At 30.7% G+C, this 57671-nt stretch carries 47 protein-coding genes (2 of these 47 only partly in view); 36 read left to right on the forward strand and 11 right to left on the reverse strand.

The genetic code is table 11. The annotated features are described in order from the left end of the window. Both ACQ629_RS02245 and ACQ629_RS02250 read right to left on the reverse strand, forming a co-directional pair. Positions 1–1173, reverse strand: partial view of a short-chain dehydrogenase gene (locus tag ACQ629_RS02245; RefSeq protein WP_483706336.1) — the 5' portion only. Its footprint begins 138 nt before the window's first position; the window shows 1173 of its 1311 coding nt (coding positions 1–1173); the start codon lies at positions 1171–1173; its stop codon lies off the left edge, out of view. 29 nt (positions 1174–1202) lie between these two features. Continuing rightward, positions 1203–2516 carry a DEAD/DEAH box helicase gene (locus ACQ629_RS02250; protein WP_483706337.1) on the reverse strand — a complete coding sequence of 438 codons (1314 nt, stop codon included), beginning with the start codon at positions 2514–2516 and terminating at the stop codon, positions 1203–1205. 200 nt (positions 2517–2716) lie between these two features. Here ACQ629_RS02250 and ACQ629_RS02255 point away from each other — a divergent pair, with 200 nt between their 5' ends. Next, positions 2717–3499: an alpha/beta fold hydrolase gene (locus tag ACQ629_RS02255; RefSeq protein ID WP_483706338.1), complete on the forward strand. Its 783-nt coding sequence runs from the start codon at positions 2717–2719 to the stop codon at positions 3497–3499. A 176-nt stretch (positions 3500–3675) separates the two neighbouring features. Here ACQ629_RS02255 and ACQ629_RS02260 read toward each other — a convergent pair whose 3' ends face one another. From ACQ629_RS02260 to ACQ629_RS02275, 4 genes are all read right to left on the reverse strand, one after another. Next, complete coding sequence (locus tag ACQ629_RS02260) at positions 3676–3900, reverse strand: hypothetical protein (RefSeq protein ID WP_483706339.1); 225 nt, start codon at positions 3898–3900, stop codon at positions 3676–3678. 125 nt (positions 3901–4025) lie between these two features. Further along, positions 4026–5477, reverse strand: coding sequence for an FAD-dependent monooxygenase (locus ACQ629_RS02265; RefSeq protein ID WP_483706340.1), 1452 nt, complete (start codon positions 5475–5477; stop codon positions 4026–4028). Positions 5478–5484: 7 nt separating this feature from the next. Next, positions 5485–6138, reverse strand: a complete 654-nt coding sequence (locus ACQ629_RS02270) for a hypothetical protein (protein WP_483706341.1) — start codon at positions 6136–6138, stop codon at positions 5485–5487. 133 nt (positions 6139–6271) lie between these two features. Next, positions 6272–11767, reverse strand: coding sequence for an alpha-2-macroglobulin family protein (locus tag ACQ629_RS02275; protein ID WP_483706342.1), 5496 nt, complete (start codon positions 11765–11767; stop codon positions 6272–6274). A gap of 185 nt (positions 11768–11952) precedes the next feature. On the opposite strand from ACQ629_RS02275, the gene ACQ629_RS02280 reads away from it, so the two are divergent. From ACQ629_RS02280 to ACQ629_RS02380, 21 genes are all read left to right on the forward strand, one after another. Continuing rightward, a complete protein-coding gene (locus ACQ629_RS02280) occupies positions 11953–12534 on the forward strand; it encodes a MiaE family protein (protein ID WP_483706343.1) in 582 nt (193 codons plus the stop codon). Continuing rightward, a complete protein-coding gene (locus tag ACQ629_RS02285; RefSeq protein ID WP_483706344.1) occupies positions 12534–12971 on the forward strand; it encodes a DUF4268 domain-containing protein in 438 nt (145 codons plus the stop codon). Before ACQ629_RS02280 ends, ACQ629_RS02285 begins: the two co-directional genes overlap by 1 nt. 36 nt (positions 12972–13007) lie before the next feature. Beyond that, positions 13008–14402 carry a tRNA uridine-5-carboxymethylaminomethyl(34) synthesis GTPase MnmE gene (gene mnmE / locus ACQ629_RS02290; RefSeq protein ID WP_483706345.1) on the forward strand — a complete coding sequence of 465 codons (1395 nt, stop codon included), beginning with the start codon at positions 13008–13010 and terminating at the stop codon, positions 14400–14402. A 74-nt stretch (positions 14403–14476) separates the two neighbouring features. After that, a complete protein-coding gene (locus ACQ629_RS02295) occupies positions 14477–14890 on the forward strand; it encodes an HYC_CC_PP family protein (protein ID WP_483706346.1) in 414 nt (137 codons plus the stop codon). Between the two features lie 108 nt (positions 14891–14998). Beyond that, positions 14999–18781, forward strand: a complete 3783-nt coding sequence (locus ACQ629_RS02300) for an efflux RND transporter permease subunit (RefSeq protein WP_483706347.1) — start codon at positions 14999–15001, stop codon at positions 18779–18781. Positions 18782–18791: 10 nt separating this feature from the next. After that, positions 18792–20027 (forward strand): TolC family protein, encoded by a 1236-nt coding sequence (locus tag ACQ629_RS02305; RefSeq protein WP_483706348.1) that lies wholly within the window; start codon positions 18792–18794, stop codon positions 20025–20027. A gap of 36 nt (positions 20028–20063) precedes the next feature. After that, on the forward strand, positions 20064–20753 hold the full coding sequence (locus ACQ629_RS02310; protein ID WP_483706349.1) for a DUF3347 domain-containing protein: 690 nt from the start codon (positions 20064–20066) through the stop codon (positions 20751–20753). Next, positions 20754–21197 (forward strand): heme-binding domain-containing protein, encoded by a 444-nt coding sequence (locus ACQ629_RS02315; protein ID WP_483706350.1) that lies wholly within the window; start codon positions 20754–20756, stop codon positions 21195–21197. It abuts the gene before it with no gap. Positions 21198–21236: 39 nt separating this feature from the next. After that, on the forward strand, positions 21237–21497 hold the full coding sequence (locus tag ACQ629_RS02320; protein ID WP_218772402.1) for a heavy metal-binding domain-containing protein: 261 nt from the start codon (positions 21237–21239) through the stop codon (positions 21495–21497). 24 nt (positions 21498–21521) lie between these two features. After that, positions 21522–22088: a helix-turn-helix domain-containing protein gene (locus ACQ629_RS02325; RefSeq protein ID WP_483706351.1), complete on the forward strand. Its 567-nt coding sequence runs from the start codon at positions 21522–21524 to the stop codon at positions 22086–22088. A 68-nt stretch (positions 22089–22156) separates the two neighbouring features. Beyond that, entirely contained in the window at positions 22157–22894 is a 738-nt protein-coding gene (locus tag ACQ629_RS02330) for a heavy-metal-associated domain-containing protein (protein ID WP_483706352.1), read from the forward strand. A 1-nt stretch (position 22895) separates the two neighbouring features. Further along, positions 22896–23687, forward strand: coding sequence for a cation efflux transmembrane domain-containing protein (locus ACQ629_RS02335; protein WP_483706353.1), 792 nt, complete (start codon positions 22896–22898; stop codon positions 23685–23687). Between the two features lie 12 nt (positions 23688–23699). Continuing rightward, positions 23700–25442: an efflux RND transporter periplasmic adaptor subunit gene (locus ACQ629_RS02340; RefSeq protein WP_483706354.1), complete on the forward strand. Its 1743-nt coding sequence runs from the start codon at positions 23700–23702 to the stop codon at positions 25440–25442. Between the two features lie 50 nt (positions 25443–25492). Continuing rightward, entirely contained in the window at positions 25493–25849 is a 357-nt protein-coding gene (locus ACQ629_RS02345) for a hypothetical protein (protein WP_483706355.1), read from the forward strand. 8 nt (positions 25850–25857) lie between these two features. After that, the gene (locus ACQ629_RS02350; RefSeq protein WP_483706356.1) at positions 25858–26244 is read left to right on the forward strand and encodes a YchJ family protein; all 387 of its coding nucleotides are present in this window, start codon (positions 25858–25860) and stop codon (positions 26242–26244) included. 312 nt (positions 26245–26556) lie between these two features. Next, entirely contained in the window at positions 26557–28998 is a 2442-nt protein-coding gene (gene thrA / locus ACQ629_RS02355) for a bifunctional aspartate kinase/homoserine dehydrogenase I (RefSeq protein WP_483706357.1), read from the forward strand. Positions 28999–29078: 80 nt separating this feature from the next. Then, a complete protein-coding gene (locus tag ACQ629_RS02360) occupies positions 29079–30008 on the forward strand; it encodes a homoserine kinase (protein WP_483706358.1) in 930 nt (309 codons plus the stop codon). Positions 30009–30012: 4 nt separating this feature from the next. Further along, positions 30013–31299: a threonine synthase gene (gene thrC, locus ACQ629_RS02365; RefSeq protein ID WP_483706359.1), complete on the forward strand. Its 1287-nt coding sequence runs from the start codon at positions 30013–30015 to the stop codon at positions 31297–31299. 94 nt (positions 31300–31393) lie between these two features. Further along, the gene (locus tag ACQ629_RS02370) at positions 31394–33166 is read left to right on the forward strand and encodes an AMP-dependent synthetase/ligase (RefSeq protein WP_483706360.1); all 1773 of its coding nucleotides are present in this window, start codon (positions 31394–31396) and stop codon (positions 33164–33166) included. Positions 33167–33239: 73 nt separating this feature from the next. Further along, positions 33240–35012 carry an AMP-dependent synthetase/ligase gene (locus tag ACQ629_RS02375; protein WP_483706361.1) on the forward strand — a complete coding sequence of 591 codons (1773 nt, stop codon included), beginning with the start codon at positions 33240–33242 and terminating at the stop codon, positions 35010–35012. A gap of 43 nt (positions 35013–35055) precedes the next feature. Beyond that, on the forward strand, positions 35056–36678 hold the full coding sequence (locus ACQ629_RS02380) for an RluA family pseudouridine synthase (protein ID WP_483706362.1): 1623 nt from the start codon (positions 35056–35058) through the stop codon (positions 36676–36678). 2 nt (positions 36679–36680) lie between these two features. Here ACQ629_RS02380 and ACQ629_RS02385 read toward each other — a convergent pair whose 3' ends face one another. Both ACQ629_RS02385 and ACQ629_RS02390 read right to left on the reverse strand, forming a co-directional pair. After that, entirely contained in the window at positions 36681–37976 is a 1296-nt protein-coding gene (locus ACQ629_RS02385; protein ID WP_483706363.1) for an MFS transporter, read from the reverse strand. A 78-nt stretch (positions 37977–38054) separates the two neighbouring features. Next, a complete protein-coding gene (locus tag ACQ629_RS02390; RefSeq protein WP_483706364.1) occupies positions 38055–38867 on the reverse strand; it encodes a M48 family metallopeptidase in 813 nt (270 codons plus the stop codon). 120 nt (positions 38868–38987) lie between these two features. Between ACQ629_RS02390 and ACQ629_RS02395 the strand changes: the two genes are divergently transcribed. From ACQ629_RS02395 to folD, 5 genes are all read left to right on the forward strand, one after another. Then, on the forward strand, positions 38988–39854 hold the full coding sequence (locus ACQ629_RS02395) for an alpha/beta hydrolase (RefSeq protein WP_483706365.1): 867 nt from the start codon (positions 38988–38990) through the stop codon (positions 39852–39854). A 2-nt stretch (positions 39855–39856) separates the two neighbouring features. Then, complete coding sequence (gene msrB, locus ACQ629_RS02400; protein ID WP_483706366.1) at positions 39857–40324, forward strand: peptide-methionine (R)-S-oxide reductase MsrB; 468 nt, start codon at positions 39857–39859, stop codon at positions 40322–40324. A gap of 258 nt (positions 40325–40582) precedes the next feature. Then, complete coding sequence (locus ACQ629_RS02405) at positions 40583–41107, forward strand: DinB family protein (protein WP_483706367.1); 525 nt, start codon at positions 40583–40585, stop codon at positions 41105–41107. Between the two features lie 354 nt (positions 41108–41461). Then, positions 41462–42790 (forward strand): signal recognition particle protein, encoded by a 1329-nt coding sequence (ffh, locus tag ACQ629_RS02410; RefSeq protein ID WP_483706368.1) that lies wholly within the window; start codon positions 41462–41464, stop codon positions 42788–42790. A gap of 80 nt (positions 42791–42870) precedes the next feature. After that, on the forward strand, positions 42871–43749 hold the full coding sequence (gene folD / locus ACQ629_RS02415) for a bifunctional methylenetetrahydrofolate dehydrogenase/methenyltetrahydrofolate cyclohydrolase FolD (protein ID WP_483706369.1): 879 nt from the start codon (positions 42871–42873) through the stop codon (positions 43747–43749). Between the two features lie 37 nt (positions 43750–43786). On the opposite strand, the gene pepE is transcribed toward folD, so the two are convergent. Then, on the reverse strand, positions 43787–44494 hold the full coding sequence (gene pepE, locus ACQ629_RS02420) for a dipeptidase PepE (RefSeq protein WP_483706370.1): 708 nt from the start codon (positions 44492–44494) through the stop codon (positions 43787–43789). A 70-nt stretch (positions 44495–44564) separates the two neighbouring features. Between pepE and ACQ629_RS02425 the strand changes: the two genes are divergently transcribed. The 6 genes from ACQ629_RS02425 to ACQ629_RS02450 all read left to right on the forward strand — a co-directional run bounded on the left by ACQ629_RS02425 (position 44565) and on the right by ACQ629_RS02450 (position 52055). Then, positions 44565–45344 carry a carboxypeptidase-like regulatory domain-containing protein gene (locus ACQ629_RS02425; protein ID WP_483706371.1) on the forward strand — a complete coding sequence of 260 codons (780 nt, stop codon included), beginning with the start codon at positions 44565–44567 and terminating at the stop codon, positions 45342–45344. Positions 45345–45348: 4 nt separating this feature from the next. After that, a complete protein-coding gene (locus ACQ629_RS02430) occupies positions 45349–46170 on the forward strand; it encodes a carboxypeptidase-like regulatory domain-containing protein (protein ID WP_483706372.1) in 822 nt (273 codons plus the stop codon). After that, positions 46167–46958 carry a carboxypeptidase-like regulatory domain-containing protein gene (locus tag ACQ629_RS02435; RefSeq protein ID WP_483706373.1) on the forward strand — a complete coding sequence of 264 codons (792 nt, stop codon included), beginning with the start codon at positions 46167–46169 and terminating at the stop codon, positions 46956–46958. Before ACQ629_RS02430 ends, ACQ629_RS02435 begins: the two co-directional genes overlap by 4 nt. A 32-nt stretch (positions 46959–46990) precedes the next feature. Beyond that, complete coding sequence (locus ACQ629_RS02440) at positions 46991–47482, forward strand: DUF6702 family protein (RefSeq protein ID WP_483706374.1); 492 nt, start codon at positions 46991–46993, stop codon at positions 47480–47482. Between the two features lie 66 nt (positions 47483–47548). After that, entirely contained in the window at positions 47549–49669 is a 2121-nt protein-coding gene (locus tag ACQ629_RS02445) for a M1 family metallopeptidase (RefSeq protein WP_483706375.1), read from the forward strand. Positions 49670–49826: 157 nt separating this feature from the next. Further along, complete coding sequence (locus ACQ629_RS02450) at positions 49827–52055, forward strand: M1 family metallopeptidase (protein ID WP_483706376.1); 2229 nt, start codon at positions 49827–49829, stop codon at positions 52053–52055. 69 nt (positions 52056–52124) lie between these two features. On the opposite strand, the gene ACQ629_RS02455 is transcribed toward ACQ629_RS02450, so the two are convergent. Then, on the reverse strand, positions 52125–52559 hold the full coding sequence (locus tag ACQ629_RS02455; RefSeq protein WP_483706377.1) for a hypothetical protein: 435 nt from the start codon (positions 52557–52559) through the stop codon (positions 52125–52127). Positions 52560–52695: 136 nt separating this feature from the next. On the opposite strand from ACQ629_RS02455, the gene ACQ629_RS02460 reads away from it, so the two are divergent. After that, entirely contained in the window at positions 52696–53919 is a 1224-nt protein-coding gene (locus ACQ629_RS02460; RefSeq protein WP_483706378.1) for a peroxiredoxin family protein, read from the forward strand. Between the two features lie 199 nt (positions 53920–54118). Then, positions 54119–54607, forward strand: coding sequence for an HPP family protein (locus tag ACQ629_RS02465; RefSeq protein ID WP_483706379.1), 489 nt, complete (start codon positions 54119–54121; stop codon positions 54605–54607). 25 nt (positions 54608–54632) lie between these two features. On the opposite strand, the gene ACQ629_RS02470 is transcribed toward ACQ629_RS02465, so the two are convergent. Next, positions 54633–57161 carry a DEAD/DEAH box helicase gene (locus ACQ629_RS02470; RefSeq protein ID WP_483706380.1) on the reverse strand — a complete coding sequence of 843 codons (2529 nt, stop codon included), beginning with the start codon at positions 57159–57161 and terminating at the stop codon, positions 54633–54635. 61 nt (positions 57162–57222) lie between these two features. Between ACQ629_RS02470 and ACQ629_RS02475 the strand changes: the two genes are divergently transcribed. Then, positions 57223–57671: the start of an RsmB/NOP family class I SAM-dependent RNA methyltransferase gene (locus tag ACQ629_RS02475; RefSeq protein WP_483706381.1), read on the forward strand. 763 nt of this gene lie beyond the right edge of the window; only the first 449 of its 1212 coding nucleotides appear in the window; its start codon is at positions 57223–57225; the stop codon falls past the right edge of the window.

Genomic DNA, 57671 nt, shown 5'->3' on the forward strand with positions numbered 1-57671 from the left:
AAACATCTCTTCAGTATGTGGCACATTTTGTGCTTCCATTATCGATTTCCAATCAACTTCAGCTAAAACAGCAAACATATATTTAGTAGCTATTTTACTCAAAAAATATTTATCGTAAAATCCATTTAAAACACTCTCCGTATTTTTATTTTTTAAGTATTCGATAGATTCATCTATACTATTTTTATCTTTTGCTGATAATAAATTGCTCGATTTAAGCTTAGTTAATGACGCTATTGCTTTATCATTTTCATCATTCTTCAAATATAAATAGGTTTCTATAGACCAGATAACTTCATTGTCTATACCTATTTCTTTTGAGTCTTTTAAAAACATTTCAAAATCTGCTAAAGCTCTTTCTTCATCTATATCTCTATTCATCATTAAACGATCAAAAGCTCTAAATAAATGATTTAAAGAATGAATACCAATATGCGTTTGCTCATTGGTAAGATTACCCCAACTAAACATTGCACGAGTATAAGGCAAGTCAATATCCTTGTTGTTGTTTAGCCAATTTATATTTCTTGATATTTCATCTTCTGATAAATAATACAATCCTTTTTCAAAAAACAAAAAACCTCTAAAATATTGCAATAATGTTTTCATTTCTGTGTCTGGCAGCAGCTCTGGTTTCGTTTTAGAGCTTTCATATAATGAAACTTCTTTACCTAAATCTTTGCTTAAAATAACGATGGCGCTTAAAACACTGTGCTCTAAATTTTCAACTATTTGCTTTTCTTTACCTTTTAAATAAGGTCTGTTTTTACTTATCGAATCTCCATAAACGACATTAAAAACATCTGAAAGTGGCGGAAACAAATCTTCATCTGTTTTCATCACAAAGTCTTCCATCCTTTTATAATCACGATATATTGATAGATAATCTAAAAAAGATAATTCTTCTGGAGATTTAATATTATGATTAAATAACTTTTTAGAAAGCCTATCAATATCTTTTTTAAAAGACTTAAATTCCGCTGAAATTGTATCTTTTGCAACGGAAGATCTTATTAATATTTTACCAAATTTATAAGGAAAAACTTTATATGAATCTAAACTTTTCGCTAACGCTTTTTTATCAATATCTAATAGTTCTTTATCTGTTTTTTCTTTGGTTGAACAACTAGTAAAAGCACTAATAAATAACAATATTGAGAAAAATTTTTTCATTTTTATTCTATTGATTAAAATTATAGTTTTTAAGCCAATGTAATACGTACTTTTTTATTTTTTAAACGAGTATTATTTAAGTCTTCTATTAACTTTTTTGCGTCACTTACAGGCACTGCTATAAAAGCACAATCTTGCTTTAACTCAATAACTCCTAATTGCTCTTTGGTTAAGTTTCCTTTTTTAAAGAATAAACCTGCAATATCTCCTTTTGATATTTTATCTTTTCTTCCACCAGAAATAAATAATGTTTCCCAATAATGAGGTTTTAACTTTTCTTTCTGAGAGATCTCAGTATTTGGAATGTTAGCAAGAAATTCTGGTAAATTTTCTTTTTGCCATTTTAAAATATATGCTGTTCCTTTTGCATTTACTCTTGCCGTTCTACCATTTCTATGGGTAAACTCTTCTACTCTTTCTGGCAATTCGTAATGAATAATATATTTCATTTCAGGAATATCAATTCCTCTTGCTGCTAAATCTGTAGCAATTAAAACTTGACTAGTACCATTTCTGAATTTAATCAATGAACGTTCACGATCTCTTTGTTCCATTCCTCCTGAAAAACAACTATGCGCTATTTTATTTTTGGTTAAGAACTCACTTACGTGATTGATGCTATCTTTTAAATTACAAAAAATAATCCCTTGATGATTTCCTATATGTTGCAACAAATCAACCAATGTTTTATTTTTGTTTTTTATAGGAGAAACAACTGTTTTTAACGTTAATTGTCTAGATTTTTTTCCTGTTAAGTAATTTAATACCGTAGGTTTGTTTAAACCTACAAATGCAGGAATTTCAGTTTCTTGCGTTGCTGATGTTAAAATACGTTTTTTTAGGTTTGGTAATTGATTGATAATACCTCTCATTTCAGATTCAAAACCTACTTCTAACGATTTATCAAACTCATCTAAAATTAAAGTTTTTATGCTGTCTTTAGAAAAACGTTCATTTGCAAAATGATCTAAAATTCTTCCTGGCGTACCAATTAAAATACTTGGCGTGTGCTTTAATTCAATTTTATCTTTCGCCATCGAACGACCGCCATACACTGCATTTACTTTTAAGCCGGTTCCCATTTCGCGAATTACCTGCTCTATCTGAATTGCTAATTCTCTTGATGGTACTAAAATTAAAGCTTGAATTTCTTTATTTTCAAAATCTATTAATTTTAACGTAGGTAATAAAAAACCTAACGTTTTTCCTGTTCCTGTTGGTGAAAGTATAACGGTATTTGCATTCGTATCAATTACTGAAATAGCTTTTTGTTGCATTTCATTTAACTCATAGATATTTAATTTCGCTAAAATATCTTCTTGTGTTTTCATTGTCATTGCCATAATATTAAATATCTATGAAGTTTTTAATCAACTGCAAAGATAGGCAGTGTTTATTTATTTACCCCTAAAACACCATTTATTAGTTGTTACTTTTTAAAAATTATAGCTCTTTTACATAATTAAGTGAATTACTTAAACATTTTAACAACTAAAGTTGATTAATTAAATTATTTTTGCTCGGATTTAAAATTTTTTAAAACTTGTTAAACTACTACTCTTACGAACATGCTGTATCTAATCAATGGGTAACATTTGTACACGGTGCTGGAGGAAGCAGTGCTATTTGGTACAAACAACTTCGCGATTTCAAAAAACACTTTAATGTTTTAATCTTAGATTTGCGCGGGCACGGAGATAGTAAATCTGTTATAAAGTCGACTTTTAATAAAAAATACACTTTTGATGCTATTACAGAAGATATTTTAGAAGTTATTAATTATTTACAAATTAAAAAATCGCATTTTGTAGGCATTTCTTTGGGTACAATTTTAATACGTAATTTAGCCGAAAAGAAACCAACTTTAGTAAGTAGTATGATTATGGGAGGCGCTATTATTAAATTTAATTTACGCTCTCGTTTTTTAATTTTTGTTGGTAATTTATTTAAATCTGTAGTTCCGTATATGCTATTATATAAGCTTTTTGCTTTTATAATAATGCCTAAAAAAAATCATAAAAACTCTCGCTTATTATTCGTTAACGAAGCGAAAAAACTATATCAAAAGGAGTTTTTACGATGGTTTAAATTAACTGCTGAAATTAATCCGCTATTGCGATTGTTTAGAATGAAAGATTTAGAAATACCTACGCTATATATTATGGGTGATGAAGATCATTTATTTTTACCTTCAATTAAAAATGTGGTTGAAAAACATGTAAATGCTTCTTTGGTTATTCTAAAAGAATGTGGTCATGTGGTTAATGTGGAACGCGCTACAATTTTTAATAAAAAAACGATCACATATATAAATTCTATCTCTTAAATAGTGTAAGCGTAATTACTAATAATGTAAAAAAAATTGCTCTTTATAACTAAAACCTACAATATAAGTCTACAGATTACTTTGTCATACTTCCTCGTAATGACGAGAGTACTAAAATAAAAGAAACATCATAACTAATAAAGTAATGCAGTCTTTATATTTTATAACAACTTAATTTATGCTATAATTTCGTAATCTATATTTAGTTTTCGTAAAATTCTTAAGGCAGAACCTGAATTTTTATCTTCAATTTCAATATCTACAGCATCACCTTCTAAAAGTATACTTGTAAGTTCATTTGCTAGAGATGCATCAATATTAAATGAAATCTCACTAATACAATTAGCTATTGCTCTTTTATCTGGTCTTTGAGCATCACAAGACAATAAATTTAATTTCATAATATTAGTTTGTGAATGCAATATACTTGAATTGAACTATCTCTTATCGTTCTTCTTCTTTTATTTAGTGAGGACTACTTTTTAATTCAAAAACTAAAACCTCTTTAATCACAATAATACTCGTGTTATTTTCTATTTAAAGGACGACCTCTTGGTTCATTTGCTTCTTGAAGTACAGCATTTGAATGTAAAAATTTTACAGCCTCAGCAGATCCTTTTACTTTTGATGCACTACGCTGTAACATTTCTGGTTCAAAAACTTTTAATACACTTTCTCTGATTCCATCTTTTCTCCATTCTGATAAAGGCCTGCATCCTTTTGAAATTTCTCTAGCCAATGCCAAGGCATCTAACAATGCCTGATTAGCTCCTTGCCCTTTAAACGGACTCATAGGATGTGCTGCATCACCAATTAGTGTTACTTTTTTTCCTTTGGATAACAATTCTGGTTTTAATAATTCTCTATCATACACCGGATATCCCGAAATATTACTTTCATCTGTAGCTTCTAAAATTTGTGGAATAGGATTGTGCCACGGAGTTCTAAGACAAGCTTCTTCTTTAAGAGCTTTAGTACCTTTTTCGCTTAACTGTTTTGCAGCTTCTTCGGACATCGGAAAACTAAGTTGCCACATTACCGAATCTGATTTAAAAGGCATCATGTAAATGCGTTCATTTCCATTCGCTGTTTGAAATACAGTGGCAGAGTCTAACAAAGAGTTATCAACATTTTTAATATCTTTTAACGGACAAATACCTAATATTACAATACAACCTAAATAACGCAGCGGCGTATTATCCTCACCTATTAAAAGTTTACGAACCGAACTACGAATTCCGTCAGCACCAACAACTAAATCTGCCTTTGCTTTTTTTATTTTTCCATCAACCTGAAAGCTCAATTCCATAAAATCATCTTCAGAATCCTTAAAATTAATTAATTGATGTCCCCATTTTACAGATTCATGATCTCCTAATTGCTCTAATAATTCGAATCGCAAAGATTGTCGCGCTATATGTACATTTGTTCGTTTCGGGGAAGTTTTAGCATCAGAATCCATCCATTTTCTCATCCCCCATTCTCCGATAACTTTTCCTTCGGAGTTATGAACTATGTGCTTTGTTGAAACAACACCTTCTTTCAGTTTAAAAATACCCAATCCTTTAATAGCATTGCTCGCTTGTTGTAAGGTAAGTCCGTAACCTTGTGATCTCGAATTAAAACTATCATCACGTTCATAAAGTGTAAACGGAATTCCACGATGCAAACACGCCACAGCAAGTGCTACACCACCAATACCACCACCAATTATAGCTACGTGAGGGTAATTTTCTGTATCTGCTACAGGATGCTTATCTGCTTCTAACAATCCTGAGCCATTACAATTTAAGCAAGAATATTGTACCGCTTTAGGACGAACAGGAGCGGCTCCTTGCTTATCTGATTTTTCATAAGCAGCTGATGCTGTTTGATAACGAAGTTTTACATTATTACGTATTCTTTTGTTTTTTTTACCGAACCCTTGGCAATCTTTACAAATCGTAAAACTTGATATTGTGTCTTTATCCGCTTTCAATTATTTTTTATTTTCTAGTGAAATTTATTTCTATAAATCTCGGTTTTTCATCAGTTTCAAAAGGAAGCGGTTCTAGATGGGCATGATTTTCATCATATTTCTCTCCTGATTTTTTTTTAACTTTATACCAAGATTCCTGTAATTTAGAAATTACATTAACAGCGTAAAATTCTTTGTTTTCTCGAATTATCATTTCGCCGTCAAAATTATTTAAATCAGAAGTATCTATATTATTAATTGACTCTATAACAAAAGTAATATGTTTCCTTATTATTGGAGTTTCTTTATAAAATGTAATCTTCTTTTCATTTGAAAACTCTGGAGGATTTGTAATTGAGTTTTTATATACTACACCTGATGAAAGATTTACGCCTACATCAAAATAAAAATTAGAATTTATTGGTAAAAACTTAATTGGATTTATAAAAGACACATAAATTTCTTTCCCATTAGTCATTATTTTTGTTTGTCTAAAATCTTTAGCACTTACATCCTCATCAATTAAATTTAATGCTAATTCGATAATAGCATCTTTTCCTAAACTTATAATATCTTCTACTTCTTTATTCATTTTTATTACTGCTTTAGAAGTTTCTTGAGAATAACTAATGCATGACATTAGTAATGACAAAGCAAGAATAAAGGATCTAAAAATTTTCATTATTTAGGTTATTTTAAACTAAAAAACACAGATTACATGTATTTTATTTAAGATTTCGCACTTTTAATTCTTCTTTAGTCTTTCTTTGGCTATTTTTAGCTTACTTCTATATAAGTGTTTTAAAACCTAATTTCTACTTCACTACTTTAATCCATTCGCCTTTTGTTCTGGCAATATAATCATTGTCATACATCGCCTCTACTTGCACGCCTGGTAAATAATAGGTTCCTAAATACGAAGCATTTAATAGCACTCTAAATGTTTTATTCTCATACTTTTTAAGTGTAAAATAATTACTAATACTTGCATCACGAATATCAGTAAAATCTACCTGAGATGATGTTGTATTGTTTCCGAAGTCAGTAAAACGAGTATTAATAATTTCCCATCCAGAAGGAATAAACTGTGTTAATGCTACATTTTCTACAGTATCGTTTGTACTATTTTTCACTGTGACTTCTGCAACAAAATTGGTTCCTTGCGATAAATTATCAGGCATTATACGATTGCCGTCTTTTGTTTTGTAAATAATTGTTGTTTCAAAATTATTCTGAAATACTTTCTCTTCTCCAACAGGTAAAATTCCTTTGTTAAAAACACGTACATACAAAACTCCGCCACTTTTATTCGCTATTTTAAAAGTGTTTTCTTTAGTAATATCATCAATATCCTCGGCATACAATGCTTTTGATATTTCAATGTTTTTTGAGTTTTCATTTAAAGTATAACTCGCATTAATTCCTGTACTCCCACCATTTTGAAGCGCATATTTACTCATCGCTAATAAACTATAAGCAGTTGTTTGTGTGCTCATCCATGTATTGCTAGATAAACTTTCAGCTATTTCTTTCGCTAACTTAATGGCTTTTGTTTCTTCTTTTAACAATGTATAAGTAGCTAACGCCATGGCTTTATTACGAGTTTCAGATCCGTAATTAGAATAGCGTCGTTTATTATAATCATTTGCCGTTAAACCCTCTAAAATTCCTTTTGCTATCGACTGTTTACCAATCAACGCATAGGCACTTGCCAATCGCATTTTTGCTTCGTTAGAAATTCCTTTTGTTTCTCGTAAACGATTCATCGAAGCAATATCTGCACTGTTTGCTAAGCTTAATGTATACAGTCTGTATGCTTGTGATAAAGCATTGTTATAGTAGGTTGAATTATTTCGCCAATTACGTGCTTGTTGTTTTTGGTAACCTATCCATTTCGATTTAAAACCAATTGGTAAAGCATATCCTTTTTTAGCAGCTTCAATCATAAAATGACCTGCATATGATGTTCCCCAACTATTCGCATTTCCATTTCCTTGCCAATATGACAATCCGCCGTTTGATACCTGAAAATCTGATAAACGCTGAATTGTTGCTTTTATATTTCGTTCTATATCTTGTTTTTTTTCTTCGGATAATTCAAAAATTTCTGCTAAATATAACTGCGGAAAAGCACTAGAAGTTGTTTGTTCTACACAACCATGTGGATATTGAATTAAATACCCCATACGTTTGGTAAAATTCATTGGTGGCAATGTAGATAATTCGATACTTGCTGTATTAGTTCCTTTTGTACCAAAGGTGGTAAAATTAAGCTCCTTTGTCTCGTTTGACTTTAATACCAAATCTTTTACTTCTGTGGTTACAGGATTCGGATTTAAAACATCTATTTCTACTTCGTAGGATGCTCTTTCACGACCAGAAACGGCATCAATTTTTACTTTCCCTATTCCTTTAAAATCATTTACTTTTAACGTAAAATAAGCCATCTTTTCATCTGGTTCATTAAATGATAAAGTTTGAGTCTTATCACCTACAATTGTAAATGATTCGTTTGGTTGCACTGTAATTTTCACCTTTTTTACTGAAGGTAACATCGCAAATACAGTTACAGGAAGTGTAACGGTTTCCTGTGGTGTAATTTTACGTGGTAATGAAGCTAAAATCATTACGGGTTTACGAACAAAAGCTGTTTTTTCATCACTTCCGTATGCGTCATTTTTAGCATCTGTAGCAACGACCATTGCACGCACTGAACCTACGTATTTTGGAATTTTAATTTCGTGCTGTTTGGTATCTCCTTTTGCTAAGTTAAACGGTCCCAAATAGGTTACCATTGGTTTAAAACGATTGGCTTTTTTATTTTTACTTCCCGCTTCGGCTTCATCACCACCAATACTTAATATCTGATTTACTTTTCCGCCATAGGCGCCAATTACATCATCAAAAACATCCCAAGTTTTTACACCTAATGATTGACGTGCGTAAAAGGTATTCCAAGGATTTGGAGTTTTAAAACGCGTTAAATCTAACAATCCATCATCAACCAAAGCAATTGTATAGGTCATTGCTTTTCCGTTTTTCTCTTTTACTTTAATATTAGCGATTGATTCAGGTCTTAACTCGTCTGCTAACTGAATTTCAGGTGCTAATTTCGTTGCAGGATCGTTTACCAACATTGGTATAGAACCATACATGCGAATTGGTAAATCGTTTGCAGTTTGACTGTGTTTTTGTAATAACGAGATATTTACAAATACATTGGGTGTATAATTTGCTAATACTGGGAATTTAAATTCCGTTTGTTTTGCTGTTGTTGTTACCCAAAAGTGATTTAGTACTTCGGTTCCGTTTTCAATTGTAATTAAAGCTCTTCCTTCTTCAGAAGACGGGAATTTTACCGTAGCTGTTTCATTTATTTCATACGATTCTTTATCTGTAGTAAAAACCAACATCGTGGCATTCGTTTTATCTTGACTTCCTTTTTTCTTTCCGTACCAAGATGGCCAATCGAAATAAGCAATGTTAGAAGTAATGTGTCTACTTTTCTTATCGGTTACTTTTATAAGGTAACGTCCCCAATCGTTTTCACTTACTTTTAAATCGAATGAACCTTTACCACTAGCGTTTGTTTTTACTTGTAGTGTTTTATAGGTTTGATGATGACGTGTACCATCGTAACTAGAAAGTCCGTTATCAGCAGTACTCCACCACCAACGCCATGATAATTTATAAACCTTTACTTCTAAATCATTCGCTACTCCTACTCCGTTTTCAGTAACTGTTGCTACGTTAAATGTATATTTTTCATTCGTAAATAAATAATTTTTAGATTGTTGTTCAGCTGCATTTAGTAATCCTACATAGGTTTTGTAAGGAGATACTTTTTTAGAAAAAACATCCGTACTAAAATCACCACCATTTTCATAAACTTTGGTTATAAAGCTCGCTTTTAACATTCCAGGAGCTTTTTTATCTAACCTTGGTTTTACAGAAAAACTTGTTCTTCCTTCGTTATTTAAAGTTCCTTTTAATACTTTAAACTCTTCTGTACCAAACCTACGCGTAACATCATCAAAATTATAATTTTTGAATTTTGAAAATTCTGTTTTCGATTGGGTGAACTTCCCGTTAATGTCTAATTTTAAATCTCTAGCAATCGCTCCATGTAACCATTTTACATCCACATCTCCTTCAATTGGTGTATCAGCTTTTATAAAATCGGCTTCGGTTTTTAGTTTTATTTTTAAACGATTTGGTTTTATTGTTTCTATTTTAAGTGTTTTATTAAAAACGGCACCCCCAACGCTTACTCTTACTTTCCAATTTCCGGTAATAGCATCTTGATTCGTTTTCGGAGCATAAGCATACACATTATTGCTGTTTTTAAAAAGTACTTTTCTTTCTATAATTTTTCCTTGCGGATTTAACAACTCAAATTTAATAGGGTGATTTTCTGGTATCGGATTCGCATTATCATTTAGCACAAAAGTTAAAAATAAGGGATCGCCTGGTCGCCAAACACCACGTTCGCCATAAATATATCCTTTAATTCCTTTTTGTAATTTTGTTCCAGAAACATCAAACTTACTCATAGAAAGTGAGTTTCCGTCATTCAATTTAATGTAAGTAGTATTTTTATCTTTTGTAACTACAGCAAAAAAAGCTTTTTTAATTCCTTCGAAATTAGCAATTCCGTCTTTATCTGTTTTTACATTTACAATAGGCTGCTGTTGTAAATTGTGCAACGTTACTTTAGCGTCAAAAACTGGTTCGGTTGTTAATAAATTAGTTACCGCAATAAAAGTTGTATTGTTATTACCTTTTTTTACGATTGCTCCTAAATTGGTAGCTAAAATATTAGTGCTCTTGTTTTTATTATAGTAATAAGATGTTGAACACGGATTATCTCTTTCATTCCAGCGGTAGCTATAATAACTGTTGTTATAATAACTAGGGTTATCGTATTGTTTTAAGTCTATTTCTTTTTTACCATAAACTATCGTGTTATTATTAGCAGTTTCATCACATGAATAGTTAGAGTATTGTTGGTTAAAAGAAAAATCAACTCGATACATTGCCCCATCTTCAATTGTTAAAAATTCAGCCAAATCTATAGAAAAAGCATTCTCTTTGGTTAAATCGACTCCTTGATTGGTAAGGTTTACGGTGTACTTAGCTTCAGGGCGCCCTACATAACGCAAATTACCTTGGTTACCTAAATTATTATTTTGCAAAAACTGTAATACATTTTCTTTATAAATTTTAAATACCGTTACATCGACAGCTTTTAGATTAACTGCTTTAAAATTAATTTTAAGATTTTTTGAATTCGGTAATATCGTTCCGCTTTTTATAAAACTTACTAAAGGTTTTAATTGTTGAAAATGTAATGTTTTACTATACGCTTTTTTTAAAGGATAATTTTCTGTGTTTTTAATTCCTTTAAATATTTCGATATTTACCTTATCCTTAAAAGATGATTGCGGATAAATAGTTACTATATTGTTGGTGATTTTATAGGTGAATTTTCTTTTTTGAGTATTTGTAAACTGAATTAAACCTTTTAAATTTTGTGCTTTTTTTATTGGATCAGAAAAACTAATTTCTATTCGTTGTTTATCCGTATTAGCAACTTCTACATTTAAAACTTTAAAATTATTTTTTCCTGTTATCGTTAATTCACGTTCACCTTTTGAAGTTGATTTTATAGCATCACCAATCCAAGATACTTTTAAGTTTTCATCATCTACAAATCGTTGTAAACTATCTATTTTAAAATATACTTTAGAGGCTAACTTCTCGAAGGTTTGAAACTTTACTTTTGCTTTACTCCCTTTATACTTTATCTTTACTATTTCTGATAATTTTTCTTTTTCAAGAACATCACTTGCCGTTAAAACACCTTCAACAAAATACCAATCTTTACTATATACTGTTGGAGATTGTAAAGCCACATTAAAAAACAACTCTTTTGTTTTTACATTAACCGTAAAATCTCTTAAAGCATCGTCAATGTCATCATATAATTTTGATAAGTGAAGTGTTATTTTATATTCTTTATTGCTTTCTAGTTTTACATCTGGCACAAAGGAAACCACATTGTTATTTAATGTTACCAATCCTTTAACATTTGGTGTAACCGTAATTATATCGTTAGTAATTGTAGCATCTTTTATATGTTTCTTTAAAAGAAAATCGATTTTTGGTGTAATAGAAACTACGTTTTCTGGAAAAACAGCAACATACTCACTGTAAGCATTTACATTACTTTCTTTTTCTGTTGTTTTTTTACAAGCATTTACAATAAGCACCAGTAAAACTAAAGCAATTAGTTTTATATTTTTTTTCATAGCATTTTTTTTGAAGTGCTTCAAATTTACGTTTTTTATAAAAAATACTTAAGAAACTTTTACTTTTTTAGTAAATCAATTAACTAGAAATTAAAAACCTACATGTTTTAAGTAAAAAAAAGGAGTCTGCTACGCTCTTAACTTTAATAATCCTTAATTTTGCAAACGAAAAATGAATTTAGAATATGTTAGGATTACAATTCGAAACCAAAACCTCTTGGGCAGATATTGCTAAAGATAACTTACAACAAATATTAACAGACCACGCCTTTTTAGAGCAAAAAGCGGCTTCAAACGCAGTTTCTATAATTATAAATTACTCTGAAGAAACGGAGCTTGTACAAAGTATGAGTGAAATTGCTATTGAAGAAATGGAACATTTTAAAATGGTTCATGATTTTATGGTAAAACGCGGAATGGTTTTAGGAAGAGAGCAAAAGAACGATTATGCTATTCAACTACAAAAATTCTTTACCAAAACAAAAGACAGAACTAACGCATTGGTACAACGTTTATTAATTGCTGCTTTAATTGAAGCTAGGAGTTGTGAACGTTTTAAAGTTTTTTCTGAAAATATGGAGGATGAAGAATTGTCTAAATTTTATAATGATTTAATGATTTCTGAAGCCAATCATTATACTGTTTTTTTAGGTTTTGCTCGTAAATATCAAGATAGAAAGATTGTTGATGAAAAGTGGGAAGCTTTGGTTGCTTTTGAAGCTGAAATGATGAAAAATCGCGGAACTAGTGCTAAAATACACGGATAATGTTTAGTAAAGAAGAATCAGCTCAATTACGTAAAGAATTTTGGACAAGCTTCGGAAAATCATTCCCTAGAAAATGGTTGTTATACAACACTAAAATAAAAGGATTTGCTTTTAAATTTCAAGCAGATCGTAAAAAAGCATCTGTCTGTTTAGACTTTGAACATTTAGATGAAGTTGCTAATGAATTACTGTATGATCAGTTATTATCGTTAAAAACCATTTTAGAAACAGAATATTTACCAGAAGTAATTTATCACGATAATTTTGAATTAGACAATCGAAAAATTATTCGTCGTATATATGTTCCTTTTGATAAAAAATTTAGCATTCACAACAAAGATACTTGGAGAGATTGTTTTGAGTTTTATGTTGAAAACATGGCACAATTTGAGTTGTTTTTTTACGAATATGAAGATTTTATAAGAAAAGCAATTTAATTTTTAAAATTTGTACCTAAACTTTACTTTTGTGCTATGATTCAAAACGATACAATTATTGCTATGGCAACTCCATCTGGTGTTGGAGCTATTGCTGTTATTAGACTTTCAGGAGAAAATGCTATTACTATTGTTGATAGTTTTTTTAAATCTGTAACCAATAAAAAGTCTTTATTGAATCAGAAAACACATACCATTCATTTAGGCCATATTGTTGATAATACAATTATTTTAGATGAGGTTTTAGTCTCTGTTTTTAAAAATCCGCGTTCTTATACTGGTGAAAATGTAGTAGAAATTTCATGTCACGGATCTGTTTTTATTCAACAAGAAATCATTCAGTTGTTTTTAAAGAATGGCTGTAGAATGGCAGATAATGGTGAGTTTACCATGCGTGCTTTCTTAAACGGAAAAATGGATTTATCGCAAGCGGAAGCTGTGGCCGATGTAATTGCATCAAACTCTGCTGCTAGTCATCAAATGGCTATTCAACAAATGCGTGGCGGAATTACCAATGAATTAAAAGAACTACGTGTACAGTTATTAGATTTTGCTGCTTTAATAGAACTAGAATTAGATTTTTCTGGTGAAGATGTTGAATTTGCTGATAGAACAAAATTTAAGCAATTAGTTGCTAAAATCACTTTTGTATTAAAGCGATTAATCGATTCTTTTGCTTTTGGAAATGCTATGAAAAACGGAATTCCCGTAGCAATTATAGGAGAACCTAATGTTGGTAAATCAACTTTACTAAACACACTTTTAAACGAAGAAAAAGCCATTGTATCTGATATTGCGGGTACTACTCGTGATGCTATTGAAGACGAATTAATTATAAACGGTGTTGCTTTTCGTTTTATAGATACTGCAGGGATTAGAGAAACTAAAGATGTTGTTGAAAACATCGGAATTAAAAAAGCATACGAAAAAGCAGAAAACGCACAATTGATTATCTTTTTAATCGATTCTAATAAATTTTCTCATTCTGGTGAAGAATTTTTGCAAGAAATAGAAACAATACAAAAACGTTTTCCTAACAAACGCTTATTAGTTATTGCTAATAAAATTGACACATTATCTTGTCATGATTCCGCTGTTTTACAATCAGAAATTGAAAACCTAATTTTACTTTCTGCAAAACAAAAAACAGGTATTGATGAGCTAAAGGCAGAATTAACTTCTTTAGTAAATACCGGAGCCTTGAGTAATAATGAAACTATTGTTACCAACTCCCGTCATTTCGAAGCTTTAAATAATGCTTTAACCGCTATTACGTCTGTGCAACAGGGAATTGATTTAGAAATTTCTACCGATTTGTTTTCTATAGATATTCGTGAGTGTTTACGTCACTTAGGAAACATTACTGGTGAATATGATGTTGACAAAGATATTTTAGGGCATATATTTGGTAACTTTTGTATTGGGAAGTAATAATCTTACTTTTTCACCTTTTAAGTTTTTATTAATATACTATTTAATAAACGTTTAGTATATTTGCAATTAATATGAAACAAATATTCCATAAAATAATGTCATTATTAATGGCTTTTGTAGTGTTACTATCTACAATGTCATTTACTATAGATATGCATTTTTGTGGCGATACTTTAGTAGATACTGCTATATTTCACAAAGCAAAAACATGTGGGATGGAATTGCAGAAAGCACCTATTAAAGAGTGTTCTCTTACAAAAAAGAATTGTTGTAACGACAAACAAATTGCTTTTGAAGCTAAAGATAACTTACAAGCATCTTTTGATTCTCTTACCTTTGAGCAACAACAATTTATTACTTCTTTTTTATATACATACATTAACCTTTTTAAAGGTTTGAATAAAGATGTTTCACCTTTTGAAGCATACAAACCACCACTCGTTACAAAAGAATTATTTAAACTAGACGAGACATACTTAATTTAAGTATTAAAACAATAAACTATATTGTCCTATGATTTTTTCATTAGGGTAATTTCTAGTATTCGGTATTCTCATAAATACCATTGTTTAATTATTTTAAATATTAAGTATATGCTAAATAAAAGCATTAAGTTTCTAATAGAAAATAAACTCGTAGCAGTATTATTACTGGCTCTTTTTATAGGATGGGGTATTGTAAATGCACCTTTTAATTGGAATATTGGTTTTTTACCAAGCAATCCTGTTGCTGTAGATGCGATTCCTGATATTGGTGAAAACCAGCAAATTGTATTTACCAAATGGGATGGTCGATCTCCTCAAGATATTGAAGATCAAATTACGTATCCTTTAACCACTTCCCTACTCGGTATTCCTGGCGTAAAAACGATTCGTAGTTCGTCTATGTTTGGTTTTTCTAGTATCTACATTATTTTTGAAGAGGACATTGAGTTTTACTGGAGCCGTAGTCGAATTTTAGAGAAACTAAATTCACTACCAAATAATTTATTACCAGACGGCGTAAACCCTGCATTAGGACCTGATGCCACAGGGTTAGGTCAGATTTATTGGTATACACTAGAAGGACGTGATGAAAAAGGTAATGTTACTGGTGGTTGGGATTTACACGAACTTAGAAGTATACAAGACTACTATGTTAAATATGCCTTATCATCTGCAAGTGGCGTTTCAGAAGTTGCCTCTATTGGTGGCTATGTGCAGGAATACCAAATTGATGTAAACCCAGAATTAATGCGTCAATACAATATTGGTTTAAATCAAGTTGTAAAAGCTGTTAAAAGTAGTAATCAAGATATTGGAGCACAGACTTTAGAAATCAATCAAGTTGAATATTTAGTACGTGGTTTAGGATACGTAAAATCAGTTGAAGATATTGAAAATGCAGTGGTTACATCCGAAGATTATACCGCCATTAAAATTAAAGATATTGCTAAAGTATCTTTAGGTCCAGCAACTAGAAGAGGCTTATTAGATAAAGAAGGTGCAGAAGTTGTTGGAGGTGTTGTAGTGGCTAGATACGGAGCCAACCCGATGGAAGTAATTACCAATGTAAAAGAAAAAATAGCAGAACTAAAAGGTGGTTTACCTACTAAAGTATTGGCAGACGGACGCACCTCTCAATTAACAGTTGTTCCTTTTTACGACCGAACTGAACTTATTGAAGAAACCTTAGATACCCTTAACGAAGCATTGATATTAGAAATATTGATTACCATTTTAGTAATTATTGTGATGGTTTTTAACTTAAGAGCCTCTTTATTAATTTCTGGATTGTTACCTGTTGCTATTTTAATGGTTTTTATTACCATGAAACTATTTAATGTTGATGCTAATATTGTGGCATTATCAGGTATTGCAATTGCTATTGGAACGATGGTAGATGTCGGCGTCATACTTGCCGAAAATATGATTCGTCATCTCGATGATAAAAAATTACGTCTTCGTAAAGACGGTACAACATATACAATAAACGAAGTAGTTTATAATGCTACATCAGAAGTTTCAGGCGCTATCTTAACAGCTGTTTTAACAACCATTATAAGTTTTGTACCAGTATTTACAATGATTGGTGCCGAAGGAAAACTTTTTAGACCTTTAGCTTTTACAAAAACAATGGCCTTAGCAGCTTCTCTAGTGATTGCTTTGTTTTTAATACCACCATTTGCAGCGTATTTATTCAGAAAAACAACACTTAAAAATTCGTTTAAACATATTATAAATGGAGCATTAATTATTGCAGGATTTGCAGTTATTATAAGTGGTAATTGGTTAGGTATTGTTGTAATTGCTTTCGGAGTTACAGGTTTACTTGGTGTTCTAGGAAAATTAGACACAAAAAAAGTTAACCTTACAAACATCATAATTTCTTCAGCAGCTATTGTGTTTCTGCTTGCAGAATATTGGAGACCTTTAGGTTTCGATCGTAGCATTTTAATTAACCTTGTCTTTGTTGCTATTATTTGCTTCGGAATTTTAGGAGTATTTTCTGTTTTAAGAATCTATTACGGACAAATATTAAGATGGGCTTTAGCTAACAAATTATTGTTTTTAATCATTCCAACAGCCGTTCTTATTTCAGGTGCTTGGATAATGAATAATACTGGTAAAGAATTTATGCCTTCTTTAAATGAAGGTTCTTTTTTACTGATGCCTACTTCTTTACCACATTCTGGCGTAGAAGAAAATAAACGTGTATTGCAACAATTAGACATGGCTGTTGCTACCATTCCAGAAATTAAAACTGTAGTAGGAAAAGCAGGTAGAACAGCATCTGCTTTAGATCCAGCTCCTTTATCGATGTATGAAAACGTGATTCAGTATAAATCAGAATACATGCGAAATGCCAAAGGAAAAAGACAGCGTTATAAAGTGAATTCGGATGGTTTTTTTGAATTGAAAGACGGGAGATTAGTCCATAATAAAAATCTAGTTATCAGTTCGAGCGCAGTCGAGAAGAAAGCGACAAACATTTCGACTGCGCTCAATGTGAAAAACGATCAACTTATCGAAGATAATGATGGAGAATACTATCGTAATTGGCGACCAGAAATTAAGAATCCAGATGATATTTGGAATGAAATTGTAAGAGTTACCAAATTACCAGGAGTTACTTCTGCTCCAAAACTACAACCTATAGAAACACGATTAGTCATGCTACAAACTGGTATGCGAGCACCTATGGGAATTAAAGTAAAAGGACAAGATTTAAAACAAATTGAGGCTTTTGGTTTGCAACTAGAAAGTCTTTTAAAACAAGCTGAAGGTGTTAAAGTAGAAGCTGTTTTTGCTGATAGAATTGTTGGTAAACCTTATCTATTAATTGATATTAACAGAGAAAAAATAGCGCGTTACGGAATTTCTATTGAAGATGTACAAAGTGTCTTAAAAGTTGCCATTGGTGGTATGGCTCTAACACAAACAGTTGAAGGCAGAGAGCGTTATGCTGTTCGTGTTCGCTACCCTAGAGAGCTACGTGGTAATCCCGAAAATATAAAAGATATTTATATTCCTGTAGAAAAAGGAAATCCGGTTCCTTTAAGTGAATTGGCTACGATTCGTTATGAGCAAGGTCCGCAAGTTATTAAAAGTGAAGACACTTTTTTAGTTGGTTATGTTTTGTTTGATAAAATAGATGGTTTTGCAGAAGTAGATGTTGTTGAAAATGCACAAGCCTTATTTCAACAAAAAATAGACTCAGGAGAATTAATAGTCCCAAAAGGGATCAGTTATAAATTTACAGGAACTTACGAGAATCAGTTACGGGCAGAAAAAACATTATCTGTGGTGGTTCCGTTAGCATTAGCCATCATCTTTTTAATCCTCTATTTTCAGTTTAAATCTGTAACCACATCATTAATGGTGTTTACAGGAATTACCGTTGCTTTTGCAGGTGGTTTTATTATGATTTGGTTATATGGCCAAGATTGGTTTTTTAATTTTAATCTCTTTGGCGAGAATATGCGGGAGCTTTTCAATATGAAAACCATTAATTTAAGTGTGGCTGTTTGGGTAGGTTTTATTGCTTTATTTGGGATTGCTACAGATGATGGCGTGGTGATGGCAACCTATCTAACACAAACTTTTATACGTGAGAAACCTTCAGATAAAAAGAGTATTAGAGTTGCTGCTTTGCATGCTGCCGAGAAACGTATTCGTCCGTGTTTAATGACTACCGTAACTACAATTTTGGCATTATTACCTGTACTAACATCTACAGGAAAAGGAAGTGATATTATGATACCCATGGCAATTCCTATTTTTGGAGGAATGGTAATTGATGTTACCTCGTATTTTATTGTTCCTGTTTTATATAGCTGGAGAGAAGAGATAAAATTAAAGAGATTAGAGAAAAAAAGAGCTTCTAAAATAGATTAAAAAATATACCATGAAAAATATATACATTATACACAAAGCTGTCTTGCTTCTTGGTTCTTTTTTCTTTGTTCTAAATACTCAAAGTCAAGAATTAGAAACCTATATTAATAAAGCTTTAGATAATAATCCGGAAATTCAAAAGTTTGAATTGCAATATTCTATTGCTTCCGAAAAAGTAAATGAAGTAAATACATTACCTAATACTGAGTTTGGTGTTGGGTATTTTATTAGTGAGCCAGAAACAAGAACAGGAGCTCAACGTTTTAAGATTTCAGCAAAACAAATGTTACCTTGGTTTGGAAACATCACTGCTAGAGAAAATTATGTAAGTACTTTGGCTGATGTTAAATTTGAAGATATTGTAATAGCTAAAAGAAAACTAATTTCTTCGGTCTCACAATCCTATTATGATTTATATGCTAATAAAGCAAAACAGTATATTTTAATAGAAAATATTAAACTACTTAAAACATACGAAATATTAGCCTTAACATCTGTTGAAATTGGTAAAGCATCTGTAGTAGATGTATTGCGATTGCAAATGCGTCAGAATGAAATGCAACAATTATTAGAAATATTAAAGCAACAATTTTTGGCTGAACAAACTAAATTTAATAAACTATTAAATCAGAATAAAGCGATTAAAATTAATGTTATAAATAAATTGAATTTACCTTCTGAAGATTTTGAAATAAATTCTAAAAATTTAGCATTACATCCTGAGTTATTAAAGTATGATAAGTTGTATCAATCTATAGAAAAATCGGAATTATTGAATCAAAAGGAAAGTAGTCCAATGATTGGTTTTGGGTTGGATTATATAAACGTTGAAAAGCGCACAGACATGAACTTTAATGACAACGGAAAAGATATTATTATGCCAATGGTTTCTATTTCTATTCCAATTTTCAACAAGAAATACAAATCAAAAAGTAAGCAAAACAAACTGCAGCAACAAGAAATAGAGGCTCAAAAACAAGAACGGTTCAATAGTTTAGAAACAATTTTAGACAAAGCTTTAAAGGATAGAATCTCTGCAAGAATTAGTTATAAAACACAAACTAAAAACTTAAAACAAGCTAAAAATGCTGAAACGATTTTAGTAAGAAGCTACGAAACGGGAACAATAAATTTTAAAGATGTTTTAGACATTCAAGAACTACAATTAAAGTTTCAAATAAATCAAATAGAATCCATCAAAAAATATTATTTACAAACTACAATTATTAACTATTTAACAAATTAAAATTCAATTATTTAATAACTATAAAATCAATTTAAAATGAAAACAGTAAAAACAATTTTAGGAGTATTCGTATTAGGTATTATGCTAACAACAATAGCTTGTAAAGATGCAAAAAAAGAGACTAAAACTACCGAAACAGAACAAGTAGAAAAGAAAGGCAAAGAACATACCTCTGCATATATTTGCCCAATGCATTGTGAAGGTAGCGGGAGCGACATGGAAGGTAAATGTCCAAAATGTGGAATGGATTACAAAAAAAATAAAAACTATAAAAAAGAGAACATATCCTTGAATACCAATCAAGATGGAAGTTCAGAAATAATTTTAAAAGATTACTTCAACCTAAAAGATGTTTTGGTAGGTGATGATGAAAACAAAGCAAAAGAATTTGGAATTGTATTGAAAAAAAGTTTAGGGAATTTAGACGTTTCTAAATATACAGAAGAGCAACAAACAGCATTAAATGAAATCATCGAAGATGCAGTAGAACACGCTGAACATATTTCAGTAAGCCCAATGGCACATCAAAGAGAGCATTTCAAAATATTAAGTAAAGATGTTACAGATATGGTTGCAATTACTGGTACAGAAAATACTTTATACGAGCAATTTTGCCCAATGTATGACGGAGGTAGTGCTTGGTTAAGCATGAGTAAAGATGTTAAAAACCCTTATTACGGAAGCAAAATGTTAACTTGTGGTAAAGTTCAAAAAGAAATTAACTAAATGAAAATTGTTAAAATCATAACAATTATTATACTGGTCGTTTTTGTGGGCATACAATTTGTGCCCACAGAACGTAACCAAAGTGACGTTATACCAATAACCGATTTTATACTGGTTAATAACGTGCCTAACGACATTAAAAAAAAATTGCAAGTATCTTGTTACGATTGCCACAGTAATAACACAAATTATCCTTGGTATAGTAAAATACAACCTGTTGCTTGGTTTTTGGATAATCATGTTAAAAATGGAAAAGATGAATTGAACTTTAGTAAATGGAATTTGTTATCAAATCGAAGAAAATCGAGTAAAATTGAATCAATGATTAAACAAATTGAAAATAACAAAATGCCTTTAAGTTCATATACTTTCATTCATAAAAACGCATCATTATCAGGAGTTGAAAAACAGCGTATTCTTAAATATTTAAATCAATTAAAATGATTTTATTAAACAAAAAATAAATTTAAAAATAGAAATATCATGGCAAAATTAATAAAAACAATTTTAGGAGTATTTATATTAGTTCTTATGCTAACAACCGTTTCGTGTAAAAATGCAAAAAAAGAGATTAAAAATACCGAAACCGAACAAGTAGAAAAGAAAGGAAAAGAACATACCTCTGCATATATTTGCCCAATGCATTGTGAAGGTAGCGGAAGCGATATAGAAGGTGAATGCCCAAAATGTGGAATGAATTACGTGAAAAAAGAAGACCATAACGCTAACGGACACAAGCATTAATTATAAATTCTAAAACATAAAGGAATGAATCAAACTCTACACATTAAAAACATGGTTTGTAATCGTTGCATTTCAACAGTTTTATATGAATTTAATATGTTGGGGCTTGATGTAAACCATATTGAATTAGGTCAAGTAGAGTTTGTTAAAACTGATGATTATAAAAAACTAGCAAAACTAGAAACGGTTTTAAAATTACATGGTTTTGAAATCATTAAAAAAGAATCAAAAGCATTAATTGAAGCCATAAAAATTGCACTTGTTAAAAAAATAACTTCTAATAGTACAGAAAATTTAACTCAGTTTTTATCAAAACGTTTTAATAAAAATTATGCTATTTTAAGTAAAGCGTTTAGTAAAAGTGAAGGTGTTACTATTGAGAAATATGAAATACTTCTCAGAATTGAAAAAATAAAAGAGATGATACAACTTGGGCAATTAAATTTTTCTGAAATAGCCTATAGTCTTAATTATAAATCGAGTAGTCATTTAGCGAGGCAATTTAAAACTGTAATAGGAATGTCGATGAGTAATTATAAAAATTTACAAGAATGGAACCGACAAGAACATGACCAAATTGTATCTAAATAAAACCTAATTGTGAAAACAGATAAAATCATGAAGCTGTAATTTTGTTATCAACTTAAAAATTAATAAAAATGAAGCACACATATATCGTATCTAAAATGACCTGCGGCGGTTGTAAAGCATCTGTTGAAAAAAGTTTAAACGCTTTAGAAGAAGTAACATCGGCTGTTGTTAATCTTGAAAAAGGAGAAGTAGAAGTTAGCATGAGTAGCCATATCGCTATAGATCAATTACAAAAAGCATTGCCTTCTAAATATACTATTTCAATGAAAGAAGATGAAAAGCACTTAGTTTCTTCTCAACCTTCAAGCTTTACAACTGAAGGAGAAAAAACGAAAATCCAACAACTAAAACCATTGTTGCTTATCTTGTTTTATATCACCGTTGCAAGTGTATTATTACATTATAAAAATTGGAGCTGGAGTGAATTTATGCTCGATTTTATGGGTTTATTTTACATTGTATTTAGCTTTTTTAAAATGTTAGACTTAAAAGGATTTCCCGAATCTTTTAAAATGTATGACCCTTTAGCAAAACGTATTCCTATTTATGGATGGATTTATCCTTTTATCGAAACCGTTTTAGGTTTAATGCTCTTGATGAGATTTGAAGTAAACATCGCTTTAATCATTACGCTTGTTGTATTAGGAATAACAACAATTGGGGTAACAAAAACATTATTAGATAAAAAATCAATACAATGTGCTTGTTTAGGAACCGCTTTAAAATTACCGATGACAGAAGCAACGTTTATAGAAAATACAATTATGATTGTAATGACATTATTAATGCTATTAAATATATTTTAAAATGAATAAAACTATCTTTAAAATATCAAAAATGGATTGTCCTTCAGAGGAAAACCTGATTAAAATGAAGTTATCTGATATTGATGGTATTAAACAACTTGATTTTAACTTAAAAGATAGAATTTTAACAATATTTCACACAAATAATGCCACCTATATCGAAGAAGCGATAAAGGACTTAAATCTAAAAGAACATAAAATTAGTTCAGAAAAAACAAGCATTACTCTCAATGAATCCAAAACGAGTCAGTCAAAAATTTTATGGACTGTTCTCTTAATAAACTTTTTATTTTTTTTAATAGAAATGTATACCGGTATTATTTCAAAATCGATGGGTTTAGTTGCAGATAGCTTAGACATGCTTGCAGATTCTTTTGTGTACGGATTAAGTATTTTTGCTGTTGGAGGCACAGTTTTAAAAAAGAAACGCATCGCAAAATATGCTGGTTATTTTCAAATATTACTTGCTACCATAGGCCTTATAGAGGTTGTACGAAGATTTATAGGTTTTGAAAGACTGCCAATCTTCTCTACAATGATTACAGTGTCTGTTTTTGCCTTAATAGCAAATGGTATTTGCCTTTACATTTTACAAAAATCAAAAAGTAATGATGCACATATGAGAGCAAGTATGATTTTTACCTCTAATGATGTTATCATAAACATTGGAATAATAATAGCGGGTCTATTAGTAAATTGGTCTAACTCTGGTATTCCTGATTTAATAACAGGAATCATTGTATTTGTGTTTGTAATTCAAGGAGCAATAAGAATTTTAAAATTAAGTAAATAAAAAATTACTGTAATGAAAAAATATATAATTTATATAGGGGTATTAGTAATAGGATTATTATTTGGGTGGTTATTATTTGGTAATTCACCTAATAAAGATACTTCTCATAATCATTCTCAATCAGCTAAAGAAACGAACCAAAAGTGGACCTGCTCTATGCATCCACAAATTATGCAACCCGAAGCTGGCGACTGCCCTATTTGTGGTATGGATTTAATTCCTGCTGAAACAAGTGCAGAAGGATTAAATGCTGATGAGTTTAAATTAACTAAAAACGCCATGGCGTTGGCTAATATTCAAACATCAGTTGTTGGTAATAGTCTTAATGAAGACGCTATATTTAAATTAACAGGAAAGGTTGGCGAAAATGAAGATGCAAACGTAATACAAGCGAGTTATTTTTCAGGAAGAATAGAACGTTTAAATATTAGCTCAATAGGAGAAGAAGTAAAAAAAGGACAACTATTAGCTACTATTTATTCACCTGAATTATTTGCAGCCCAACAAGAGTTAATAACAGCTTCAACACTAAAAGAGTCACAACCTGAATTGTATAAAGCTGTGCGTAATAAATTAAAACTTTGGAAAATTTCTGAAAATCAAATTAATCAAATTGAAACATCGCAAAAAGTAGCAACGAATCTTCCTATATATGCAAACGTTTCAGGTACTGTGTCTGAAAAACTAGTAGCACAAGGCGACTATGTGAAACAAGGGCAAACTTTATTAAAAATAACAAACTTAAATACCGTTTGGGCTTTATTTGATGTGTATGAGAATGAAATCTCGTTATTTAAAAAAGGGCAAGATATTACGGTTACCACCAATGCTTATCCAAATAAAAAGAATAAAAATAAAGTAGCTTTTATAGACCCTACATTAAACGCTAGGACAAGAACAGTTAAACTTCGAGTAGTTTTAAATAACAAAAATCGAGAGTTTAAAACAGGAATGTTTGTTGAAGGAAATATTAAGAGTGCAACCTCTAAAAAGAAACAACTTTTAATGATTCCTACATCGGCAGTATTATGGACTGGAGAACGCTCTGTGGTGTATTTAAAAACAAACCCTAATGAGCCAATTTTCGAAATGAAAGAAATTACAATAGGTAAACAATTAGGCAAACAATATGAGGTTGTTGATGGGCTCGTAAACGGAAACGAAATTGTAACCAATGGTACATTTACTGTTGATGCTTCTGCACAATTACAAGGCAAAAAATCGATGATGAATAAAACAACTGCTGATCATGAAAAGCATCAAGAAACAAATATATTAAACATCACAAAAAATGAGCGACTTAAAGTACCTGTTAAATTTCAAGAACAATTAAAAATTGTTTTAAATAATTATATTGAACTAAAAGACGCTTTAATTAAAGATGATTTTAATACTGCTACTATTGCTACAAAAAAGACGATCGCTAATTTAACCAAGGTTGATATGAAGCTACTTAAAAAAAACGATGCACATATAAAATGGATGTCTTTTGAAAAGGAAATTAAAACAGCTCTTAACATGATTTTTAAAGCTACTGATATTAAGATGCAAAGAAATTACTTGAATAGCTTGTCATTAAACTTAATAAGTGCTATTGAAACTTTTGGAATAAACGAGAAAGTGTATAGTCAATTTTGTCCTATGGCAAATAGCGATAAAGGTGCATATTGGTTAAGTAAAGAAGAGAAAGTTCTAAACCCTTATTTTGGCGATGCTATGCTTAAATGTGGTAGTGTAAAAAAGATGATTGAATAATTTATTAAACAATACACTATTCATAATTCAATATTATTTTTTTAAAATCAATGACAGTTCAAGATTTAGTTGGAGCTTATAACATTATCGGTAACAATCAAGACGCCGAAGAACACACCTACAAAGGTGTACTATCTTTAAGTTTGGATGTTAATAATCGAATTATTGCTGATTGGCTTATTAATGATGAGCAAGCGCAAGTTGGAACCGGTTTTTTTAATGATAACATCTTGGTTATTAATTTTAAATATCAAGGAATTGATAAAAACACTTATAAAGGTGTTGTTGTTTATCGCTGTATATCTAAAGATGTTTTAGATGGCTTTTGGTCTGAAAAACATGGAAATCCGTTGTATTTAGGTAAAGAACGTTGTTTTAGAATAAAAGAAAATGAACTTTTAAATTAATTATTTTTATGCAATGTCCTTGTAATCCATCTAAAAAATATAGCGATTGCTGTGAAAAAGCACATCAAAACATACAAACCGTCTTAACTTCTGAGGTATTAATGAGATCGAGATACAGTGCTTTTGTGTTGGCTGATATTAACTACTTAAAAAAAAGTCACCACTCAAGTATTCGACCTTCTGATAAAGAAAATAAAGAAATTTTACAATGGACAAAATCTGTTGAGTGGATAAAATTAGAAATCATCAATACTACAAAAGGGACACAAACTGATTTAACAGGAACAGTTGAATTTAAAGCCTTTTTTATAGAAAACGGTGAAATAGATGTTAAACATGAAAATTCCTCTTTTTGTAAGCAAAATAATCATTGGGTATATTTTAAAGCGACTTAATTAATCATTTCAACTCCATAATATGTAGTTGTTTCATTTTTATCAAAAAAAAGATAAAAAAACAGTGATTTTTTAAAAAAAAGTTTACATTTGATTTCGTGTTAAACAATAAAATAAATATAAACTCTTTAGTTATCGTAAACTTTACGACATCTTTTGTTGGCACAACTATTACTACAATTATTACAACCCTTTAGGGGTTATCTTCTATACATATTATCCTATATATATTTATTTGTTTTTCAAAAATCTGAAAAACAAACAAATAGCAACTAAAATTCTATAATTAATTATTTCTTATACCCTTTTAAAATGAAAGTTTTAAAATTCGGAGGCTCATCAGTCGCTAACAGTCAAAACATAAATAAGGTCGTTCAAATTATATCAAACGCAGCTGCTAATGAAAAAATAGCCGTTGTAGTATCTGCTTTTGGAAAAACAACTAATAAATTAATAGCTTCGACAAATAAAGCTGCAAATAACGATTTAAGTTATAAAGTTCTTTTTGAAGAAATAAAGCAAGATCATTTACAAGTTATCACCGATTTAATACATAAAGAAGTACAGCATAAAGCTAAAGAAAAAGTCGCTACTTTATTCCATCAATTGCAAACCTTGCTAGAAGGATGTTTTTTATTAAAGGAAGTTACTCCTAAAACCATGGCAACTATCAGTGGTTTTGGTGAATTATTATCTTCTTATATAATTTCAGAAGTCGCTAAAAATTCTTTAAATACTACTTATAAAGATAGCCGAGAACTAATTAGTACCTCTAATATTTTTGAGAAATCTCAGGTAAATTTTACACTTACTAATAAAAAATGTCAAGATTATTTTAGCAACAATACGCATCAAGTCACTATTTTACCGGGGTTTATCGCTAAGTCAGAAAACGGATTAACGACTACCTTAGGTAGAGGTGGTTCTGATTATACTGCAGCTATTTATGCAGCGGCTATAAATGCCAATGAATTACAAATATGGACGGATGTTAGCGGTATGTTTACTGCAAACCCAAGTATTGTAAAACAGGCTTTTCCTATACCTCAAATTTCATATCAAGAAGCCATGGAACTTTCACATTTTGGAGCAAAGGTAATCTACCCTCCTACCATACAACCTGTGTTAGAAAAAGAAATTCCTATTCTAATTAAAAACACTTTTAATCCAGACGATATAGGCACGCTAATAGCCAAAGGAATAAAAAGTACCAATCTTGTAAAGGGAATTAGTCATATAGAAAATATTACATTACTAACATTAGAAGGTAGTGGAATGGTTGGTGTATCAGGTGTTTCTAAACGTTTGTTTAAAACACTTTCTAATCAAAATATAAATGTGGTACTAATTACACAGGCTTCTTCTGAACATTCTATTTGTGTTGGTATTTATGATGAAGATGCAAAAAATGCGGAGAATGCAATTAACAATACTTTTGAAATTGAAATACAAAGACATAAAGTAAACGCTGTTATTGTTGAACAAGGTTTGGCTATTTTAGCTCTGGTAGGTGATAACATGAAAAATCACCAAGGTTTAAGCGGGCAAATGTTTAGCGCTTTAGGTAAAAACAATGTGAATATTAGGGCTATTGCACAAGGAGCGTCACAAAAAAACATCTCTGCAGTAATAGATAGTAAAGATGCTAAAAAAGGGTTAAATACATTACACGAGCAATTTTTTGAAGAAAAAATAAAACAACTTAACTTATTTGTTACTGGTGTTGGTAATGTTGGTGAGCACTTTTTAACTCAAATACATCAGCAAAAAAAATACTTAAAAGAGCATTTAAAAATGAACATTCGTGTTGTTGGTATTTCGAATTCTAAAAAAATGTTTTTTAACACCAATGGTATTGATTTAAGTAATTGGAAAGAATTATTAACAAATGGCACACCTGCAACTTTAGATGATTTTTTCAACAGAACTAAAACACACAACCTCCGAAATTCTGTTTTTGTTGATAATACAGCTAGCCAGAAAGTGTCTGAAATTTACGAGAATTATTTACGCAATAGTATTGCTGTAGTTACTTGCAATAAAATAGCTTGTGCATCAGATTTAGAAAACTATAAAGCACTTAAAAAAGTTTCAAAAAAGTACAATGCTCCTTTTTTATATGAAACAAATGTTGGCGCGGGTTTACCTATTATTGATACACTAAAAAACTTGGTAGCCTCTGGTGATAGAGTTCAAAAAATTCAAGCTGTTTTATCTGGTAGTTTAAATTTTGTTTTTAATAACTTTAATGCTACTTCTACATTTCATAATGTAGTTACCGAAGCACAAAAGCAAGGGTACACTGAACCTGATCCAAAAATTGACTTAAGTGGTGTTGATGTCGCAAGAAAAATATTAATTCTTGCTCGTGAGAGTGGCTATGATTTAGAGCTGACAGATATTGAAAACAACTCCTTTTTACCTAAAAAAAGTTTAGAAACTTCTAATAATGATGATTTTTACACAAGCTTAACCAAATTTGAAGCCCATTTTCAACAAATATTTAAAAAAGCAAACGATAAAAATTGCCGCTTAAAATACGTTGCAGAATTTTCTGAAGGAAAAGCAACTGTTGGATTGCAACACATTCCGTCAGATCATCCTTTTTATAATTTAGAAGGTAGTGATAATATTGTGTTATTTTTTACTGATAGATATCCTATAAACCCATTACAAATAAAAGGAGCTGGCGCTGGTGCAGATGTTACTGCTTCAGGAATATTTGCCGATGTAATTCGAATAGGTAATAATTAATAGTTATTTTCAAATAATAAAAAACCACACCAAGAAAGGATTGTTTATATAACTACTTACTTGTTTATAATTACAAAAAAATGAATGAAATAAAAATATTTGCGCCCGCAACTGTTGCCAATGTTTCTTGTGGATTCGATTCTCTCGGATTAGCTGTTGAAAACTTAGGTGATACTATGATTTTTACAAAAACAAAAGATGTTGATGTAAAGATTATAAAAATTACTGGAGCAGATTTGCCTTATGATATTAATAGAAATGCTGTTGGTGTTGTTGCGTTAGCAATGCTTAAAAAACATCCAGTAGATTTCGGAATAGCTATCACAATTCATAAAGGTTATAAACCAGGTAGCGGATTAGGAAGTAGCGCTGCAAGTGCTGCTGGTGCGGCTTTTGGAGTAAATCAATTATTAGGGAATATTTTCACACAATTAGAACTTACTCAATTTGCTATGTTAGGTGAAGAAGCAACTTGTGGAACTCCAATTGCTGATAATGTTTCTGCTTGTATTTATGGTGGATTTGTTTTAGTTAGAAGTTACAATCCTTTAGATATTATCAAAATTCCTGTTCCAGAAGAATTAAGATTGGTCTGTTTACATCCAGAAATTGAAGTAAAAACAAAAGATGCTCGCAATGTTTTGCCAAAAGAAGTATCATTGAAAAACGCAGTTACACAATGGGCAAATGTTGGTGGATTGATTAGCGGTTTACATTCTAGTGATTATAATTTAATATCAAATTCATTAACAGATATTATTGTAGAACCTATGCGTAAACATTTAATTCCTCATTTCGATTTGGTTAAAAGCAAAGCCATAAAATCAGGGGCTTTAGGCGCTGGAATTTCAGGTTCTGGACCCACAATTTTTGCTTTATGCAAAGGAGATGAAAATACTCAAAAAGTATATGACGCAATGAAAAAATCATACTCAGATAAATCGATTGACTTTTCAATTATTACATCAAAAATTAACACGGAAGGAATTAAAATTCTAGCACAAAACTAACGATATGAACTATTACAGTCTTAATAAAAAATCACCAAAAGTTAGCTTTCAAGAAGCTGTTGTTAACGGATTAGCTCCAGACAGAGGTTTATACTTTCCTGAAAAAATTACACCTTTACCAAAAACGTTTATTGAAAATATAAGCGATTACTCTAATGAAGAAATTGCTTACAAAGCCATTAAACAATTTATAGGAGATGAAATTCCTACAGAAATATTGAAACAAATTATAAGTGAAACTTTAGCTTTTGATTTTCCGGTTGTTTCTATTGAAGAAAATGTAGCTACCTTAGAACTTTTTCATGGTCCTACCATGGCTTTTAAAGATGTTGGTGCTCGTTTTATGGCTCGTTGTTTAGGTTATTTTAATAGAAATAATAACAATCAAATCACTGTGTTAGTTGCTACATCTGGTGATACAGGTGGCGCTGTTGCTGATGGCTTTTTAGATGTAAAAGGTGTTGATGTTGTTATCTTATACCCTAGTGGAAAAGTAAGTGATGTTCAAGAAAAGCAATTAACTACTTTAGGCCGTAATATAACCGCTTTAGAAGTTAATGGTGTTTTTGATGATTGCCAAGAAATGGTGAAAACTGCTTTTTTAGATACTGAAATTAATCGTGTATTAACCTCTGCAAACTCTATTAATGTTGCTCGTTGGTTACCACAAATGTTTTACTTTTTTATTGCTTATAAACAAGTATACAAACAGCAAAAAGAACTCGTTTTTTCAGTACCAAGTGGTAATTTCGGTAATATTTGTGCAGGTATTATGGCTCAAAAATTAGGGCTCCCTATAAAACATTTTATTGCTGCTACTAATACAAACGATACTGTTCCTAATTACTTAGCAAACGGTGTATATAATCCGAAACCATCTAAAGCAACAATTTCAAATGCTATGGATGTTGGTAATCCAAGTAACTTTATTCGTATTCAAGAGTTATTTAATAATGATATCAATGCTTTAAAAAATGTTTTTTCTTCATTCTCTTTTACCGATGATGAAACACGGGAAGCAATGAAAAATATTTATAAAAACAATGGCTATATTTCAGATCCTCATGGAGCAGTTGGCTATCTAGGTGCTAAAGAATATCTGAAAGAAAATTCTAACACATTATGTTTATTCTTAGAAACTGCGCACCCTGTTAAGTTTTTAGAAACAGTTGAAGATACTTTAAATATTAAATTAAGCATTCCAAACCAAATTAAATCGGTTTTAGAGAAAGAAAAAAAAGCTATTAAAACGAGTACTTATCAGGATTTAAAAAATTATTTAAACTCCTAATTTAGGTTAAACAAATCGTTGTTTTTGTTGTAGAACAAAATTCAAAACGGTTTGTTTAACTTATTTTTTATAAATTTATGCCAAACCAATTTATATGCATAAACCAATACAAGTTACACGTCTTTTTGATTTTCCTTACTATCAACTTAGTAAGTATCCACAAGAAAAATGTTTTGTATCAAAAGAAAATAATGCTTGGGTTAACATATCAACAAAAGAATATATTAAAAATGCTAATAAAGTAAGTAGCGCTTTATTAAACTTAGGCATAAAGCCAGGAGATAAAATTGCTATTATTACTTCATCAAATCAACCAAAATGGCATGTTTTAGATATTGGTGTATTACAAATAGGAGCCATTAATGTTCCTCTCTATCCAACTTTTTCAGAAAAAGACTATGCCTATGTTTTAAATCATTCTGACAGTATTTATTGCTTTGTTTCTGATAATGATTTATATGAAAAAGTACTTGCTATTCAAGATCAAACACAACTTAAAAAAGTTTTTACTTTCGAAGATATCACTACAAATTATAGCTGGGCCTTTTTTTTATCCTTAGGTAAAAGTGAAGAAAATCAGCCTTTTGTTGAAGAAAAAAAGGAGCTAGTAAAAGCCACAGATTTAGCTACTATAATATATACATCAGGTACAACAGGCACGCCTAAAGGAGTGATGCTTTCGCATGAAAATGTGGTCAGTAATATTTTTGCTGTAGCCGAATCTCTAGATTTACATGAATATAAAAAAAGGGCTATTAGTTATCTTCCTATTTCCCATATTTTCGAAAGAGCAGCTTCTTACTATTGTCAATACATGGGCTTTGAAATTTATTTTGCCGAAAGCATCGATAAAATCAGAGAAAACCTACAAGAAGTACAACCTAACTTTATGGCAGTAGTACCCCGTTTACTAGAAAAAGTTTTTGATAAAATCGTTGATAAAGGAAGTGATTTATCTGGTATAAAAAAACGATTATTTTATTGGTCATTGCAATTAGCTGAGCAATATAAACCATATAAAGAAAACGGAATTTGGTATGAATTTAAATTAAAAATAGCTAGAAAGTTTATTTTCTCTAAATGGAAAGATGCTTTAGGTGGTAAATTAGATTTTATGCTTGCCGGAAGTGCTCCAATGCAGCCACGCTTAATAAAAATTTTTACAGCAGCCGGCATTCCTGTTTTTGAAGGTTATGGAATGACAGAGACATCTCCTGCCATTTCTGTTACCGACATGCGTAACAATGGTTTTAAAATTGGCACAGTAGGTAGAGCTATTAAAAACGTTGAAGTTAAAATTGCTAATGATGGAGAAATTCTAGTAAAAGGGCCAAATATAATGATGGGATATTACAAAAACCCAGAACTAACAAATGAAACCATAAAAAACGGGTATTTACATACCGGTGACATCGGTGAAATAGATCATGACGGTTTTTTAAAAATTACAGATAGAAAAAAAGAAATTTTTAAAACCTCGGGGGGTAAATATATTGCTCCTGCTGTTTTAGAAAATGAATTAAAAAAATCTCGTTTCATCGAACAAATTATGATAATTGGTGAAAGTGAAAAAATGCCCGCTGCTCTAATTCAAGTTTCTTTCGATTTTGTAAACGAATGGGCTAAAAGGCACAATTATACAATTAATAATGTATCAACTAATCAAAAACTGATTGAACGAATTCAAAAAGAAATAGATTATTACAATCAAAAATTTGGTAAATGGGAACAAATAAAATGTTTTGAAATAACACCTGATGAATGGACTGTTAATGAAGGTCATTTAACCCCAACTTTAAAAATGAGACGAAAAATTATCTCACAGAAATATAAAAAATTATATAAAAAAATATATAATTCACAATAAATCAACCGCTAAGGTTAAACTTGTGCAATCGGGGTATTTTTCCTATTTTGCAAGGCGCAAAAAAATGAACTTTATGTCGATTGAAATTACCCGTCTTTTTGATTTTCCTTATTATCAACAAGAAACTTATAATTTAGAAAAAGCTTTTACAACAAAATATAATGGTAAATGGGAATCAATATCTACCGATGAATATATTGATAAAGCAAATACCATTAGTAGAGGTTTATTGCGTTTAGGTATACAGCCTAACGACAAGGTTGCAGTAATTTCAACAAACAACCGTACTGAATGGAATATTTGTGATATCGGTATCTTGCAAACAGGTGCGCAGAATGTACCTATTTATCCTACAATATCTAAAGAAGATTATGAGTATGTTTTAAACCATTCTGAAGCTACTTATTGTTTTGTTTCTGATGAAGTTGTTTTAGATAAGTTAAATCAAATAAAAGGTAACACGAAGCTTAAAGAAGTTTTTACTTTTGATGATATTGCCAATGAAAAAAGTTGGAAAGAAATTTTAGAGTTAGGTAAAGACAAAAGTAATCAAAACGAAGTTGAAGATCGTAAAAAAGCTGTAACTTCTAATAGTTTGGCTACTTTAATTTATACTTCTGGTACAACAGGAAGACCCAAAGGTGTAATGCTTTCTCATGGAAACATTGTATCTAATGTATTAGCTAGCGAAAAAAGAGTGCCTCTTTTGTATGGTCAAGAACGAGGCTTAAGCTTCTTACCTATTTGCCATATTTTTGAACGTATGATATTGTATTTATATCAATATTGTGGCGTTTCTATATATTTTGCAGAAGCTATTGATAAGTTAAGTGAAAACGCTCAAGAAATAAAACCTCATGTAATGACAGCAGTACCTAGGCTGTATGAAAAAATTTACGATAAAATTTATGCCAAAGGAACTGACTTAACAGGAATTAAAAAGAAACTATTCTTTTGGGCAATAGACTTAGGTTTAAAATACGAACCATATGGAGCTAATGGTTGGTGGTATGAAAAACAACTAAGCATTGCTCGTAAATTAATTTTCTCTAAGTGGCAAGCTGCTTTAGGAGGTGATTTAAAATTAATGGTTTCAGGTTCTGCAGCATTACAACCACGTTTAACAAGAATATTTTCAGCTGCAGGAATGCCTGTTATGGAGGGCTATGGCCTTACAGAAACATCTCCTGTAATTACGGTGAATGATGTTAGAAATGGCGGATTTAGAGCAGGAACAGTGGGTAAATTGATAGATGGATTAGAATTAAAATTTGCCGAAACTGGTGAGATTTTAGTAAAAGGACCTAATGTAATGTTAGGTTATTATAAAGATGCTGAAAAAACAGCAGAGGTAATAAAAGATGGTTATTTTTATACAGGTGATAAAGGAGAGTTAGATAAAGATGGCTTCTTAAAAATTACTGGTCGTACTAAAGAAATGTTTAAAACATCTGGTGGTAAATATGTCGTTCCTCCATTATTAGAAGGTGAATTAAAACAATCTCGCTTTATAGAACAAGTTATGGTTATTGGTGAGGGAGAAAAAATGCCAGCTGCATTAATTCAACCTAATTTTACCTTTGTAAGAGAATGGGCTAAAAGGCATAATCTTAATTTAGATACAAATATTGATCTAATAAACAACCCTAAAGTAATTGAACGTATTCAAGAGGAAGTTACATTGTGTAATTCTAAATTTGGAAAATGGGAAACTATTAAAAGATTTGAATTAACACCTGAAGAATGGTCTATAGACGGAGGGCATCTTACTCCTACCATGAAAATGAAACGTAAAATTATCAAAGAAATTTATAAAGATTTATACGATAAAATATATAGATGTTAACTTTAAAAAAAGTGTTGTGTAAGCAACACTTTTTCTTTTTATTATGGATAAATTTATTTCATTTACTACTGAGGTAAGCACAATACTGTTACCTAACAAATTTGACTACCCGCATAACTACACTCCACATTCTTTAGCTAAAATAGCCACCAAAGAATTACAAGAGTATTTAAAAATTCAAACTGATTTTATACATAATTTTGGCATAGATAATCCCGACAATAAAGATGCTTTAGGGAAAATGTTTGGTGTTTTAGTTGTAAAAAATAAGAATGGAAAATTAGGCTATTTAGCCGCTTTTTCAGGGAAGATTGCAGCAACGACGCAGCATAAAAAATTTGTACCTCCTGTATACGATGTTTTAATTAAAAATGGTATTTTTTTAAAGACCGAAGAGGTAAATAACCAAATTAACAAGCAGCTTTTTAAATTAGAGAATAATATTGATTATTTAAAAATAAAAAAAACTTATTTAAAAGAATTATCAATAAATGAAACTCTTCTAAGTGAAGAGAAAACAAAAATTAAAAAGCGAAGAAAATATAGAAAAGAACAAGCTAAACAGGATAATCAACTTAATATTAATGAGGAATTTTATTTACGTGAATACGATGTATACTTAAAAGAGAAAATAATTCCTTTAGAACAAAAATACACTGTTTTTCAGCAACAAATAGGTTTATTAAAACAACAACGAAAAGAACTTTCGGCATCTGGGCAACAAGAAATATTTAAAAAATATGCGTTTTTAAATGCTAAAAAAGAAAAAGAAAACTTGTTAACTATCTTTAAAAATTCAACTCAAAATATTCCTACTGGAGCAGGTGATTGTTGTGCTCCTAAATTATTGCAATATGCTTTTTTAAACGACCTTACTCCTATTTGCATGGCTGAATTTTGGTGGGGGAAACCATCGACTACAGCTGTTCGAAAACATCAACACTACTATGCTGCATGTACAGGTAAATGTAAGCCAATTCTACATCATATGTTACAAGGGTTAACTGTTGGTGTGAATCCGTTATTAGCACAACTTCAAGCAAAAAAAGAAATACAAGTTATATTTGAAGATGAGTATTTTCTTGTAATTAATAAGCCTAACGAATTATTATCTATAAAAGGAAAAGAGGTAAAAGACTCTGTATATAGTCGTATTAAAAAACAATACCCTAATACTAGCGGTCCATTAGTTGTTCATCGCTTAGACATGTCTACTTCCGGAATTTTATTAATAGCTAAAAATGAAGTAATTCATAAAAATTTACAAGCACAGTTTATCAATAGAACTATAAAAAAACGTTATGTTGCTTTATTAGATGGTGTTTTAGAAAGAAAAGAAGGTGAAATAAACTTACCGTTAAGAGTTGATTTAGATGACAGGCCTAAACAATTAGTGTGTTACAAACACGGTAAATCTGCTATTACTAAATGGGAAGTCATTGAGGTTATAGATAACAAAACTAAAGTATATTTTTATCCTATTACGGGTCGCACACACCAATTACGTGTACATGCAGCACATCATTTAGGTTTAAATACACCTATTTTAGGTGATGATTTGTATGGATTAAAAGCTAACCGATTACATTTACATGCAGAAAGTATACGTTTTAGACACCCTATTAGCAAAAAAGAAGTACAATTTACTTCTCCTCCTCCTTTTTAAAATTAGGCTACGTATTTAGTTTTCTTTAGTGTACTTAAAATAACAAAAGAAATTAAAAAGAAAATAGCCAAACACAAAACTGACCATTGCATAGAATCGGTAATTGCATATAGCGCTCCGTAAACTGTAGTTCCAAGAACGATTGCTATTTTTTCTGTAACATCATAAAAACTAAAATAGGTAGCGTGGTCTTCTGTGTCTGGTAATAATTTAGAATAAGTAGATCGTGTTAACGACTGTATGGCTCCTTGTACTAAACCTAACATACCTCCTAATCCGTAAAAATATAGTGCTACATTTTCTTGAGATTTATCTAATGAAAAGGCAAAAAAGCAAACAAACATCCATATAACAATCGTAAGTTTTAAGGCTTTAAAGTTTCCGTATTTATCTGAAAATCTAGAAAAAATTAATGCTCCGAAAATAGCTACAACTTGTACTAATAATATCGTAGCAATCATATTGGTAGATTCTAAGCCTAGCTCGGAAGAACCAAAAATAGCTGCCATTAAAATGATGGTTTGCACACCAATACTTAAAAAGAAAAAAGCTAATAAAAAACGTTTTAATGTAGGGTAATTTAAGACCTCTTTAAATACAATTTGAAGTTCTCTATAACCTTTCCATATATAATCGTTGTCAGGTTGTTTATTATATATATCTCCAGGTAAACGACGAAAGGTTATTTGTGCAAAACCAATCCACCAAATACCCACCATAACAAAAGAAAGACGAGAAGCCATACCTGAGGTGATTCCTAATGTTTCTGGAAACATAATCATTGCTAAGTTTATTATCAATAAAATAACTGAACCAATATATCCGTATATAAAACCTTTTGCACTTGCTCTATCTTGTTGCTCTGGCAAAGCTACTTCAGGTAAATATGCATTGTAAAAAACCCAACTTGCCCAAAAACCAATACTTGCTAAAATGGTAAACCAGATACCAATCCATACAGTATCAACTCCGTCAAAAAAATAGAGAGCTATTACAGATAGACCTCCCATCCAACAGAAAAACTTCATGAATTTTTTCTTACTTCCTGTATAATCAGCAATTCCTGATAATATCGGAGAAATAAGTGCTACTACCAAAAAAGAGAATGACAATGCATAACTATACAAACTATCTGGATGCTCCCAGTCCAATCCTAAAAAACGAACAGTTTTACCTTTTGTTACTGCACTATAATACAACGGAAAAACAGCGGTGCTTATTACTAATGAATAAACTGAGTTTGCCCAATCATAAAATGCCCATGCATTAATTAACTTCTTATCTCCTCTTTTATACATGTATCTTATATCTTATAATAAAAAAACCGCTCATAAAAAATGAACGGTTTGCAATATAATATAAAATAATTTACTCTATTATTTTTTTGAAGACACATTAAATTTTGCTGCTAATTTTTTTGCCTCTGGTAAATAAGATCTTAATGTTTTAATACGTGTCTGATTAGATGGGTGTGTACTCATAAATTCCGCAGGAGCTTTTTGTCCTTTTGTCATTTCACTCATTCTTACCCAAACCTCGGCAGCTTCTTCACCATTGTAACCAGCCATTAGCATAAATACTAAACCCAACTTATCTGCTTCAGTTTCATGACTTCTACTAAAAGGTAACATTACTCCTACTTGAGTTCCTAAACCATAAGCAGCATTAAAAATAGCTGAATTTTCACTATTTCTTGTACCTAAAGCAACTGCTGCTCCTCCTAATTGCTGCAACTGTCCTGTAGACATACGTTCTTGACCGTGTTTTGCAAAAGCGTGTGCTACTTCGTGCCCCATTACTGCAGCAATACCATCTTCGTTTGCACAAATTGGTAAAATACCGGTATAAAAAACAACTTTACCGCCTGGTAAACACCAAGCATTTACAGTTTTATCTTCAACTAAATTAAACTCCCATTTATATGAATCAGCTTCAGATTTCATTCCGTTTGCTCTCATGAAACGGTCTACTGCTTCTGAAATATCTTTACCAACTCTTTTAATCTGGTTTGCCTTAGATACGTCTTTAGACAATTTATTTTCTGCTAAAAAACCTTTATACTGTGCAAAACTAGCAGGCAATACTTGGGCATCGCTTACAAAATTAAGTCGTTTTCTTCCTGTAATAGGCACTGTGCTACATTGTATTAAAAACATCCCAACAAGTGCTAAAGCTATACTTCTTTTCATTTATTTTTTATTTAATTTATTTTGATTATCATGAGGTCCTAAAAAACACTGTCACAAAAGTAGTAAACAATTTGTGTGTTTAAACTTACAAATTCTATCTTTATCTTAAAAATTAATTTCATGAATTTTAAAAATTCACTACTATTTCCTCCTAGTTTAATTATTCCTAAACCAATTATATTAGTAGCAAAAACTACTCAGTTTTTCTCAACTAGCTTAACAGCTAAATTTGGAATAAAATTGTTTAGTACACCTATAAAATTTACTATTCCGAAAAGAGAAAAAGTAATGTTGCAAAGTGCTCAGAAGAAAACAATAAACATACCTGCTATTGCTAAAAAAGTAGAAATATTATCTTACGGATATTCTAAAAAGAAAGTTTTACTAGTACATGGCTGGGCAGGAAGAAGTACACAATTGTTTATGATTGCCGATAAACTTTTAGAAAAAGGATATATGGTTATTTCTTTTGACGGTCCTGCTCACGGTAATTCTGAAGGCAAAACAACAATAATGCCTGAATTTTTAGATACCATTACTGAAATAGACAATCATTTTGGACCTTTTGATGCTGCCGTAGGGCACTCTTTTGGTGGCATGTGTTTATATAACAGTGTGGCTGATAATTTTAAAATTAAAAAGTTAGTAACTGTTGGTGCCGCTGATAAAATTTCTGACGTTATTTTAAACTTTACTAAAAACCTAAAAGTAAAGTCGGTTGTTGCTTCTAAAATGAAAAATATTTTTGATAAAAAATGGAATACAGACATAGACATTCACTCATCTAGTATTGTTGCTAAAAATATAAATATTCCTGTTTTAATAGTTCATGATTCTAATGATGGCGATGTTCCTGTAAGTTGTGCTATAAATATTCGTCAAAATACAAAAGAAGGAAAACTTTTAATCACCAAAGGTTTAGGTCATACTAAAATACTTCGTAACAAAAAGGTAACTTCTGATATTGTTGATTTTATTATTCAGTAATTATGAAAAAAATTCTAATAGTTTTATTTTTAATAACACTTGTTAATTGCTCGGGAATTGCCCAAGAAAAGAAAACATACAAAGTTTCAAAAACAGCTAAAGAATGGAAAAATTCTTTAACACCAATGGAATATTACGTACTTAGGGAGACTGGTACAGAGCGCCAAAACTCTAGTCCATTAAACAATAATTATAAAAAAGGATTATATGTTTGTGCCGCTTGCAACACACCCTTGTATAAATCTAAAAACAAATATGATTCTCGTTCTGGTTGGCCTGCTTTTGATAGCGCCATAGAAAAGAATGTTGAATTAGATGTTGATTATAAAATAGGTCATGCGCGCACAGAATTAAAATGTAATACTTGTGGCGGTCATTTAGGGCATGCTTTTAAAGATGGCCCCAGAGAAACAACTGGTATTCGTCATTGTATTAATGGCGCTGCGCTAAATTTTATCCCTAAAAAATAATTCAATTTAAAATAGTACATTAGAGCTGATATAATCAGCTCTTTTTTTATGGGTTTAGTTCGTATTATTATTTTGGTTAAATCGTGTTTTTAAGTAAATTATTAATTAGAAATATTTATCTGAGGCAAAAGGCAACGCTAAAGAGTAAATACTAAAAAATAAGCAAAGAAAAATTTATTAAACATTTTACAGAAGGTTTATAAAAAATAAATCTTTTTATACCTACACAAAATTTAGGCTTACACAAAACTACTCATAATGGAAAAAGAAGCTATAATTTCTTTATTAGAAGATAAACATCAACAATTATTTAATTGGATACATACACAACCAGAAGATTCTTTTAAAAAGGGGCCAGAAAATAAATGGACTACCGGACAACATATTGTTCATTTAGTAAATTCAATAAAACAAGTAAACAAAGCGTTAAGTTATCCTAAATTTTTATTGAAATATAAATTCGGTAACGCAAATAGAGAAATTCGTTCTTATGATGAAGTTGCAAAGCGCTATCAAGAGAAACTTTCTAAAAATCAAGAAAGAGCAAAGAAATTTAATATTGCTGTAGAAACACCTTCCAAAGCTAAATTTAACCAATTATTAGCTACACTTCAAATACAAAACAAAAAACTACAACATAAAACGAAGCGTTGGAAAGACAAGGATTTAAACAACTTAATTCTTCCACATCCGCTGATGGGTAAAATGCCTATTAGAGAAATTATTATGTGGACAGGATATCATACCGAGCATCACACTGCTATTTTAAAAGAGAAGCATTAATAAATTCAATCTTTATAATTCTTAAAGAAATACAGACTTAAAATACTACTTAATTTTACCCGACTTTGCTTTTTGAATTTAAAGAGACTATTGCAATGTTCAGTTAGAATAATTTTTGATGAAAAATCGTATTGAGAACTAATACTTAGAAGCTATAACTTTAATTTTCCGTACAAATTTTATTTGTATAAATCATAAAATTCACTCGAATTGGCAATATTTTATCAGAATACACATTTTATTAATTTTATTTATCAATTATTTTTCTTTAAAAAAGACTAAAAATCTAGCATCTAAAGTCTAACATCTAAAGTCTAATTACTATATTTGTGCCTCTAAAAATGAAGCCGATACATGTTTAATAATTTAAGTGAAAAGTTAGATAAAGCGTTACACACGCTTAAAGGACACGGAAAAATTACTGAAGTTAATGTTGCAGAAACGCTAAAAGAAGTTCGTAGAGCTTTATTAGACGCCGATGTTAACTTTAAGATAGCGAAAGATTTTACTAAAAGAGTACAGCAAAAAGCCTTAGGTCAAGACGTATTAACAACGTTAAACCCAGGTCAATTAATGATTAAGTTAGTTAAAGACGAACTTACTGAATTAATGGGAGGAGATACTGTTGGTGTTAACTTAGGCGGTTCTCTTAGCGTAATTTTAATGTCTGGTTTACAAGGATCTGGTAAAACTACCTTTTCTGGTAAATTGGCTAATTTCTTAAAAACTAAAAAATCTAAAGAAGTGTTATTAGTAGGTTGTGATGTTTATCGTCCTGCCGCTATTAATCAGTTACAAGTTGTTGGAGAACAAATTGGCGTTGATGTATATGCTGAAGTAGAAAATAAAAATCCTGTTGAAATTTCTTTAAATGCTATTAAGCATGCAAAAGCAAACGGTAAGAATGTAGTTATTATTGATACTGCCGGTCGTTTAGCTGTTGATAAAGAAATGATGAATGAAATTTCTGACATTCACAAAGCTGTTAATCCGCAAGAAACATTATTTGTTGTAGATGCTATGACGGGGCAAGATGCTGTAAATACCGCAAAAGCCTTTAATGATATTTTAAATTTCGACGGTGTTGTATTAACCAAATTAGATGGTGATACACGTGGTGGAGCTGCTTTATCGATAAAATCGGTAGTAAACAAACCTATTAAGTTTATTGGTACTGGTGAAAAGATGGATGCAATTGATGTATTCTATCCAGATCGTATGGCAGATCGTATTTTGGGCATGGGAGATGTTATCTCTTTAGTAGAGCGTGCTCAAGAACAATATGATGAAGATGAAGCTAGAAAATTACAAAAGAAGATTGCTAAAGACCAGTTTGGTTTTGATGACTTTTTAAGTCAAATACAACAAATCAAAAAAATGGGTAGTATGAAAGATCTTGTAGGTATGATTCCTGGTGCAGGAAAAGCTCTAAAAGATGTTGAAATTGAAGATGATGCCTTTACAGGTATCGAAGCCATTATACAATCTATGACTCCGCTAGAAAGAAGTACGCCTACTTCCATAAACGCAAGTCGTAAGAAAAGAATAGCAAAAGGTTCTGGTACCTCTGTTCAGGAAATAAACCAATTGATGAAGCAATTTAATCAAATGAGTAAAATGATGAAAATGATGCAAGGTGGTGGTGGAAAAAAAATGATGCAAATGATGAAAGGAATAAAATAAAAAAAAGAGAAGCTGTGGCTTCTCTTTTTTTTTACATACAGGTACTAACAACAATCACAACACAACAACACAACAACACAATGATTTTACTAGACGGTAAAAAAACATCCGCAGATATTAAAGAAGAAATTGCTCTTGATGTATTAGATTTAAAAAATCAAGATAAAAAAACACCTCATTTAGCAGCTATTATTGTTGGCAGCGATGGCGCAAGTTTAACCTACGTTAACGCAAAGGTAAAAGCATGTGATCGTGTAGGTTTTGAATCTTCTTTAATTAGACTCCCTAAAGAAACAACTGAAGAAGAATTGTTAAATGAAATTGCCATTTTAAATATCGATAATGATATCGATGGTTTTATTGTACAACTACCTCTACCCGATCATATTGATGAGCAAAAAATATTAATGGCTATAAACCCTGATAAAGATGTAGACGGGTTTCATCCAACAAATGTTGGTAAAATGGCCTTAAACTTACCTACATTTATCTCTGCGACGCCGTTTGGTATCTTAGAGTTATTAGATCGTTATAATGTTGAAACTAGCGGAAAAAATGTAGTTGTTATTGGTCGTAGCCATATTGTAGGTAGCCCAATGAGTATTTTATTGGCTCAAAAAAGAAAAGTAGGAAACGCAACAGTTACTTTAACACATAGTAGAACCAAAAACTTAAAAGAAATTACTTTAAAAGCTGATATTATTATTGCTGCGATAGGCATTCCTGAGTTTTTAAAAGCCGATATGGTTAAAGATAATGTTACTGTTATTGATGTTGGAATTACCCGTGTTGCCGACTCATCTAAAAAACGAGGTTTTCGTTTAGTTGGTGATGTTGCTTTTAATGAAGTATCAGAAAAGTCAGCATTTATAACGCCAGTTCCTGGCGGTGTAGGTCCAATGACCATAGCAATGCTATTAAAAAACACGTTACTCGCTTGTAAAAGAAATGATTCATAAAAATAAAAAACTCCAAACAAATGTTTGGAGTTTTTTATTAGAACTTTAGCATTATTTTTTTATTTGTTGCCAATTCAATAGCTGCTGTATCTTTTTGAAATAAACGTGCAGGTAAACTACCTTTTAAAACAATTGAATCTCCGTTTACTTCTAACCAGCTTCCTTCGCGCAATCCTAAAACCGATGTTTTGTTAAACACATGATATTCTTTTATTCTCGTTTCACGAGTTTCCCCCATATGTGTAGAACCTACAATAGGATCTAAATAATGTGCGTTTATATTAAACGGAATAAACCCCAACGTTTTAAAACTAGGCGGATATACAATTGGCATATCATTGGTATTCATCATCGTTACTCCACAAATATTACTTCCGGCACTGGTTCCTAAATAAGGTGTTCCGTTCTCTACAACTTCTTTTAAAACGGTTATTACATCGTTTTTATACAATTGATTTACCAATTCAAATGTATTTCCTCCACCTGTAAAAATTCCGTCCGCTTGTTTCAATGCTTCCTTCGGATTTTCAAACTCATGAATACCTTTTACTTTTTTATCAATCTTAGCAAAAGCTGTTTTAGCAATAGCAGTATACTCGTTGTAACTTATTCCGCCAGGCCTTGCATAAGGAATAAATAAAATAGTATTCGCTTCTTTAAAAAAAGTAGCAAGCGTTGGTAATATATATTCTAAATATCCGCTTCCGTGAATCGTTGATGTACTAGCTATAATAAGTTGTTTCATACCTCAAATTAACAAAAATTTACCATCCTTTTAAAACATTTTTAAGACAAGTAGGTAGTTTCTTTGTAAAATGAGAAAGGTTTTATTTTTTATATGCTGCTTAACATCACTAATTATCGTTGCTCAAAACAATGCTAAAATTGTTTCCGGAACCATTTATTTAGATAGTTTAGCTGTGGAAGATGTACATATTATTAATCCGAAATTAGATATCGGTTCGGTTTCTGATAAAAAAGGTCGTTTTGAAATTCTTGCTGCAAAAGGTGATGTTTTAATAATTTCTCACGTAAACTTCGAATATAAAGAACATGTTATTTCAGAGGGTGATTTAAAATCGAAACAGATCAATATTCATTTAGATAGTAAAACTTATATGCTAGACGAAATTGTTCTTAAAAAAAAGAGAGGCATTTTTGAGGTTGATAAAGACATATTAATATACAAAGGCCCCATTGTTAATGCTCAAACATTAAAATTACCGTACGCTAAAAACCAACAGATTAAAGATGAAAAAACAGTAGTTATTAACTCAGGTTTTTCTGTTAGTTTAGGTGGCCTAGTAAATGCTTTAAACGGGAATACAAAACAAAAAAAGGTTTTAAAAAAATTAAAGATAGAAGATAAAAATATCCTTAAAATAAGAAAGCATTTTACCGATGGCTTCTTTATTTATCAGCTGAAAATAACAAAAGAAAACATCAATCCATTTTTAGAATTTTGTATCACTAAAGGTATTATTAACTTATATAAAAAAGATAAATTTTTAGAACTTACCACTGTTTTATTGGATAATAGTAAAAACTCTCCGTATCTTTTGTATAAAGAAAACACTCGGGTTACTCAAAAATAAGTCTATGAAAAAACAACTACTCTTGCTTTTATTTTTTTTAACTGTTTCTTTTAAAATCTTTGCACAAGAAAACCGAAAATTTTTATATGCTACGATAAAAGATAAAATCGGAGCAGTATCTAACGCACATATAATTAACCTAAAAACAAACCAAGGAACCTATTCTAACGAAGAAGGTGAGTTTAGAATCTTAGCAAGAGTTAATGATTCCTTACAAATATCGTTTGTTGGCTATAAAACAACCTTTTTTAAGGTGAAAATTAAAAATTTCGGCTTATTTAAGAATGCTATTATTTTAGAAAAAGAGGTTCTTGAGCTCGATGAAATTATATTAAAAAAACATGATTTAATAGGCTCATTAGGTGTTGACGCAAAAAAAACACCTAAAGATATTGGAAAAGACAAGTCTAAAACTGCTCTAGATTTTTCTATGATCGACTTTGAACAAACTGTTATTAATACTGTTGATGCTATAGACCGTTCTAAAGCGCCAAACATGCAAAAACAGACAGATCCTACAGCAAAATTTGCCGGTGTAGGCGGTGGTTTTAGTTCTGGTCCTGATGCTTATGCCGCAGAAAAAAGAAGAGTTCGAAAAGAAATTAAATTTAAAGAGAATTTCCCTAAAATGTTAATCTCTCAGTTTGGTGAAAAATTCTTTTTCAAAGAATTAAAAATTCCGAAAGAGAAATATCATCATTTTTTAGAATACTGTAATTCATTAAATATAGAAGGACTATATAAAGATGGAAAAGTCTTAGAAATGTTAAAAATAATACGACAAGAAAGTAGAAGCTATTTAAAAATTATAAATTCACCCGAATGAACAAACGGTTAGTCTTTCTTATTTTATTAATTTCTTTTTTAAAGGTTCAATCTCAAGAAAATCGAAAGTTCTTATATGCTGATGTAAAGGATAAGATTGGCGGTGTTTATAATGCGCATGTTGTTAACTTACATACAAAACAAGGAACTTTTACCAATGAAAATGGCGAGTTTAGGGTTTTAGCAAAAGTCAACGATTCTTTACAAATATCATTTATTGGTTATAAAACAGCCGTTTTTATTGTGAAAATTAAGCATTTCGGAATACAAAAAAACAGTTTTGAATTAGAAAAAACATTGTACGAGTTAGATGAAGTTGCCTTAAAAAAAAATAATCTTTTAGGGTATTTAAGTTCAGACAGTAAAAACATTACATCTACAAAAGAAATAAGTGCCAAAACATTAAAGCTGCCTTATGCTGGTTCTAGAATAATGACGCCTGCCGAAAGAAAATTGCATACAGCAATGGGAGGAAGTCATCCGATAGGCTTAACTTCTGTTTCTTTAGATTATATTCTTAATAGTATTTCCGGAAGGATAACTAAACTCCGAAAACTTAAAACTATTGAAAGTTTAGAAGTAAAAGTAAAAAAATTAAAAAACACGTATTCTAAACACATTGTAAAAGAGTATAACATCAAAGAATCAGACATCTATAAGTTTATTTATTTTTGTACTGCGGATGAAGATTTTAATCAGATTTATAATTCAGGTGACATAAATATGATTCTGCTTTTAAAAAAGAAATCCGAAGCCTTTAAAAAACTACATTCAAACGATTATAATTAGTAATTTGGCGCAATAATTGGTCTTTAAGAATTATGAAAAAAATATTTATACTATTATTTGTCCTTCCACTACTCTCTTTTAGTGTTCACAAATACTATATTTCTTTAACAGAAATTGAATACAAAGAAAAAACACAATCTGTTCAAATGATTATGAATGTGTTTATTGATGATATAGAAAATGCCATTAATAAAGACTACAACGTAGATTTACAATTAACTACAAAAGATGAATTAAAAAAAGTTGATGAACTTTTCTTTAATTATTTACAAAAACATTTTAAAGTTAAAATAAACGACACTAATGTAACCTATCGTTTTATTGGTAAAGAATACGATGGTGATATTGTTTATTTTTATTTAGAGATTGAAAATATTACCAATATAAAAACCATCGAAATACAAAACGATGTATTAATAAATCATTTTCCTGAGCAACAAAACTTAATTAAAACTTCCATAAAAAAGGAGCGAAAGAGTTTATTTTTAGATAAAAAAAATGATAAAGGTTTGTTAAAATTTTAACATTCTTTAACAATACCAATTACTAATTATTACTTTTAAAAACTATTAAATAATTTACATAACAGAATGAAAAAAAATATTTTATTCGTTTTCTCTATTTTTTTTGTAGCAGCTACCGCTTTTGCTCAGCAAATTACTAAAGAAGGACATACGAATCAAAACAAATTCAGACAATTAAAAGAAGAATTACCAACGCCAAATAGTCAACGTACAGCTTCAGGAGCTCCTGGTGTAAAATATACACAGCAAAAAGTTGACTATACGATGGATATCGTTTTAAATGACGATAAACAAAGTATTACCGGTAATGAAACAATTACATACCATAATAATTCTACCGATGAATTAACTTATTTATGGGTGCAGTTAGATCAAAACATGCGTGCAGCAGATTCTAAAACGCCAGATATTGCTCCAACTAAAATTCGTAAAAAACTTCCTAAACGTTTTTACGACAGAGCTTTTCCTGAAAAGGCTTTTGATGGTGGATTTAAAATTACAAGCGTTACCAATGCAGACGGAACCAAGTTATCGCACACCATTAACCAAACGATGATGCGTATTAATTTAGCGCAACCATTAGCCTCAGGTAAAACATTTAAGTTTAACATAAACTGGTGGTACAATATCAATAACCACAGAACTCAAGGAGGAAGATCTGGTTATGAACATTTTCCTGAAGACAATAACAACAATTATGTAATTGCACAATTTTACCCAAGATTATGTGTGTATGATAATGTTGAAGGTTGGCAAAACGATCAGTTTTGGGGAAGAAGTGAATTTGCTTTAGAATTTGGAGATTTTAATGTAAATATTACTGTTCCTGCCGACCATATGTTAGGTGCAACAGGAGTATTACAAAACAAAAAAGAAGTTTTTTCTAAAACGGAATTAAAAAGAATTGAAACAGCTAGAAAAACTTTCGACAAGCCTGTTATTATTAGAACTCAAAAAGAAGCTGAAAAAATTGAACAAGGACGTTCTAAAAAAACAAAAACTTGGAAATTTAAAGCTACTAATGTAAGAGATTATGCTTTTGCTACTTCAAGAAAATTTATTTTCGATGCAATGGCTGTTGATATTAATGGTAAAACAGTAATGGCAGAATCTTTATACTCTAAAGAAGCAAATCCGTTATACGGAGATCATTCTACAAGAGCTGTAGCACAAACGTTAAAAACATATTCTAGATATACATTTGATTATCCTTATCACAAAGCAATTTCTGTTGACGGACAAATGGGTATGGAATATCCGCAGATATGTTTCAATCCAGGAAGACCAGATCTTGCTGATGGAGGTTATTCTGATAGAATAAAATACAGAATGGTAAAAGTTACAATTCACGAAGTTGGACATAACTTTTTTCCGATGATTGTAAATTCTGATGAGCGTCAATGGACATGGATGGATGAAGGTTTAAACTCTTACATGGAAATGTTAGCAGAATTAGATTATGATAAAGACTTTCCTATTACAAGAGGTTATCCTAAGAATATTGTAAAGTATATGAGCGGAGATCAAGCCAGAATTGCACCAATTATGTCTAAAGGGGATAACGTTTATAGTTTTGGTAACAACGCTTACGGTAAACCTGCAACTGCCTTATGGATTTTAAGAGAAACCATTATGGGTAAAGAATTATTTGACCACGCGTTTGCAACCTATTCTAAAAGATGGAAATTTAAACACCCTACTCCTGCCGACTTCTTTAGATCAATGGAAGATGCTTCGGCAATGGATTTAGACTGGTTCTGGAGAGGATGGTTTTACACAACTGACGTAACTGATATTGGTATAGAAGGAGTTAAGAAATTTTTCACAACTACAAATGAGGATGATTCTGTTAATTTTACTGAAGACACTTCTAACGGTTTAGGTTTTTCTAAAAAACAAAGTAAATATCATTACGAAATCACTTATAATAAACCTGGTGGTTTAGTAATGCCGATTATTGTTGAGTTTACTTATAAAGATGGAACAAAAGAAAAGAAAACATATCCTGCACAAATTTGGAGGTATAATGATAAAGAAGTAACAAAAGTATTTTCTTCATCAAAAGAAATACAAAATATTACAATCGATCCTGATTTAGAAACTGCAGATGTAGATACATCAAATAATAGTTGGCCTAAGAAAACAACAACTAAATTTGATAAATTTAAGAATAAAGTAAAAGGTTGAAATCAATATAATTAAAATTGAAAACGGTACATTTATCTTGTACCGTTTTTTTTATACTTAAATTACATAAAGGTTTGTTAAAATTTTAACAAACACTGTTTTCTACTTATCAAAATTTAGTAACTTCCCGCATATTTTTAACTCAATCAAACAAAAAATGAGAAAATACGCTGGGCTATTACTTTCAGCTCTTTTTGTTTCTGCATCAATATTTGCACAAGAAACTCCTAAAAAAGAGCCTCAAAAAGGTCATACCGATCAAAACAAATTCCGTCAACTAAAAGACGTATTAGCAACTCCAAACGACCAAAGAACTGCTTCTGGAGCGCCTGGACACCAATACACACAACAAAAAGTTGATTATGTAATGGACATTCGTTTAGACGAACAAAATGATAGAATTTATGGTAACGAAACAATTACATACCATAACAATTCTAAAGATGCTTTAGAGTATTTATGGGTACAGTTAGACCAAAACATGCGTGCTCCAGACTCTAAAACTCCGTTAGCTCAATCTAAAGGAGTTGGTAATTTTCAAACACCAAAGCAGTTTGTAAGTACTAATATGGATGAAGCTAAAGATTTTGGATACAAAATTGAAGCGGTTAAATATGAAGACGGTAGAGATTTACCTCACACAATTAATCGTACTATGATGCGTATTAATTTACCTACACCTTTGGCTTCTGGTGATGTATTTAAATTTAAAATAAAGTGGAACTATTTAATTAACGATATTAATGCAGACGGAGGTCGTTCTGGATTAGAAACATTTCCTGATGGAAACAAAAATTATACAATTGCTCAGTTTTTTCCACGTTTAGCCGTTTATGATAATGTTGAAGGGTGGCAAAATATGCAGTTTTGGGGTCGTTCTGAATTTGCTTTAGAGTTTGGGGATTACGATGTTAAAATTACAGTACCTGCAGATCATATTATGGAAGCTACTGGTGAGTTACAAAACGAAAAAGATGTTTTAACAAAAGAACAACGTAACCGTTTAGAAAAAGCTAGAAAATCTTATAAAAACCCTGTAATGATTGTTACACAAGCTGAAGCTGAAGTAACTGAAAAAGGACGTGCTACAAAAACAAAAACTTGGCACTATAAAGCAAACAGTGTACGTGATTATGCATTTGCTTCATCAAGAAAATATATTTGGGATGCTATGGCAACCAATATTAATGGTAAAACGGTAATGGCTGTTTCTTTATATCCTAAAGAAGGAAATCCTTTATGGGAAGAGCACTCTACAAGAGCAGTTGCTACAACACTTATAGAATATTCTAAATTAACGTTCGATTACCCTTATTCTAAAGCTGTTTCTGTGCACTCAGAAAGACAAGGAATGGAATATCCTATGATTTGTTTCAACTTTGGTAGACCGAATCCTGATGGAACTTATTCAGACAGAACTAAAAAAGGAATGATTGGTGTTATTGTTCACGAAGTTGGACATAACTTTTTTCCAATGATTGTAAACTCAGACGAACGTCAGTGGACTTGGATGGATGAAGGTTTAAATTCATTTGTTGAAATTTTAGCTGAAGACGTATATGATCCTGTTTTATTTGCTTCAAACCCTGCAAAAGATATTACAAGATATATGGGCGGAGATCAAAGTAATATCTCTCCTATTATGTCTCAAGGAGATTATGTAAAACAATTCGGACCAAATGCATATTCAAAGCCTGCTGCTGGTTTATATATGTTACGTAAAACTATTATGGGACCTGAGTTGTTTGACTACGCTTTTAGAACTTACTCTAAAAGATGGATGTTTAAACACCCTACTCCTGCTGATTTCTTTAGAACAATGGAAGATGCATCTGGAATGGATTTAGACTGGTTCTGGAGAGGATGGTTTTATACAACTGACTATACTGATATAGGTATTAAAGAAGTTAAGCCAATGTATTTAACTGATAAACCAAATGAAAGAACAGCTGGTTTAATTAAAAAATACCCTCAGTATTTTAACAAATTAGGAGAATTAATGTTTTTAACAACTAATAAAGAAGATGCTAATTCTTCAGTTTTAGAAAAGCACTTAAATACTTTATCTAGCGATGAAAAAGCTAGGTTAAAAGAAGTTCCTAAATTTATGTATCAAGTTGAATTTGAAAAACCAGGAGGTTTACCAATGCCAATTATAGTTGAATTAACATATGCTGATGGAACTAAGAAACGTGAAACTTTTCCTGCACAAATTTGGATGAACGATGACGCTAAAGTATACAGAGTGTTTTCTTCAGCTAAAGAAATTACAAACATTACTGTAGATCCTGATTTTGAAACAGCAGATGTAGATACCTCTAACAATAGCTGGCCAAAGAAAACAGCTAATAAGTTTGATAAATTTAAAAATAAAGTAAAAAAATAAAAATTACTTTCGTTTTATATAAATAAAAAACCCGCTATTATAGCGGGTTTTTTATTTATATAAAATTTGTTATTTTTTAAATAAACTGTTAATTTCTTCTAATGTTAACAGTCTAGATTCTGTTAAAACATCAGGCTCTCTACTAACATATTGCTCAATTTGTAATTTAATTTCCCCTTCGTGGCGTTCATACTTTAAGTAAACAACATCACCATTTGCTTTTATTTGGTATTTACTTCCTGAGGCCTCTTCAAAACCTCTAATCATTATTCCATGTAACTTATCGGCATCATTATCTACATTTTTAAATGTAAATGAAACATACTCGTTTATTGGATTATTTATATTTTTATAAAATAAATTATATGCTTCATCTCCTATTTTCTCTAGGTAAACGAATTCTACCCTACCAACAATTTCAATTTTTGCGGTTTCTATAAATTCAATTTGAGAATACGACGCAACAGAAACAAAAAATGTTGCTAAAAAAAATAGTTTTTTCATAAATATTAGAGTTTAAAGTTTGATATAAATATATTTGATTATAATTAAACAGAATAACGTTTTATTAAATAAAAAATTACATTCTTATTTTGAAATATTTTTTTCCATCAAAAAAAGTAAATTAAATACATTTTATATGACTATTAAAATGAAATTATTCGCCTTTGCTACTTTACTTTTATGTCTTGCTTCTTGTAAAAAGCATAATAACTTATTAGAATTAACAACTTACAGAGCAAGCTTAAAAGTACAGGATAATCAAGAACTTCCATTTACATTTAAGGTAAAATCTAGTAGTTTAATTGAAATATATAATGCTGATGAAGTTATTATTGTAGATGAAATTACCTATAAAAATGATTCTATTTATATACAAACACCTGTTTTTGAAGGTTATATTGTTGCCAAAATTTCTAATGACAAGTCATTAAAAGGTTATTTTGTAAAGCCAACTTTAAACAGGTCTGTTTTATTTAACGCTACAGCCAAAAATACATCAAGGTTTAAAATAACTAAAAAACCATTATATAATATTACAGGAAACTGGCAAACTGTTTTTAGTCCTAATAAAAAAGAAGACCGTTATATTGCAAAAGGTATATTTACTCAAAATAAAAACAAAGTCGTTGGTACTTTTAGAACAACTACTGGTGATTACCGCTATTTAGAAGGTATCATAAATGGTGATTCCTTAAAGCTATCTACTTTTGATGGCGCACATGCTTTCTTGTTTACAGCCAAAGTAACCGACTCAACCATAACAGGTAATTTTTACTCTGGAAATCATTGGAAAGAACCTTTTACTGCAAAACTGAATGCAAATTATAAATTACCAAGTGAAAATACTCTCACTAGTTTAAACAAAGGTTACGATAATTTTAACTTCTCTTTCCCTGATGAATCTGGTAAGTTAGTTTCTTATTCTGATGAACGTTTTAAAAATAAAGTTACTATAGTGCAAATTATGGGTACCTGGTGTCCTAATTGTCTAGATGAAACTAAATATTATGTAGATTATTTAAAAAATAATTCAACCCTAAACGTTCAGTTTGTAGCGCTGGCGTTTGAAACAGATAAAACATCTGAAAAAGCTTTCGAAAAGATTAATCGATTAAAAAAACGATTAAAAATAAACTACCCTATTTTATTAGCTCAATACAAAGGTGTTAATAAGCAAGAGGCTGCTGAAAAGTTGCCGATGTTAAACCATATACTTTCGTATCCAACAACAGTGTTTATTGATGAAAAAGGTAAAGTACGTAAAATACATACTGGCTTTAATGGACCTGCTACTGGACAAAAATATATTGATTTTAAAAATGAGTTTGAGAACTTTATAGATACTTTAATTAAAGAATAAATTTTAAAAGAGAACTCTTTTATTTAATATATAAAGCTGTTGTTAGGCGTATCAAAAATAATTTCAATTTAAAATATAAGTGAGTAAAAAAAGAAAAAGGTTAGGTCAAAAAATAAAGAGAAATGCTAGAATTTCAAGATATATAAAGAAACATTAATTGACTTTAAAGAGCAATTTTGGTCTTTTATCGGTGCTTTTTTTGGAATTGGGGTTAATAGCCTTTATTCAATCTTCTTATTTACCTCGACTAGAAAATATTCTTTTAATTGGTTCATTTGGAGCTGCTAGTGTGCTTATTTTCGGTGCTATACAGAGTCCGCTTGCCCAACCACGTAACTTTGTTGGTGGTCAAGTAATTTCAGCGTTAATTGGTGTAACTGTATTTAAATTTTGTCCGAACATAATATGGATTACAGCCCCACTTGTAGTTGCGAGTTCTATTGTTATTATGCAGGTTACAAAAACCTTACATCCACCTGGTGGTGCTACAGCTCTTATCGCTGTTATTGGTACAGAAAAAATAAAGAGTTTAGGGTATTTTTATGTTTTCTCACCTGTACTAACAGGTACTTTAATATTATTTATTACTGCGCTTATTTTTAATAACATGACAAAACACCGACAATACCCAACAAGTAGTAGGTTAACAAGAGTGTTTAAAAGTAAAAGACTTTCAAAAAAACTGTAATGAAATATCTGAGATATGAAAACCGCTAACTAATATTACTCCAAAGTCCGCTTGTTTTTTGTATTTGACTGTATACTTTTAATAAACTAGCATTTTGGGGTTTAGTAATCGTTGCATCTTCTTCTAAAACCCGAATAGCTGTTTGTCGTGCTTTGTGCAAAATAGCTCCGTCTTTTACAACATCTGCAATTTTAAGGTTTAGTACGCCACTTTGTTGCGTACCCATAATATTACCGGGACCACGGAGTTTTAAATCTACCTCTGCAATTTTAAATCCGTCAGTAGTTTCAACCATCGTTTGCAAACGCGTTTTACTATCAGAAGATAATTTAAAACTCGATAATAAAATACAATAACTCTGTTCTGCACCACGCCCTACTCTACCTCGTAACTGGTGTAATTGACTCAATCCAAAACGTTCAGCGCTTTCAATAACCATTACAGATGCATTTGGTACATTTACACCAACCTCAATTACTGTAGTTGCAACCATTATTTGAGTTTCTCCTTTTACAAAACGATTCATTTCGTATTCTTTATCCGCAGGCTTCATCTGTCCATGCACAATACTAATTTGATATTTTGGGGACGGAAAATCACGAACAATACTCTCGTAACCATCCATTAAATCTTTATAATCCATCGCTTCAGATTCTTGAATTAAAGGATACACAACATATGCTTGACGTCCTTTATTTATCTCATCCTTTAAAAACTTAAAAACACTTAAACGGTTGCTGTCATAACGATGCACGGTTTTAATTTCTTTACGACCAGGAGGTAATTCATCAATTACCGAAATATCTAAATCTCCATAAACCGACATTGCCAATGTTCTCGGAATTGGTGTTGCGGTCATTACCAATACATGCGGTGGCACAGATTTATCAACGCTTACCGAAGAAAGGTTTTTTAAGCTAGTTTCTAGCTTTGCTATAACGCTTTCTAAATCTTCTGTAATTTCTTTTTCGCTTAATCGAATAATCTGATACCCAAATTCATTTAAAATTGTGGTTCTTAAATTAGCTGCCTCTATCTGTTCGGGCGTAACATGGTATTTTCCATCAACCTCTACAATTAACTTCTTTTCTAAACAGATAAAATCGACCATAAACTCATCAATAATATAATATCTTCTGAATTTAAAAGTGGGTTTTTTAACACTTAAAGCCTCCCACAAAGTTCTTTCTTCTTTGGTTGTTTTATTTTTACGTTTTAATGCTATTTCTTTTAATAATTTATACTCTGAAGGATGTGTTTCTTGATATTTTTCTCGAACTACTATGCCTTTTTCTTCGGAAACCGCTTTTACCGGATTTTTCTCCCATAATTTTGATCGTTGTGCTACTCCAAAACGATGTTGCTCATCAATAATTGAAATTCCTAAATTCTTAAACTGTACTTTATCTTCTAAAATGGCATGCGTTCCGATTAAAATATGCACAGATCCGTTTTCTAAACCAGTGTGAATTTCACGACGCTTTTTTATTTTACTAGATCCTGTAAGTAATTCAACTTTTATCGCTGTTCCTTCTAACAGCTCTACAATTCCGTGATAATGCTGCGTTGCCAAAATTTCGGTCGGGGCCATTATTGTTGCTTGATAACCGTTATCAATTGCAATTAACATACTTAATAAAGCTACAATTGTTTTACCAGAACCAACATCACCTTGCAACAAACGATTCATGTGCGCACCAGAACCAATATCTTTTCTTATTTCTTTTAAAACTCTTTTCTGAGCATTGGTTAATTCAAAAGGTAAATTATTTTTATAAAAATTAGTAAATTGTTCTCCTACTTTCTCAAAAACATAGCCTTTGATTTTTGATTTTCGGATGAGTTTTTTTTGCAATAACTGTAATTGAATAAAAAATAATTCTTCAAACTTTAAGCGATATTCAGCCTTTGCTAATAATTCTTGACTTTTAGGAAAGTGGATATTTAACAAAGAATCTTTTTTTCCTAACAACTGATTTTCATCAATTAAATACGTTGGTAACGACTCTTCTATTTGTCCGAATGCTTGCTGAAATAAATTCTGAATAAAACCTCTTAAAATTTTATTACTAATTCCTTTATTACTTAATTTCTCTGTGGATGGATATACAGGCTGCATAGAAGTTTGCAACTTACTTTTATACTCTTTTACCGTTTCCATTTCTGGATGCGGCATGTTTGCAATATTATTATACCAATTTAATTTTCCGTAAATCACATAAGGAACATCCGTTTTTAAACTATCCTTTATCCATTTTGCGCCTTTAAACCAAACTAAATCTATCGAACCCGTAGCATCAGAAAATGTTGCCACTAACCTACTGCCTCTTTTTTGTTGCACTTCTTTAATGCTCGTTATCCTACCAACCACCTGAACCTCAGCAGTATTTTGCGACAATTCATTTATGGTATAAAACTGCGTTTTATCAATATAACGAAACGGAAAAAGGTACAATAAGTCATTGCACGTTCTTACACCTAACTCGGTATACAACAATTCTGCTCGGGCTACACTTACGCCTTTTATGTATGTTACAGGATGATTTAAATTCATTAAATACGAAAATACAAAAAGACATTAAAATCAACTATCTTTGCACTCTTAAATTCACCAAATGAGATTACATAGAAATTTAGTTTATGCAGTGATTGATAGTTTACGCGACGTTTTTAACGACGACGTATATGCAGACAAAGCTGTTGAGAAGGCATTGAAAAGAGATAAAAGATGGGGCGCACGAGATAGAAAATTTGTTGCTGAAACTATTTACGATATTGTACGTTGGAAACGTTTATACGGTGAAATTGCCGATGTAAAAACTCCATATTCTAGACCCGATTTATGGCGTTTACTAGTAGTTTGGTGTGTATTAAGAGGTATTAAATTACCAGATTGGAACCAAATTGAAGAAACCCCTACAAGAAGAATTAAAGGTAAGTTTGATGAGCTTTCACAAACTAGAAAATACAGAGAGTCTATTCCTGATTGGATAGATGAATTAGGTGTTAAAGAATTAGGTGAAGATATTTGGACAAAAGAAATTGCAGCTTTAAACAAACGAGC

It is taken from the genome of Tenacibaculum sp. SM2510, assembly GCF_057002845.1.

Excerpts from the sequence above, each read along its gene's own strand:
- ACQ629_RS02335 (WP_483706353.1), top strand. The coding sequence starts at position 22,896 with ATGAATAAAACTATCTTTAAAATATCAAAAATGGATTGTCCTTCAGAG.
- ACQ629_RS02435 (WP_483706373.1), top strand. The coding sequence starts at position 46,167 with ATGAACAAACGGTTAGTCTTTCTTATTTTATTAATTTCTTTTTTAAAG.
- ACQ629_RS02305 (WP_483706348.1), top strand. The coding sequence starts at position 18,792 with ATGAAAAATATATACATTATACACAAAGCTGTCTTGCTTCTTGGTTCT.
- ACQ629_RS02340 (WP_483706354.1), top strand. The coding sequence starts at position 23,700 with ATGAAAAAATATATAATTTATATAGGGGTATTAGTAATAGGATTATTA.
- ACQ629_RS02445 (WP_483706375.1), top strand. The coding sequence starts at position 47,549 with ATGAAAAAAAATATTTTATTCGTTTTCTCTATTTTTTTTGTAGCAGCT.
- ACQ629_RS02310 (WP_483706349.1), top strand. The coding sequence starts at position 20,064 with ATGAAAACAGTAAAAACAATTTTAGGAGTATTCGTATTAGGTATTATG.
- ACQ629_RS02315 (WP_483706350.1), top strand. The coding sequence starts at position 20,754 with ATGAAAATTGTTAAAATCATAACAATTATTATACTGGTCGTTTTTGTG.
- ACQ629_RS02250 (WP_483706337.1), bottom strand. The coding sequence starts at position 2,516 with ATGGCAATGACAATGAAAACACAAGAAGATATTTTAGCGAAATTAAAT.
- ACQ629_RS02295 (WP_483706346.1), top strand. The coding sequence starts at position 14,477 with ATGAAACAAATATTCCATAAAATAATGTCATTATTAATGGCTTTTGTA.
- ACQ629_RS02385 (WP_483706363.1), bottom strand. The coding sequence starts at position 37,976 with ATGTATAAAAGAGGAGATAAGAAGTTAATTAATGCATGGGCATTTTAT.
- ACQ629_RS02280 (WP_483706343.1), top strand. The coding sequence starts at position 11,953 with ATGTTAGGATTACAATTCGAAACCAAAACCTCTTGGGCAGATATTGCT.
- ACQ629_RS02360 (WP_483706358.1), top strand. The coding sequence starts at position 29,079 with ATGAATGAAATAAAAATATTTGCGCCCGCAACTGTTGCCAATGTTTCT.
- ACQ629_RS02395 (WP_483706365.1), top strand. The coding sequence starts at position 38,988 with ATGAATTTTAAAAATTCACTACTATTTCCTCCTAGTTTAATTATTCCT.
- ACQ629_RS02425 (WP_483706371.1), top strand. The coding sequence starts at position 44,565 with ATGAGAAAGGTTTTATTTTTTATATGCTGCTTAACATCACTAATTATC.
- ACQ629_RS02330 (WP_483706352.1), top strand. The coding sequence starts at position 22,157 with ATGAAGCACACATATATCGTATCTAAAATGACCTGCGGCGGTTGTAAA.
- ACQ629_RS02405 (WP_483706367.1), top strand. The coding sequence starts at position 40,583 with ATGGAAAAAGAAGCTATAATTTCTTTATTAGAAGATAAACATCAACAA.
- ACQ629_RS02260 (WP_483706339.1), bottom strand. The coding sequence starts at position 3,900 with ATGAAATTAAATTTATTGTCTTGTGATGCTCAAAGACCAGATAAAAGA.
- ACQ629_RS02300 (WP_483706347.1), top strand. The coding sequence starts at position 14,999 with ATGCTAAATAAAAGCATTAAGTTTCTAATAGAAAATAAACTCGTAGCA.
- folD (WP_483706369.1), top strand. The coding sequence starts at position 42,871 with ATGATTTTACTAGACGGTAAAAAAACATCCGCAGATATTAAAGAAGAA.
- ACQ629_RS02370 (WP_483706360.1), top strand. The coding sequence starts at position 31,394 with ATGCATAAACCAATACAAGTTACACGTCTTTTTGATTTTCCTTACTAT.
- ACQ629_RS02275 (WP_483706342.1), bottom strand. The coding sequence starts at position 11,767 with ATGAAAAAAAATATAAAACTAATTGCTTTAGTTTTACTGGTGCTTATT.
- ACQ629_RS02285 (WP_483706344.1), top strand. The coding sequence starts at position 12,534 with ATGTTTAGTAAAGAAGAATCAGCTCAATTACGTAAAGAATTTTGGACA.
- ACQ629_RS02390 (WP_483706364.1), bottom strand. The coding sequence starts at position 38,867 with ATGAAAAGAAGTATAGCTTTAGCACTTGTTGGGATGTTTTTAATACAA.
- pepE (WP_483706370.1), bottom strand. The coding sequence starts at position 44,494 with ATGAAACAACTTATTATAGCTAGTACATCAACGATTCACGGAAGCGGA.
- ACQ629_RS02270 (WP_483706341.1), bottom strand. The coding sequence starts at position 6,138 with ATGAAAATTTTTAGATCCTTTATTCTTGCTTTGTCATTACTAATGTCA.
- ACQ629_RS02380 (WP_483706362.1), top strand. The coding sequence starts at position 35,056 with ATGGATAAATTTATTTCATTTACTACTGAGGTAAGCACAATACTGTTA.
- ACQ629_RS02450 (WP_483706376.1), top strand. The coding sequence starts at position 49,827 with ATGAGAAAATACGCTGGGCTATTACTTTCAGCTCTTTTTGTTTCTGCA.
- ACQ629_RS02430 (WP_483706372.1), top strand. The coding sequence starts at position 45,349 with ATGAAAAAACAACTACTCTTGCTTTTATTTTTTTTAACTGTTTCTTTT.
- ACQ629_RS02455 (WP_483706377.1), bottom strand. The coding sequence starts at position 52,559 with ATGAAAAAACTATTTTTTTTAGCAACATTTTTTGTTTCTGTTGCGTCG.
- ACQ629_RS02345 (WP_483706355.1), top strand. The coding sequence starts at position 25,493 with ATGACAGTTCAAGATTTAGTTGGAGCTTATAACATTATCGGTAACAAT.
- ffh (WP_483706368.1), top strand. The coding sequence starts at position 41,462 with ATGTTTAATAATTTAAGTGAAAAGTTAGATAAAGCGTTACACACGCTT.
- ACQ629_RS02440 (WP_483706374.1), top strand. The coding sequence starts at position 46,991 with ATGAAAAAAATATTTATACTATTATTTGTCCTTCCACTACTCTCTTTT.
- thrC (WP_483706359.1), top strand. The coding sequence starts at position 30,013 with ATGAACTATTACAGTCTTAATAAAAAATCACCAAAAGTTAGCTTTCAA.
- ACQ629_RS02350 (WP_483706356.1), top strand. The coding sequence starts at position 25,858 with ATGCAATGTCCTTGTAATCCATCTAAAAAATATAGCGATTGCTGTGAA.
- ACQ629_RS02325 (WP_483706351.1), top strand. The coding sequence starts at position 21,522 with ATGAATCAAACTCTACACATTAAAAACATGGTTTGTAATCGTTGCATT.
- msrB (WP_483706366.1), top strand. The coding sequence starts at position 39,857 with ATGAAAAAAATTCTAATAGTTTTATTTTTAATAACACTTGTTAATTGC.
- ACQ629_RS02375 (WP_483706361.1), top strand. The coding sequence starts at position 33,240 with ATGTCGATTGAAATTACCCGTCTTTTTGATTTTCCTTATTATCAACAA.
- thrA (WP_483706357.1), top strand. The coding sequence starts at position 26,557 with ATGAAAGTTTTAAAATTCGGAGGCTCATCAGTCGCTAACAGTCAAAAC.
- ACQ629_RS02470 (WP_483706380.1), bottom strand. The coding sequence starts at position 57,161 with ATGAATTTAAATCATCCTGTAACATACATAAAAGGCGTAAGTGTAGCC.
- mnmE (WP_483706345.1), top strand. The coding sequence starts at position 13,008 with ATGATTCAAAACGATACAATTATTGCTATGGCAACTCCATCTGGTGTT.
- ACQ629_RS02460 (WP_483706378.1), top strand. The coding sequence starts at position 52,696 with ATGACTATTAAAATGAAATTATTCGCCTTTGCTACTTTACTTTTATGT.
- ACQ629_RS02320 (WP_218772402.1), top strand. The coding sequence starts at position 21,237 with ATGGCAAAATTAATAAAAACAATTTTAGGAGTATTTATATTAGTTCTT.